Raw genomic sequence first — 43,204 nt, 5'->3', positions numbered from 1 at the left:
CGTTCAAGGAAGCGCTGTCGCCGGAGTTCAAGGCGTACCAGGAGAAGGTGGTCGAGAACGCACGCGTGCTGGCCGAGACGCTGGTGAAGCGTGGCCTGCGGATCGTGTCGGGCCGCACGGAAAGCCACGTGATGCTGGTGGACCTGCGTGCGAAAAACATCACGGGAAAGGCAGCGGAAGCGGCGCTGGGCGCGGCGCACATCACGGTGAACAAGAACGCGATCCCGAACGATCCGGAAAAGCCGTTCGTGACGAGCGGCATTCGTCTCGGCTCGCCGGCAATGACGACGCGCGGCTTCGGTCCGGCGGAAGCGGAGCAGGTGGGCAACCTGATCGCGGACGTGCTGGACAACCCGGAAGATGCAGCGACGATCGAGCGCGTGCGCGCGCAGGTCGCCGAGCTGACCAAGCGTTTCCCGGTCTATCGCTGATCGACGATGCGCTGCCCGTTCTGCCGGCATGACGACACGCAGGTCGTGGATTCCCGCGTGTCCGAAGATGGCGCCGCGATCCGGCGGCGCCGTCGCTGCTCGGCTTGCGACAAGCGTTTCACGACGTACGAGCGGGTCGAGCTGTCCCTGCCGTTCGTCGTGAAGAAGGACGGCAGCCGCACGGAATTCGACCGTCGCAAGATCGTTGCCAGCATGCAACTCGCGCTGCGCAAGCGGCCGGTTGCTGCCGACGCGATCGACGCGGCGGTCGCCCGCATCGAATATCAACTGCTCGCGACAGGCGAGCGCGAAGTGCGTAGCGAGAAGCTCGGCGAACTCGTGATGAACGAGTTGCGCGGCCTCGATACGATCGCTTATGTCCGCTTCGCATCGGTGTATCGCCGGTTCGAGGACGTTTCCGAATTTGCCGACGTGATCGAAGAGTTCCGTCGCGCCTCTCCCGCCAAGACTCCGCGTAAGCGCTGACGCGCTGCGTCCGTTCATCGTCTTCTCCGTTGAGTCAGTTCGCGCCGATTGTGTCGGTCGCGATCGCATGCCGCCAGTCAGCCATTCGGCAAATGGTGCGTGTCCGCACGTGTCGCTACAGTCATGGCATCACCTTGGAGAAGGACGACGGCGATGGGACTGCACGCTCACCCCCTGAAAAATGTATTGCGACGCGCGGGCGGATTCACGCTCGCCGAACTGATGGTCGCCATCTCGCTGGCGGCCGGGCTCGCGTTTTATGCCGCGCCTGCGTTCGACCAATGGCGCATGCGTGAACGCGTGGATGCACGCTCGCGCATGTTGCTCGGTGCGCTGTCGTTTGCGCGTACCGAGGCGACGCGTCTCGGCGTGCGCGTCACGCTGTGCCGGGCCGGTAGTGGTAGCACCTGTCTACGTGCGGGTGAACGGTGCGATCCGGCTGAATGGTCGTGTGACTGGATCGTCAGCGGGCAGGTCGACGGGCAGTCGCGCGTGCTGCGGCGCTATCCGCGCGATGCCGAAGTGGCAGTCGCGGGTGCCGCACACGATCTTGCGTTTGCGCCGCCGGTCGGTCAGGCAATCGGTGGCATCCGGCGCTTCGAATTACGTCCGCGGCGCGACGTGTCGGGGACGGACGACGCGCATGCATCGCGTTGCGTACGAATCGCGGCAGGGGGCCGGGCACGGGTTGTCGCCGGCCGTTGCGACGCGGCATGAGTGCCATGCGCAACGCAATGCGCGGCACGTCGCTGATCGAAGCGATGCTGGCCGTCGCGCTGCTCGCGACCGTGATGCTGGCAGTAGCGGGCAGCCAGCTTGCGATGGCGCGTGCGCAGCGCGCGACGATCTGGCGTGAGCGCGCGCTGTGGCTGGCCGATGCGCGTATCGAGCGCTTGCACGTCGCTGCGCAGGCCGACGATGGCCTCGCGGCGCGGGCCGCGGCGTCGCTGCCCGGCGGCACGATGACGCGCGGTGACGGGCCGGATGGCGTTCGCTACACGACTATCGGCTGGCGCGGCGGCAATGCGGGCACCGGGCCGCGATGCGAAGCGGCGGGAAGCTCGGCGCAGCCGCCGTCGTGCGTCCGGATTCCGTATCGGGGGGGCACCGATGAACGCTGATCGCCGCATGCGTGCGCATACGTTGCTTGAAGTGTTGATTGCGATGACCGTCGGTCTGCTCGTGCTCGCGGCGGCCGGTGCGCTGTACCACGCGCAGCGCGTCGCACAGCGGCGCTCGGATGACGGGTTCCGGATGCGCGATGCGGCCGGCACAGCACTGATGCTGATCGGCCAGCAGATCCAGATGGCTGGATTTCGGCCGCTCGATATGGAAGGCGTGTCGTCGTTGCCACCGGTGTTCGGCTGTTCGATGGCGCGTGTGAAGGGAGAGGGCGCGCAGGTACGGTGCGAGCCCGTGCGCGGTGCGTCGGACGCGTTGCTGATCCGGTATGTCGGCGATGCCGTATCGACGTGGCTTACCGTGAGCGGCCAGGTGTCGGATTGCCTCGGGCAGGGCGTCAGCGCGTCCGGCGATCGTGCGCCGGTGGAGAACCGCTTCGATGTGCACACCAGCCCTTCGACGGGCGAGCCTGAATTGTATTGCGAAGGAAGCGGCCGTCCGGGCACGCCGCAGCCGGTCGTGTCGGGAATCGATCGGTTGCGGGTGCGCTATCTTCGCCGCGGCGGCACGCAGTTCGTCGATGCCGATGCCTTGCGCGGAGGCGACTGGCGCGATGTCGTGGCCGTACATGTCTGCGTGCAGGCGCGCGGCGAACCGACGGGCGAGCCGGTGCGGCACGTCGACTGCGACGGCCGCACGGTCGTTGCGCAAGACGGCCGCGGGCGTCTGACGCTCGATCGCATCGTCGCGTTGCGGAATGCTGCACGCTCATTCGACGATACGTCGCGTGATGTCACGGATGAACCCGAGGTGCCGCGATGAGCGGAACGCGGCAGACGCGGGAGAAGTCGCGGTGCGTCGCGACACGCAACATGCATGAGCGAATCGAAACACGTTGTGACGGTCCGCGGCAGGCTGCAGGTGCGAAAGTCCAAACAGCGAGCCAGCAAGCGCCACACATACGCTTGCGGTCAGCCAGCCGCGATTGGCGTCGCGACGCGGGCCTCGCATTGCCTGCGGTGATCGCCGTTGGCGCGGCGGTGGCGGCGCTGACCGGCACGTGGTTCGAAGCCGCACTGACGGAATCGCGCCGCACGCGCGCGTTATCCGATCGGCTGGTCGCATTCCACGCAGCCGACGCCGCGCTGGCAGCGTGCACCGGGCGATTGCGCCGGGGCACGGCGCCGTACATGAGCGAAGGCGAGTCGCACGCGGAGCCCGACGCGTGGCGGCGCATGCCGGCGCTGGGAGGCGCCGAAGCGTTCGCGCCATTCGCCGGATGGCCGATGGCCGTTCAACCGCCACGATGCCTGATCGAAGCGTGGCGCGGAGCGGGGCCAGCCGGCGGCCGCGCTTACGTCGTCACCGCGCGTGGCGTCGGTGCGCATGCATCGAGCGCAGTCTGGCTGCAGCACCAGGTCGCGATCCGTGATGGACACATCGTCGCCCTGCACTGGCGTCGCGTCGCGACGGTGCTGCGATGAACGGTCGCGCTTTCGTGTACCGCTCGGCGGGATTCACGCTGATCGAGCTGATGATCGTGCTCGCGATCGTCTCGGTGCTTGCCGGATGGGGCATCCCGTCGTATCGCGAGCATGTCGTGCGCGTTCATCGCGCGTCGGCGGTCGCCGCGTTGTACCGCGCGGCCCAATATCTCGAAACACTGGACGGTGTGCCACTCTCGGCATTGCCGACGGCGCTCACGCAAGCGCCGCCGGACGGGCGCGCGGTCTATCGACTGGCGCTCAAGCGGCCGGACCGCGACGATTCGCCGGTAAGTTATGACCTGGCGGCCATCCCGCTCGACACGGGACCGATGCGCGACGATGCGTGCGGCGCCTTCACGCTGCGTTCGGACGGCACGAAAGGCAACGTGCAAAGTGACGGCGCCGACGGACAGGTCGCGGCTTGCTGGGGTGTGCGTTGAGCTCGGAGGAAAGGCGCGTCACGGCGCCTGGCCGTGCGCGCAGGATGCCGACGACGGTCAGTCGTCGTGGGTGTCGAGACCACGCTCGTCGCGGGACTGCTTCCAGATCCGGTAGACCTCCCATGCCGCGAAACCGAGGGTACCCCACTTCAGTGCGGGGCCCGCACTCGCGCGCAGCAGCGAGCGAACGGGTTTGGCGAGCACGAGCGATGCGAGCGAGCTCAGCATCGGATACTGGTTGACGAGTTGGCCGAGGCTCGCGTTCAGGTTCTTGGCGGACTGGCTGAACTTGTTGCTGGACAGGCCGGGGATGAACACCTTGAGCCAGCTGAAGCGCGTGACGGCCTGGCGCATTTCGCCGGCCGCTTCCGCGAGTTCGAGCCGCTCGACTTCGGATCGCAGGATCAGCAGTTCCTTTCGGAGCGCGCGATGCTGTGACGCGCTCCAGTTCGATCGCGACGAATGGGAGCGGGGTGAATTGCCCGTGACGTTCTGGCTCATGGCGCGTCGGCGAAGTAGGTGGGAGGGGTGAGCGCGACTGCGTTCACGGCTTGCCGCGGAACAGTTCGCGGTCTTTCTCGAGTTCGGCGAGCGTCGCCTCGAATACGGTCGGCGCGGCGCGCAGGCCCGAGCGGGCCTTCAGTGCGCATGCGATCCCGCTCGCGGCATACAGCGCGGTGATCGCCGCGAGCGACTGCCAGCGGTAGGTATCCCAGAACGCGATCGCGATGAGCACGGTCAGGCTGATGAGCGCCATCGTGGCGAGCATCATCGCGGCGAGCCCGAGGAACAGCACGCCCATCAGGCGCTCCTTCTCCTCGGCAAGCTCGATGCCCACCAGTTCGAGGCGCGTTTGCAGAAGGCCGATCGCGGAGCCGACGAGGCGGCGCAGCGGTCCTTGGCCGGACGGCTGCGAGGTGGTGTCTGTCGTCATGGGTAAGGTGCGTGCGCGTGCAGTGTGCAGCTAGGACAAAGCCGGCCGGCGGAAACCGCCGGCTGGCTTCGACGCCCGCAAGCCGCGCGACGCGGCCCACGGGACAAAACAACGCAGAGCGCGTTACTTGCGGTTGATCAGCAGGCCGATCAGCACGCCGACGCCGGCGGCGACGCCGATCGACGTCCACGGATGCTCGTGCACGTAATCGTCGGTCGCGCGAGCGGCCTTCTTGCCTTTCTCGACCACGACGACCTGGACGTCGGCTGCCTTTTCCTTGGCCTGCTTGAGGCGCGACATGGCTTTCTCGCGCAGCTCGGCCGCACGGTCGCCCGTGCTGCTCGCAGCTTGCTTGAGCAGGTCTTCGGCGTCCGAGAGAACGGTTTTGATATCCGACATCAGTTTCTCCTTGTTGATTTCCGACATTGCAACTCCCTTCGTGCTGTCATGCTGCAGGTTCACATCGTAGCGAAACGCCTGCCTGCTGGCGAGCCGGGAAGACACACAACGGCAGTGCAAGACCGCATGGTAAACGACTTGTAATCATCAACAGAGCGGCAAACGGGGTGAAAAGTTTCCCCGCGACCGCCTGTCCGGCACCGGCACCAGGCAAAAATGACAAAAAAGTATGAATATCAAACGGAATAATCGTTCGCACGCCCCATTGCTTCCCGTAAGCTGACAGACTTTCCCGCGCCGACCCGGGCGCGGTTTCAACCAGCATCGTTCGAGGAGGGAACATCATGAGTCTGCGTCTTGGCGACATCGCACCGGATTTCGAGCAGGAATCGAGCCTGGGCCCGATCAAGTTTCACGAATGGCTGGGTGACGGCTGGGGTGTCCTGTTCTCCCATCCGGCCGACTACACGCCGGTGTGCACGACCGAACTCGGGCTGACCTCGAAGCTGAAGGGCGAATTCGAGAAACGCAATGTAAAAGTGATCGCGCTGTCGGTCGACGGTGTCGAGTCGCACAAGGGCTGGATCAACGACATCAACGACACGCAGTCGACGGTCGTCGGTTTCCCGATCATCGCCGATTCGGACCGCAAGGTTTCGCAGTTGTACGACATGATCCACCCGAACGCGAACGAAACGCTGACGGTGCGTTCGCTGTTCGTGATCGACCCGAACAAGAAGGTGCGGCTCATCATCACGTACCCGGCCAGCACGGGGCGCAACTTCGACGAAGTGCTGCGCGTGATCGACTCGCTGCAACTGACCGACAACTACAAGGTCGCGACGCCCGGCAACTGGAAGGATGGCGACGACGTCGTGATCGTCCCGTCGCTGCAGGATCCGGAAGAGCTGAAGAAGCGCTTCCCGAAGGGCTTCAACGCGGTGCGTCCGTATCTGCGCCTCACGCCGCAGCCGAACAAGTAAGCATCGGCCGCACATGAGCGCGATACCGGGCCGGCGGCCCGGTGCGCGGATCCGATGAAACACGGCCCGCCCGGCATGACTGCCGGGCGGGCCGTGTCTTTTGTGCGAACACGGTGCGGCTGCCGCGCTCGCCGTATCCGGATGATCAGAAGAATGCCTGGATGCCCGTCTGCGCGCGGCCGAGGATCAGCGCGTGGATGTCGTGCGTGCCTTCATACGTGTTGACCACTTCGAGGTTCACGAGGTGGCGAGCGACGCCGAATTCGTCGGAGATACCGTTGCCGCCGAGCATGTCGCGCGCGAGCCGGGCGATGTCGAGGGCCTTGCCACATGAGTTGCGTTTCATGATCGACGTGATCTCGACGGCCGCCGTGCCTTCATCCTTCATCCGGCCGAGGCGCAGCACGCCTTGCAGGCCGAGCGTGATTTCGGTCTGCATGTCGGCGAGCTTCTTCTGGATCAGCTGGTTCGCGGCGAGCGGCCGGCCGAACTGCTGGCGGTCGAGCACGTACTGGCGCGCGGTGTGCCAGCACGACTCGGCGGCGCCCAGCGCGCCCCATGCGATCCCGTAGCGCGCCGAGTTCAGGCACGTGAACGGGCCGCGCAGGCCGCTTACGTTCGGCATCAGGTTCTCTTCCGGCACGAACACCTCGTCGAGGACGATCTCGCCGGTGATCGATGCGCGCAGCCCGACCTTGCCGTGGATCGCGGGCGCCGACAGGCCTTTCCAGCCTTTCTCGAGGATGAAGCCGCGGATCGCGTCCTTGCCGTTTTCTTCCAGCTTCGCCCATACGACGAACACGTCGGCGATCGGCGAGTTCGTGATCCACATCTTTGCACCGGACAGCGAGTAGCCGCCGGGCACCTTTTTCGCGCGGGTGACCATGCTGCCCGGATCGGAGCCGTGGTTCGGCTCGGTCAGCCCGAAGCAGCCGATCCATTCGCCGGTGGCGAGTTTCGGCAGGTACTTCTGCTTCTGCGCGTCGGAGCCGAATTCGTGGATCGGGACCATCACGAGCGACGACTGCACGGACATCATCGAGCGGTAGCCCGAGTCGACGCGCTCGACCTCGCGGGCGATCAGGCCATAGCTCACGTAGTTGAGGCCGGGGCCGCCGTATTCCTCGGGAATCGTCGGGCCGAGCAGGCCGACTTCGCCCATCTCGCGGAAGATTTCGGCGTCGGTGCGTTCGTGGCGGAACGCTTCGGTGACGCGCGGTGCGAGCTTGTCCTGCGCGTATGCCTGTGCGGCATCACGCACCATTCGCTCTTCTTCGGTCAGTTGCTGGTCGAGCAGCAGCGGATCGTCCCAATGAAAAGTTGCAGCACTCATCGTCTCATCTCCTGTCGACCCGAGTTAGCGCTTCAGCGCTTGCTCGGGTCCCATGCTTTGCGGTCGACCCGAGTTAGCACTTCAGCGCTTGCTCGGGTCCCATGCTTTGCGGTCGACCCGAGTCAGCATTTCAGCGCTTACTCGGGTCCCATGCTTTGCGGTCGACCCGAGTCAGCATTTCAGCGCTTGCTCGGGTCCCATGCTTTGCGGTCGACCCGAGTCAGCACTTCAGCGCTTCCCCCGGACCTCATGCTTTACGGTCGGTCCCTGATTCAGCCGGGTTTGTTGCCTGAGAGTTTGCTTGACGGAAGTTCCGCTGTGCGGAACAATGTTTTGCAAATCGAACCCAGTGTAGCACCAGATGACACTTTCAACCATCGACGAAACCACGATCGACGAACGCAAGTTCGTCGTCGCGCTCGCGCGCGGGCTCGACCTGCTGCGCGCATTCCGGCCCGGGGAGACGATGCTCGGCAACCGCGACTTCGCGGAGCGCACCGGGCTGCCGAAGGCGACGGTGAACCGGCTCGCCTACACGCTGACCGTGCTCGGCTACCTGCGTTACGACGAGACGCTCGGAAAGTATGCGCTCGACGCCGGTGTGCTGTCGCTCGGCTACGCGCTGCTGTCGGGCTCGGGCACGATCGACCTTGCGCGGCCGCACATGCAGGCGCTCGCGCGCGACATCGGCGCGGCCGTGTCGCTCGGTTGCCGCGACGGGCTCGACATGATCTATCTGGAGACGATCCGCAGCGAGACGGCGCTGACGCTCGGGCTTGCCCCCGGTTCGCGGCTGTCGATGCTGACGAGCTCGATGGGGCGCGCGTACCTGGCCGTGCAGCCGGAAGACGTGCGCCGCGCGCTTTATGCGGAGCTGCATCGTGCGGCCGGCGGCGCGGCCGACGCCGATGCGCTCGTCGCCGCCGCGCAGCAGGCGGTGGCCGAGTTCTCGTTGGGGGGCTGTTGCTATTCGTTCCGGGCGTGGCACATGGATGTCAACGCGGCGGCCGTCCCGTTTCGCGAGCCGCGCGAGGGGCGCTGGCTGATCCTGAGCTGCAGCGGCCCCGCATCGTCGATGGACGAGGACGTGTTCCGTACGCAGGTCGGGCCGAAGTTGAAGGCGCTCGCGCAGCGGCTCGGGCAGACGGCCTGAGCGAGGGGGCGTGAACGGCAGGGGGCCGTCGCCGGTACGGTCGGCAGCGTACGAGCGCGACACCGCGGCCGGTTGTGCCACCGACGAACCGCGCGCATGATCGTTCGCCAGCTCACCGACGAAGAGGCTTGCCATGTCTCACACAGAATCGATGGAAGGCGGATGCGCATGTGGCGCGATCCGGTACCGGATCACCCATGTTCCGGCCGATGCCGGTTTTTGCCACTGCCGGCTCTGTCAGCGCACGACCGGCGCGGCGGTCGTCGCGTCGGCATCGATGCCGATCGACGCGTTCGAATATCTGCAAGGCGAGCCGACGGTGTATGTGTCGAGCGCGTGGGGCGAGCGGCGCTTCTGCGGCCGTTGCGGCGCGCAGCTCGAATACCGGCTCAGTGATGCTCCCGGGACGGTCGAGGTCAATTACGCGACGCTCGACGACCCGTCACGGCTGCGTCCGGCCTGGCATGTCTGGTATGGGGATCGCTTCCCGGGCATCGAGATCGACGACGATCTGCCCAAGTACGATGATGGTGGAAGGGCGTAAGCGGTAGGTAAGCGCCGACATCGACGGTGCCGGAAACGAGGCGCACACGTTCCCGCGAAGCCGGTCTTTTGACGAGGCGGGCACCATACCGCCGGACGTCGGACGACGAGGCAAGCCACGCGGCCCGATCCCTCGTTACATCACCTGCATTCCACTTTCGGCACGTGACGCCCCGTATGTGCGGAGCCCGTCATCCACCGAGGCTCAGGCCGTCACGACCTTCGCAAACACGGGCCCCTGCATGAACCGCACGTCGTACTGCCGCAGCAGCTCGCACTGTGTTTCGTCGACGACGCCGTCGAAGATCAGCGGAATCCGCACGCGCTGCGCATACGCGACGAGCGCCTTGACCATCCCGTCGCGCAACGCGATGCCCGCATCCATCTTGATGTAGTCCGGGCGCGCCATGTCCGATTCGACCGCGAGGATCCGGCCCGGGTCGGGCAGCTTGTCCGCGACCTTGAAGCCGTGATGCTGGTAGCTGCGGGTCAGGTAGCCGAGGAAGGTCTTGTGCGCGACCGCGACTGCCGGCAGCTCGATCACGATGCGCTCGGTCGGCAGCCCGAAGCGCTGCAGCACCGACGAGAAATGCTTGCCGTGGTCGTACTTCACGCTCTTCAGCAGCCGTTCGTGCACACGCAGGAACAACAGCCCGTGACGCTGCGCGCCGAAGAAGTTGATCGCGTGCAGCGCGCGCGACAGGCGGTCGATCGCGACGAGTGTCTGGTCGTCGATGGCCGAGTCGACCGGATCGTGCGGCGCGCCCGTGACGACCGTCACGGCCTGGAAGCCGAGCTCGTCGCCGTAGCGCTCGATCGCGTCGGCGAACGACGTCGATTGCGGCGCACCGGGCATCGTCACGTCGTAGATCGGTTCGTAGGCGCTGCCGAGCGTGCGCTCGGGCAGGTTCGCGCTTGCGGTGCCGCCATCGGCGAGCGTGAGGTGATCCCGCAGATACGGCAGTTGCCCGGCACGGGCGACCAGCTCGGGAATGGTGGGCGGAATCATCGGCGTAAGAAGGAAAAACGGCGGCCGAACGGGCCGCCTCGTAGCCTTGATATTAGCAGCGCCGGCCAAGCTCGGCTTGGCGTTTCGTTCATATGGTTATCCCGTCCTCGACGCTTCGCCTAGGGTTTACGTTGATTTCACTATTCGTAATTGGTTTTACTATTCGTAAATCCAGGATTTGTCGCCGATCAAGAAATGCGGCATGCGGGCGCCGCGAAACGGCGCCGTTCACGAATCAACAGGAAGCAAGGAGCGAGACGTGGCGGTTGACAGGAATGGCACGCGGGAGAGCGGCGCGGCGCGCCGGCAGGCGACGGGCGGGATGACGGGCGTATCGGCCCGCGCCCGGCAGGGTTGAAGCGCGGATGGCGACCATGAGCATCGATTACCAGACGCTGAAGTTCGAATACCGCCCGCGTGCGCAGGACACGACCGTTCACCCGGTGATCGTCGTCGGTGCGGGCCCGGTGGGCCTCGCGGCCGCGATCGACCTCGCGCAGCAGGGCGTGAGCGTCGTGCTGCTCGACGACGACGACACGCTGTCGACCGGCTCGCGTGCGATTTGCTTCGCGAAGCGCACGCTCGAGATCTTCGACCGGCTTGGCTGCGGCGAGCGCTTCGTCGACAAGGGTGTGAGCTGGCACGTCGGCAAGGTGTTCCTGCAGGACGAGCAGCTTTATGCGTTCGACCTGCTGCCCGAGGAAGGGCATGCGCGCCCCGCGTTCATCAATCTGCAGCAGTACTACGTCGAAGGCTACCTGGCCGATCGCGCGTTCGAGCTGCCGAATATCGATATCCGCTGGAAGCACAAGGTCACGGGCATCGACCAGTCGGCCGAACATGCGGTGCTGACGATCGAGACGCCGGAAGGCATCGCGACGCTGCGCGCGCAGTACGTGATCGCGGCCGACGGTTCGCGCAGCCCGATGCGCACGATGATGGGCCTCGAAAGCCACGGCCGCACGTTCAAGGACCGCTTCCTGATCGCCGACGTGAAGATGAAGGCGGAGTTTCCGACCGAGCGCTGGTTCTGGTTCGACCCGCCGTTCCACCCGAATCAGTCGGTGCTGCTGCATCGCCAGCCCGACAACGTATGGCGCATCGACTTCCAGCTCGGCTGGGATGCGGACCCCGTCGCCGAGAAGCAGCCGGAGCGCGTGATTCCTCGTGTGCGTGCGCTGCTCGGGCCGGACGTCGAGTTCGAGCTCGAATGGGTGAGCGTCTATACGTTCCGCTGCCAGCGGATGGAGTCGTTCCGGCACGGCCGTGTGCTGTTCGCGGGCGATTCCGCGCACGGCGTGTCGCCGTTCGGCGCGCGCGGCGCGAACAGCGGCGTGCAGGACGCCGACAATCTCGCATGGAAGCTGAAGCTCGTGCTCGACGGCCGGTCGGCCGACAGCCTGCTCGATACGTATGCGAGCGAGCGTGAATTCGCGGCCGACGAGAACATCCGCAACTCGACGCGCTCGACCGACTTCATCACGCCGAAGAGCGCGGTGTCGCGTGTGTTTCGCGACGCGACGCTGAAGCTTGCGCGCGACTGCGAGTTCGCGCGCAAGCTCGTGAACAGCGGCCGCCTGTCGGTGCCGGCGGTGCTCGCCGATTCGCCGCTGAACACGCCGGACCGCAACGGCGATGCGTTCGCGAGCACGATGCGGCCGGGCGCGGCGGCGGCCGATGCGCCGGTGCGTACGCAGGGCGCGTCGGGCTGGCTGCTGCAGCATCTGGGCAGCGGCTTCACCGGCGTGCTGTTCGGGTTGCCGGGCGATGCGGCCGCGCTCGCGCAGGCGCTCGACGGCCTCGCGCTGCCGGTGCGGCCCGTGCTCGTCGTTCCGGCCGGGCATGCGCAGCCGGTCGCGGGTGTCGACGTCGTGGAGGACGTCGACGGCCTTGCTGCACAGCGCTACGACGGAAAGCCCGGCACGTTCTACCTGCTGCGTCCCGACCAGCACGTTTGCGCGCGGATGCGCACGCTCGACCGTCAGGCGCTGGCCGACGCGCTGGCGCGCGCGACCTGCGCATGCTGAAAACGATAAAGACACCGGAGACTCCGTCATGCCCCCACTCGACACCCGCCCGCGCCTGACTGACCCGGACGCGTTCTACGAAGCGCTGATCGACATGCATCGCGATCTGTCCGACGCCGACAGCCAGCTCGTCAACGCGAAGCTGATCCTGTTGCTCGCGAACCAGATCGGTGACGCCGACGTGCTGCGCGAAGCGATGGCGCTCGCGCGCCAGGGCGTGACGCCGCCCGTGCATCCGGCCGCCGAGGTGACGCAATGAGCGCGGCGCCGGCCGACGCGCGCGTGCTCGAAGTCGAGCGCGTGATCGACGAGACCCATCGCCCGGGCTTCCACTGGATGCTGCTCGTGTTATGTGGACTGTGCCTCGTGATCGACGGCTTCGATGCGCAGGCGATGGGCTACGTCGCACCGAGCGTGATCGCCGAATGGGGCGTGCCGAAGCAGGCGCTTGGGCCCGTGTTCAGCGCGAGCCTGTTCGGGATGCTGCTGGGCGCGCTCGGCCTGTCGGTGCTGGCCGACCGGATCGGGCGGCGCCCGGTGCTGATCGGCTCGACGCTGTTCTTCGCGGTAACGATGCTCGCGACGCCGTTCGCGGGTTCGATCCCGGTGCTGATGGCGCTGCGCTTCGTCACGGGCCTCGGTCTCGGCTGCATCATGCCGAACGCGATGGCGCTGGTCGGCGAGTTCAGCCCGGCCGCGCATCGCGTGAAGAGGATGATGATCGTGTCGTGCGGCTTCACGCTCGGCGCGGCGATCGGCGGCTTCATCAGCGCCGCGCTGATTCCGGCGCTCGGCTGGCGGTCGGTGTTCTTCGTCGGCGGCGCGGTGCCGCTCGTGTTGACGATCGCGATGGTCGCGCGGCTGCCCGAGTCGCTGCAGTTCCTGGTGCTGAAAGGACGCGTCGCGCAGGCGCGCGACTGGCTCGCGCGATTCGCGCCGCAGGCCGGCATCGATGCGAATACGCGGCTCGTCGTACGCGAGCGCGCCGCGACCGGCGCGCCGGTCGCCGAGCTGTTCCGCCACGGCCGCCTGCCGGTCACGCTGCTGCTGTGGGCGATCAGCTTCATGAACCTGATCGATCTGTACTTCCTGTCGAACTGGCTGCCGACCGTGATGCGTGAAGCCGGCTATTCGCCGGGCACGGCCGTGATCGTCGGCACGGTGCTGCAGACGGGCGGCGTGATCGGCACGCTGTCGCTCGGCTGGTTCATCGAACGCTATGGCTTCGTGCGCGTGCTCTTCGCATGCTTCGCGTGCGCGGTCGTGTCGGTGGGGCTGATCGGCTCGGTTGCGCATGCGCTGCCGTGGCTGCTGGTGGTGGTGTTCGCGGGCGGGTTCTGCGTGGTCGGCGGGCAGCCGGCCGTGAACGCGCTCGCGGGCCAGTATTACCCGACGTCGCTGCGCTCGACGGGCATCGGCTGGAGCCTCGGCATCGGCCGGATCGGCTCGGTGCTCGGGCCGCTCGTCGGCGGACAACTGATTGCGCTCAACTGGTCGAACGGTGCGCTGTTCCACGCGGCCGCGGTGCCCGTGCTGTGCTCGGCGCTGTTCGTTCTCGGCCTGGCGGGCGTGACGCGGCGCAACGGCGTGCAGGCGTCGAACGCCGCCATGAATTGAGGGAGAAAGGAAAACGATGACGCTTGACCTGTCGACACCGGCGAACGCCGGCTACCAGAGCGGTTTCGCGAACGAATTCGCGACCGAGGCATTGCCCGGTGCGTTGCCGCACGGCCGCAACTCGCCGCAGCGCGCGCCGTACGGGCTGTATGCGGAGCAGCTGTCGGGCACGGCGTTTACCGCGCCGCGCGGCCACAACCGCCGCTCGTGGCTGTACCGTATCCGCCCGGCGGCCGTGCACCGGCCGTTCGAGCCGTACGCGGGCGCGCAGCGGCTCGTGTCGGAGTTCGGCGACTCGGCCGACGTGCCGCCGACCCCGCCGAACCAGCTGCGCTGGGATCCGCTGCCGATGCCGGTCGAGCCGACCGATTTCGTCGACGGGCTCGTGACGATGGCCGGTAACGGTTCGGCCGCCGCGATGAACGGCTGCGCGATCCACCTGTACGCGGCGAACCGCTCGATGCAGGACCGCTTCTTCTACAGCGCGGACGGCGAACTGCTGATCGTGCCGCAGCAGGGGCGCCTGTTCATCGCGACCGAATTCGGCCGGGTCGACGTCGAGCCGTTCGAGATCGCGGTGATCCCGCGCGGCGTGCGCTTTGCCGTCACGCTGCCGGACGGCGATGCGCGCGGCTACATCTGCGAGAACTTCGGCGCCCAGCTGCGCCTGCCGGATCTCGGCCCGATCGGTTCGAACGGTCTCGCGAACCCGCGCGACTTCCTGACGCCGCATGCCGCGTACGAGGACCGCGAAGGCGCGTTCGAGCTGATCGCGAAGCTGAACGGCCGGCTGTGGCGCGCGGACATCGGCCATTCGCCGCTCGACGTCGTCGCGTGGCACGGCAACTACGCGCCTTACAAGTACGACCTGCGCCTGTTCAATACGATCGGCTCGATCAGCTACGACCATCCCGATCCGTCGATCTTCCTGGTGCTGCAGTCGCAGAGCGACACGCCGGGCGTCGACACGATCGACTTCGTGATCTTCCCGCCGCGCTGGCTCGCGGCCGAGGATACGTTCCGCCCGCCCTGGTTCCACCGCAACGTCGCGAGCGAATTCATGGGGCTCGTGCACGGCGCGTACGACGCGAAGGCGGAGGGCTTCGTACCGGGCGGCGCGAGCCTGCACAACTGCATGTCGGGCCACGGGCCCGACGCGGACACGTTCGAGAAGGCATCGGCGAGCGACACGACGAAGCCGCACAAGGTCGACGCGACGATGGCGTTCATGTTCGAAACCCGCACGCTGATCCGGCCGACGCGCTACGCGCTCGACACCGCGCAGCTGCAGGCCGATTACTTCGAATGCTGGCAAGGCATCAAGAAACATTTCAATCCGGAGCAAAAATGAGCGACACCCAAGACTGGCGCGCGACGCTCGACCCGGCCCGCAAGAGCTGGGTCGAGACGGCGAACGATCCCGCCTGCGATTTCCCGATCCAGAACCTGCCGTTCGGGATCTTCAGCGATGCGAAGCAAGCGTTGCGTCGTGCGGGCGTGGCGCTCGGCGACCAGATCATCGACCTCGCGGCGCTCGCGCGCGCGGGCCTCGTGACGCTGCCGGCCGGCGCCGACGTATTCGCCGCGCCGACGCTCAACGCGTTCATCGCGCTGGGCCGCGATGCGTGGCGCGGCGTGCGCGTGCAGCTGTCGGACCTGTTCTCGCGCGACGACGCGCGGCTGCGCGACGATGCGGCGCTGCGTGCGCAAGTGCTCGTTGCACAGCGCGACGCGACGTTGCATCTGCCGGTCGATATTCCCGGCTACACCGATTTCTATTCGTCGAAGGAGCATGCGACCAACGTCGGCTCGATGTTCCGTGATCCGAAGAATGCGCTCTTGCCGAACTGGTCGGAGATGCCGATCGGCTACAACGGCCGCGCGTCGTCGGTGGTCGTGAGCGGCACGCCGGTGCGGCGCCCGAACGGGCAATTGAAGCTGCCTGACCAGGAGCGTCCGGTGTTCGGCGCGTGCCGCAAGCTCGACATCGAACTGGAGATGGGTTTCATCGTCGGCCGCGGCAACGCGCTCGGCGAGCCGATCGCATGCGAGGACGCCGAAGCGCATATCTTCGGAATGGTGCTGCTGAACGACTGGAGCGCGCGCGACATCCAGCAGTGGGAATACGTGCCGCTCGGCCCGTTCAATTCGAAGGGATTTGCGACGACGATCTCGCCGTGGATCGTCACGCTCGACGCGCTTGAACCGTTCCGCGTCGCGCAACCGGAGCAATCGCCGCAGCCGCTCGCGTATCTGCAGCACGCGGGCAAGCATGCGTTCGACATCGCGCTGGAAGTGACGCTACGTGAGGAAGGGGCGGCCGAAGCCACGTCGATCAGCCGCACGAACTTCAAGCATATGTACTGGACGATGGCGCAGCAGCTCGCGCATCACACGGTCGCGGGCTGCAACACGCGGGTCGGCGACCTGATGGGTTCGGGCACGATCAGCGGGCCGACGAAGGATTCGTTCGGCAGCCTGCTCGAACTGACGTGGAACGGCAAGGAGCCGGTCACGCTGAACGGTGGCGGCAGCCGCGCGTTCATCGAAGACGGCGACGAGCTTACGCTTGCCGGATGGTGCCAGGGCGACGGCTATCGGGTCGGCTTCGGCGCGTGTGTCGGCAAGATCCTGTCGGCGTCGAAGGCGTAACGCGCAACGTGGCGCACACGTGAGCACGACGGCCCGCTTTGCGCGGGCCGTCGTCGTTTTCGCAGTGTGACCTGCGTATTCGTGGACGGGCGGCGCGTGTTCGTGCCGTCGTCGTTCGGGCGGCGCGCTGCGGTGTGTCCGCACCCCAGTGTCAGACCGCGCGCTGCGGCGCGACTCGGCGCTCCCACAGCGCGGCAGTGACGAACGCCGCGACGCAGACGACCAGCACGCCGACCAGCGCGTTGCTGCCCAGTTGTTCCATCAACGCGCCGGCGACCAGCGGGCCGCCGAAGCTCGCGGCGCTCCACGACGCCGACACGAGCGAGCTCGCGGTGACGAGCGCCGCACCGCGAAAACGTTCACCGCACGCGACGAGCGACAGCGTGTAGATGCTGCCGGCCGCGGCGCCGAGCACGAACAGCAACGGCCAGCACAGCCACGGATCGGCGATCACGAACGGCAGCAGCGGCAGGCCGGCGAGCACGATCCAGCCTGCGCCGAGGTGCACGCGTTCGCGGCCGAGCTTGTCCGCGAGCCAGCCGATCGGGAACTGCATCGCGGTATCGCCGAACAGCATGATCGACGCGAGCAGCACGGCGGTCGCGCTCGCGACGCCGTGATCCATCGCGTAGAGCGGCAGCAGCGACAGCGCGAGCGTATCGAACAGCGCGAAGAAGCCGGTGCCGATGATCAGCGCGGGCATGCGCGGCAGGATGTCGAGCCAGCGGCCGTGCGCTTCGTGATGCGCGTCGTCGCCGGCGAGCGGTGCGCGCCGGATCGTCGCGAGCGTCGGCAGCGCGAGCAGGAAGAGTGCGCCGCACAGCGCGAAGCGGATGCTCGTTGCCCCGGCGATCTGGCTCACGAGCACGGGGCCCGCCATCTGGAACAGCGTGAAGTTGGTCGCGTAGATCGCGACGACGCGGCCGCGCGTCGAATCGTCGGCGAGCTGGTTGACCCATGCCTCGCCGATCGTGAACAGCAGCATCAGCGCCGCGCCGCACAGCACGCGCAGCGCGCCCCACAGGATCAGGTTCGACGTGAACTGCATCAGCGCGGTGGCGGCCGCGAGCAGCACGACCGACACGACGATCGCGCGGCGCGAGCCGATGTGTCGCGCGAGCGCGGTGACGAACGGGACGATCGCGAGGCCGCCGAGTGCCTGCGCGGCCGTCAGCATGCCGACGACGTTGGTGCCGTGTCCTGCTTCGGTCAGTGCGAGTGCGGTGAGCGGCAGCGTGGCGCCGGTGCCGAGACCGACGACCGCGACGCTCAGGATGAGTGCGAGGAAATCGCGATTAAGAATGGCTTTCATCGGCGGGGATGCTACACCGCGGACCTTGAAAGGTCCATGAAGGCCATCAGGTCCGCGTGGAGTTGTGCACGCAACGATTTCGACAGGGCGGCTTCAGACGTACTCGGTCGGCACGATCACCGGTCGACGTTCGAGCGACGCCGACCACAGCGTGAGCGCGAGCGCCGCGACGGCCATCGCGACACCGACCCATGGCAGGTTCACGAGCGACACGCCGGAGCCGATCGCCATCCCGCCGAGCCACGCGCCGGTCGCGTTGCCAAGGTTGAACGCGCCCTGGTTCAGCGTCGACGCGAGGTTCGGCGCGTCGCTGGCGCGGTCGACGATCAGGATCTGCAGCGGCGGCACGATCGCGAATGCGAGGATGCCCCACACGAAGATCGTCGCGAGCGCGGCGAACGGCAGGTGCATCGTGCCTGCGAACAGCGCGAGGACCACGCCGATCAGCGCGAGCGTCGCGATCAACGACGGCATCCGCCGCCAGTCGGCGAGCTTGCCGCCGAGCGTGCCGCCGACCGTCAACCCGAGGCCGAACAGCAGCAGCACGTAGGTGACCTGGCGCGGCGAGAAGCCCGTCACGTCCTCGAGGATCGGCGTGATGTACGTGAACACGCTGAACAGGCTCGCCGACGCGAGCACGCTGATGCCGAGCACCATCAGCACCTGCGGATGTTTCAGCACGCTGAATTCGCGTGTGATGCTGGTGTCGGGCATCGCGAGATTCTTCGGCAGGCAGACGGCGAGCGCGGCGGCCGCGGCGATGCCGATGCCGGTGACGGCCCAGAACGTCGCGCGCCAGCCGTATGCCTGGCCGAGCGCGGTGCCGAGCGGCACGCCGAGCACATTCGCGAGCGTCAGGCCGGTGAACATCAGCGCGATCGCCTGCGCGCGACGGTTCGGCGCGACGAGGTTGCTCGCGACCACCGAGCCGATCCCGAAGAACGCGCCGTGGCAGAACGCCGTGACGACGCGCGCGGCCATCAGCACCGCATAGCCCGGTGCGATCGCGCAGAACAGGTTGCCCGCGATGAACAGCCCGATCAGGCCCATCAGCGCGCGCTTGCGCGGCATCTTCGCGGTGACGATCGCGAGGATCGGCGCACCGATCGTCACGCCGAGCGCATAGCCCGACACGAGCATGCCGGCGGCCGGGATCGACACGCCGAGATCGCGCGCGACATTGGGCAGCAGCCCCATGATCACGAACTCGGTGGTACCGATTCCAAATGCGGCGACGGCGAGGGCGAAAAGAGGTAAGGGCATCGCGGTGGGCTCGGGAAAAGCCGCCGCTCGGGCTGGCGCAGGATGCGCGGTGCGGGGCGGACGGTAAGGCGAACGACAGCCGCGATTCTACTTCAGTGAAAACCCCTATGATTGGGGCCAAAACGGTTGTTGCCGGCGTGCGACGGGATTGCCCGCGTGGCGCTCACAGTGTGGGATTCGGCGGGCGTTGCGGCGTTGAAATGGGGGCGGAACGATGATGGCGGGGGCTCGTCAGGCGATGCGTTCGGGGGATCCGCCGACGCTCGTCATCGAAGCGCTTGTCGAGTCGGCCCCGGTTTCCGTTGCCGCGTCCGCCGCGTTGGCGGGCGATGAAGGTGAGCCGGCGGCATCGATCGCGGCCGGATCGTTCCAGCCGTTTTCGAACAGGCACGCTTCGATCGGCATCCGCGCAGCCCAGCGCTCCTGCTCGAGCATCGGCTTTGCGTAGAACGCGTCGACGTGCCCGACGCACAGCACGGCGATCGGCTTCGCGCCGTCGGGCATCCGCAGCAGCGTGCGCAGCGCATCGACGTCGAACAGCGACACCCAACCCATCCCGAGCCCTTCGGCGCGGGCCGCGAGCCACATGTTCTGGATCGCGCACGCGGCGGACGCGAGATCCATCTCCGGCAGCGTGCGGCGGCCGAATACGTGGCGCTCGCGGCCGTCGGCGAGCGCGACGACCAGCAGCTCGCCGCATTCGCGCACGCCTTCGACTTTCAGCCGCATGAATTCGTCCTGGCGCTCGCCGAGCGCGTCGGCAGTCGCGCGGCGCTCGGCCTCGACCAGCGCGTGGATCGCGGTGCGCAGCGCCGGATCGGTGACGCGGATGAAGCGCCACGGCTGCATGAAGCCGACGCTCGGTGCGTGATGCGCCGCGCGCAGCAGGCGCGCGAGCACGGCGGGATCGACGGGCGCCGGCGTGAAGTGGCGCATGTCGCGCCGTTCGAAAATGGCGCGGTAGACGGCGGCGATGTCGGAATCGTCGAAACGCATGGACGGGAGGGGGCGGGATAACGTCGGCGCAACGATAGCAGACGGCGCACGCGCCGCGTTACATCATTTGCAACAAAGCGCGAAATTGTTGATGCAAAAGATCGTGTTTTCAGCGGCGATCAAAAGCAAACGATTGCGGTATCGCTTGCAACCATGAAATGGCCCGGTTTCGTCGATTTCTCAGCGATTCGCCGTCACGACGTTCTGCGGCGTGCCCGCATGCCACGCCTCGATGTTCAACAGCGTGGTGTGGGCGATTTCGGCGAGCGCCTCGCGCGTGAAGAATGCCTGGTGCGACGTGACGATCACGTTCGGGAACGTCAGCAGGCGGGCGAGCACGTCGTCCTGCAGCGGCAGGTCGGAGTGATCCTCGAAGAAGAGCCCGCTTTCCTCTTCGTACACGTCGAGCCCGAGATGGCCGAGCTGGCCGCTCTTGAGCGCGTCGACCAGCGCCTGCGCATCGACGAGGCCGCCGCGCCCGGTGTTGATCAGCATCGCGCCGTGCTTCATCCGCGCGATCGTCCGTTCGTTGATCAGATGGTGCGTCGACGGCAGCAGCGGGCAGTGCAGGCTGACGATGTCGGCGTGGTGCAGCAACGCGTCGAGCTCGACATAGCGCGCGCCGAACGCGATCAGCTCATCGTTGTACGGCGGCACCGAGTGCGCGAGCACATGCATCCCGAAGCCCATCATGATCTTCGCGAACACGCTGCCGATGATGCCGGTGCCGATCACGCCGACGGTCTTGCCGTGCAGGTCGAAGCCGAGCAGGCCATTCAGCGAGAAGTCGCCTTCGCGGGTGCGCGCGACGGCGCGCGGCAGGCGGCGGTTGAGGGCGAGGATCAGCGCGACCGCGTGCTCGGCAACCGCGTGCGGTGAATAGGCGGGCACGCGCACCACCGTGATGCCGAGCCGCTCGGCGGCGGCCAGGTCGACGTGGTTGAAGCCAGCCGAGCGCAGCGCGATCAGGCGCGTGCCGCCGTCCGCCAGCCGTTCGAGGACGGCCGCGTCGACGGTGTCGTTGACGAACGGGCAGACGACGTCATAGCCATGCGCGAGGATCGCGGTTTCCGCGTCGAGGTGCGACGGCTGGAAGTGCAGCCGATAGCCGAACTGCCGGTTGGCGGCAGCAAACGAATCGTCGTCGTACTGCCGGCTGCTGAACAGGATCACGCGCACGCTGCACCTCCGAAGGCTGACGCGCGCAGTTTACTGCAGCCCCGTGACGATGTCGGAGCGGTCGGGGCCGCGCGACGGCCGCAGGAAGCCATAATCGGTGCGTTCGCTGGCCGGCTGCGCGCTGAAGTGATCGAGCGCGTGCTCGACGAAGCTGCGCGTGCGCGCCGGCACGTACTGGCGATTCGGGTAGACGAGCGACAGCTGCGTGTCGGGATCGTCGATCCGGTAGCCGGCCATCAGCCGCACGAGCGTGCCGCTGGCGAGCGCGCTGGCGACGCACGGCTCGGGCAGCACCGCGATGCCCGCGCCGGCCACGGCGGCCGCGTGGACGAGGGCGAGCTGGTTGACCGTGCAGGCCGGACGCACCGTGACGGAATGCGCGACGCCGTCGTGGCCGACCAGTTGCCACGCGGGCGCATGCTGGTGCGGCGCGAGCGTGACCCAGTCGTGGCCCGGCAGGTCGTCGGGCAGGCGCGGCTCGCCGCGTCGCTCGAGATAGGCCGGCGCCGCGACCGCGACGAACGGGTTGGGTGAAAGTGCGTGGCCGATCAGCGTCGGGTTGCCGTCCAGCCGGTTGCCCGTGACGATGCCGACGTCGTACCCGGAATCGAGCACGTCGAGCGGTCCCTCGGCGACGGTCAGCTGCACGCGCAACTCGGGATAGCGGTGCCGGAAGCTGCTGACGAGCGGCGTCAGCGCAAGCGGCGACAGCAGGCCCGACGCGACGACGCGCAGCGTGCCGGCCGGTTCGCGCACGGCATGCGCGACGGACGATTCGAGATGGTCGAATTCCTCGAGCAGCGCCCGGCACCCGTCGAGGTAGCGCACGCCGGCCTCGGTGAGCGACAGGTTCCGCGTGGTGCGGTGGATCAGCCGGGTGTTCAGGTGGCCCTCGAGCATCGCGATCGAACGCGTGACGAGTGCATTGGACACGCCGAGATGGTGCGCCGCGCGCCGGAAGCTCTGCTGCTCGGCGACGCAGACGAATACACGCATGGTCTGAATCTGGTTCATGGCTTGCGTATTTCTGGCCCGGTTGATTGATTATGGTTGTGGTTTTACGCCGCGCAACCTCGAAAGCGCATCGCGCGGCCCTCAGTTTTTCCATCGTATCGAAAAATCGTTTTTTTCGATTCCGCAGATGATTGTTCAATACAGAGCGATATCCGTCAACCTGAGAAAAGGGGCGGGTTGCGGAAAATCGAAATCGGGAGTAACGGGTTAAACGTGGCGCTGTCTCGCATGCCTGCCGTTCAAAGGCTATGTGGTATTCGACAAGTATGTCTGGTGAGAATATTGTCTATTTAATTCAATTGGTTACGAGATATTTGTGCGGTTTTTCTCAGGTATTGCCAGGAAGCGCGCCCCAATTCATGCCGAAATAATGGATGTTTTTCGAGCGTGCGAGGGTTTTGCGTATCGGATTCCGCGAGGTGATTTTCATCGCGGATCTGGTCTATTTCAATCGATACGGAAGTTGCGCTGAAGCGGCGATGTCGACGAGGCGCGCTGTTATTGACGGAGTAAATCGTGCGCTTGACGCACGAGTGGAACCGTTTCACCGCACGGCCGGCAATCCATTCTCGATCCGGACAGCTGGCATGCGGCCGGCGCACGGCCGGCTGGCCCGGTCCGGCGACCGGGCCACCGTCGCGCTGTCCGGCCGCGCGTGCCTCTTGCGCGAGGCGGCGGAACGCGGAATGATCGATCAGTTCGCCATGCAGCGCGGCGGGCTCCGTGCACTTCCTTTCCTCACCTTTTGCCAGCCATGTCCATTGATTACTCGCCGATTCCCTGTCCCGTCGTCGTGCCGCTCGACGCGATCCTGCCCGAAGAACCGCTGCTGATGATGGGGGCCGGCCCGGTCCCGATCCCGGCCGCCGTCGCGAAGGCGAACACGGTCGTGATCAACCACCTCGGCGCGACGATGGCGAAGATCATCGAGCAGGTGAAGGAGATGGCGCGCTACGTGTTCCAGACCCGCACGAAGTGGGTGCTCGGCGTCGCAGGCCCCGGTTCGGCCGCGATGGAGATGGCGATCTCGAACCTCGCGTGGCGCGGCACGCGCGTGCTGTCGATCCGCAACGGCTTCTTCAGCGCACGGATGGCCGAGATGGCCACGCGCGTCGGCGCCGACGTCGCAACGCTCGAAGTGGCCGACCGCGCGGTCGCCAGCCTCGACGAGATCGCGGACGCAATCGCGCGCGAGCGGCCCGAGATCGTCACGATCGTGCAGGGCGAGACGTCGAACACCGTATGGAACCGCGACTTGCGCGACATCGCGGCGCTCGCGAAGGCGGCCGGCGCGCTGGTCGTGGTCGACGCGGTGTGCACGCTGTCGACGATGCCGCTCGAGATGGACGCGTGGGGCATCGACGCGGTGATCACCGGCGGTCAGAAAGGGTTGTCCTCGATCCCGGGCGTGTCGCTGATCGCGTTCTCGGACGCCGCATGGGAGCGGATGAAGACCCGCCCCGAGCCGAATGCGCACTGGTGCCTCGACATGGCGCTCGCGGAGAACTTCTGGCACAACGCCGGCTATCACTACACGGCGCCCGTGTCCGGCGTGCTCGCACTGCACGAAGCGCTGCGGCTCGTCTGTGCGGAGACGCTCGAAAGCCGCTTCGCGCGCCACCTGCGCTGCTCGCTCGCGCTGCAGGCGGGCGTCGAGTCGATGGGGCTCAAGCTGTACGCGCCGAAGGACTGCCGGCTCAATTCAGTGGTCGGGATCGAGACGCCGGAAGGGCTCACGCCGGGGATGGTCTGCGGTCATATCTCGAAGCAGTACCAGGTCGAGATTTCGGGCTCGTTCGGCTTGCCGATCGTACGGATCGGGCAGATGGGCGAGCAGTGTCGCGAACACAACCTGTTCCGCACGCTGCATGCATTCGGCCGCACGATGGTCGATCTGAAGGTGCCGGTCGACCTGCCGGCCGGCGTCGCGGCACTCGAACAGGAACTGTCGCGGCGCGGCGCGTAAGCCGCGAAACGGGGAGAGGGGCCGCGCTCAGCGGCCCTGCATCGCGCGCCGGTACGTATTCGGCGTCGTGCCATGTGCGTCGCGAAAGCGATGGCTGAAGTGGCCGGCATTCGCATAGCCGCACTCGGCCGCGATCTGCGCGAGCGGCAGCGCCGTCGTGCGCAGCAGCTCGCGCGCCCGCGCGAGGCGCTGTTCGGCCACCCACGCATGCGGCGCGCGGCCGAACGACAGTCGGAACATCCGCGAGAAGTGATACTCGGACAGCGCGGCGACGTCGGCGAGTTCGCCGAGCGTCAGCGGTTGCGTCAGGTACGTGTCGATGTAGTCGCGCACGCGGCGGCGCACGGCCGGCGCGAGCCCGCCGCGGAACGACGTGTCGGTGCGGGTCGTGCTCTGCCCGCGCAGCAGCAGGCTCAGCACCTCGTGCGCAGTCTCGTTCACGCGCAGCCGTTCGTCGGCATCGTCCCAGCCGTCCAGCGCGAGCGAGCGCAGCAGCGCGGCGACGCGCGCATCCTCGAAGTAAGTGCGGTCGGCGAGCTTCAGCTCGCGCGGCTCGCGGTCGAGTTCGCGGATCGCGCGCTGCGTGAAGTGCTCGGGCAGGAAATACAGGTGGATGAAGTGCATCTCGCCGCGCACCCACCAGCGCGATTCATGATCTCCCGGCAGCGCGCAAAGCAGGCTCGGCGCGCCGTAGCGCGGCACGCGCTGGCGCTCCGTCCGGTAGCCGCCGTCGAGGTAGCACGACAGCGTGTGGTGGCCCGGCTGCTCGTAGACCGTCTCGCTTTCGTCGGTGATCCGCGTCCATTCGGCGATCGCCAGATGGTCGCCGAGCCACGCGAAGCGTTCGAGCGTCGCGTTCGCGTCGGCAAGCGTGCGGCAGACCGACTGCAGGCCGAACGGCAGATCGCCGCCAGCCAGGGCGGTGGGGTGGTCGACGGGGGGCGCGGAAAGGGAGAGGCTCATGATGGGCCGAGTATAAGCGGGCGCGCGGCGCCGCGTGCGGCGGCCCGAAAAAGACCGCAATTCCGGACAATCGGCGCGCGCCGGGCGGCGGCATAGTCGGGATCCGTTTCACCTGTTTTTTCGGATCGTTGCCGCCATGAACCTGTCGCTTTATTTCGTCACCGTGCTGATCTGGGGCACCACCTGGATCGCGATCAAGTGGCAGCTCGGCTCCGTGCCGCCGCCCGTGTCGATCGCATGGCGCTTCTGGCTCGCGGCCGCCGTGCTGTTCGCGCTGCTGCGCGTGATGCGCCGGCCGGTGCGCCCGCCGCGCGAAGCGTGGCGCTTTCTGCTGGCGCAGGGCTTCGCGCTGTTCTGCCTGAACTTCCTGTGCTTCTACTACTCGGAGCAGGTCGTGCCGAGCGGCCTCGTCGCGGTGATCTTCTCGACCGCACCGCTGCTGAACTCGATCAACGGCCGCTTGTTCATGGGCCGTCCGCTGCGGCCGTCGGCGATCGCCGGTGCGCTGCTGGGGCTGGCCGGTATCGCGTGCCTGTTCTGGCAGCAGATGGCCGGCCGCCTCGACGACCATGCGACGTGGATGGGGCTCGCGATCGCGTTTGCGGGCACGATGTGTTTCTCGATCGGCAACCTGCTGTCGAGCCGGATGCAGTCGATGGGGCTGCACCCGCTCGCGACCAACGGCTGGGCGATGCTGATCGGCGCGGCGATCCTGACCGTCGGCAGCGTGGTGGCCGGGATGCCGTTCACGCTCGACACGAGCCCGCGCTATCTCGGCGCGCTCGTCTACCTGGCCGTGCCCGGCTCGGTGATCGGCTTTACCGCCTATCTGACCCTCGTCGGCCGGATCGGGCCCGAGCGTGCCGCGTACTGCACGGTGCTGTTCCCGATCGTCGCGCTGGCCGTGTCGACGGTGTTCGAGGGCTACCAGTGGTCGCCGCTGGCGGTGGTGGGGCTGCTGCTCGTCGTGGCGGGCAATCTCGTCGCGTTCGACTTCACGCGGCGGTTGTTTCTGCGGGCCGCCTGATCGGCTTGTCCGCTACACCGGCCGAGTCGGATGCAAAAACGCCCGCGCGATGCGGGCGTTTTCCATTTGGCGGCCGGCGGCGTGATTTCCGCGACCAGCCCCCCCTTTTCATGAACAGCGCGATCAGGCCGCTGCGCCGCTTCCCTCGACCCGCGCCTGCCGCTGGTACAGCACCATGGAAAGTGCGACGCCCGCGGCGGCCGCCACCGCCGCGAACAGGAACACCTGCGGATAGCCGAACGCGCCCGCGACATAGCCGGCGAGCGGGCCCGTGATGCCGAGCGACAGGTCGAGGAACACCGAGTACGCGGACAGCGCCGCACCACGGCTCGCGGGCGGCACGAGCGCGACGGCCTCGACGCCGAGCGCCGGGAAGATCAGCGCGAAGCCGAAACCTGTCAGCGCGGCGCCGACGAGTGCGATGTGCGGCACCGGCGCGAGCCACAGCAGCAACAGGCCCGAACATTCGAATGCGAACGACACGATCGCGACGCGGAAGCCGCCGTAGGTCTTGATCGTGTTCGCGAACAGCAGGCGCGCGCCGATGAACAGCGTGCCGAACACGGTCAGCGACAGTGCGGCGTTCGGCCAGTGGCGCGCCGCGTAGTACAGCGTGACGAAGGTCGCGATCGAGCCGAAGCCGGCCGAGCCGAGCGCGAGGCCGAGGCCGTGCGGCAGTACGCGCGTGAACACGCTCGCATACGACATCCGTTCGCCGTGCACGAGCGGCACCGAAGCGATCAGGCGCGCGAGGTAGAAGCCGGCGGCGGCCAGCGCGATCACGATCACCCCGATCAGCGCCGGATTCAGCGTATTCGCGATCGCGACGCCGACCGGCGCGCCGAGCGCGAGCGCGCCGTAGGTCGCGATGCCGTTCCACGAGATCACCTTCGCGTTGTGCGTGACGCCGACCCGGCCGATGCCCCACAGGATCGCGCCGGTGCCGCACAGGCTCTCGCCGACGCCGAGCACGAGCCGGCACGCGACCAGCAGCACGAGGCTCGCGACCGGCCAGTGCGCGAGCAGCAGCGCGACGAGCAGCAGCACACCCGACACGCCGCAACCGACCAGCCCGCGCAGCACCGTCTGCTTCGGGCCGAGCGTATCGGCCAGGCGCCCGGCGAGCGGCCGCGATGCGAGCGTCGCGAAATACTGCACGCTGATCGCGCCGCCCGCGACGATCGCGGAAAAGCCGAGGTCGTCGTGGACGAAGCCCGGCAGCACCGCGAGCGGCAGGCCGATGGTCAGGTAGCAGATGAACGTGAAGCAGACGACGGACACGATTTGCAGCGTGACCGCGAACCCGCTGCGCGGCGGTGTGGCGGAATCGGTTGACATGGGGTCGGAACGAATGGACGAAGCAGGCGGAAGACGGCGAAAAAGGGAATCGGGATTTTCCCATGGAACCGGTTTTCACGCAGGTACCATTTAGTTAATCGCGACCTGATTTCAACGATGGCGGACGGTTGCGGCGGCGCAGGGAAGGGGCCGGGAGCGCCGTCTGGAAAGGCCGCCGGGCGGGCCCGGCGCTCATATCGCGTCAGTTATATGGGCCCCATGCGTGATGGGCTATGGGTTGCGAAATTTGATGGTGATAGCGTGCAAACTGTCGGAAAAACGTCGGTCGAGCGCACTGCGCGGGCCGCCTTGCCCCCATTTGAAGAACCATCGAGACATGAGTGAGCCGATCCGCTTCTACCATCGTCACGCGATCCGCGAAGTCAGCGGCGCGGACGTTACCCGCACCGTGCTGCAATACCTGCGCGAGGACGCGCATTGCACCGGCACCAAGGAAGGCTGCGCGGAAGGCGACTGCGGCGCGTGCACGGTCGTCGTCGGCGAACTGACCGACGCCGGCTCGGTCGAGTTCAAGGCCGTCAACGCATGCATCCAGTTCCTGCCGACGCTGGACGGCAAGGCGCTGCTGACGGTCGAGGACCTGCGTCAGCCGGACGGCGCGCTGCATCCGGTGCAGCAGGCGATGGTCGACTGCCACGGTTCGCAATGCGGGTTCTGCACGCCCGGCTTCGTGATGTCGATGTGGGCGCTGTACGAGAAGCACGGCCACGAAGGCTGCGCCAGCGCCGGCACGTGCGCGAAGGCGAAGGACGTGCCGACGCGCACCGAGATCGCCGATGCGCTGACCGGCAACCTGTGCCGCTGCACCGGCTATCGCCCGATCGTCGACGCGGCCGTGCAGATGTTCGAAGCGCCGGCGCCGTCGGCGCCGGTCGACACGGCCGCGCTGGCCCGCACGCTCGCGTCGCTCAAGCGTGACGAGACGTTCGACTACACGACGATCGACGGCGCGCGCTTCGCGGCGCCGCGCACGCTCGACGCGCTGGCCGCGCTGAAGGTCGAGCGGCCCGACGCGCGCATCCTGGCAGGTAGCACCGACATCGGCCTGTGGGTCACCAAGCAGATGCGCCGGCTCGACGACCTGATCTACGTCGGCCAGATCGCCGAACTGCAGAACATCGTGCACGGCCAAGACTGGATCGAAATCGGGGCTGGCGTGACGGTCGAGAAAGGGTATGCGGCGCTGGCCGGCCAGTATCCGGAACTGACCGAGATGTGGAAGCGCTTCGCGTCGCTGCCGATCCGCAACGCGGGCACGATCGGCGGCAACGTCGCGAACGGCTCGCCGATCGGCGATTCGATGCCGGGCCTGATCGCGCTCGGCGCGCGCGTGGTGCTGCGCGGCGGCGACACGGTGCGCGAGCTGCCGCTCGAGGCGCTGTATACGGGCTACCAGCAGAAGGACATGGCGCCGCACGAATTCGTCGTCGGCCTGAAAGTGCCGACCCGCACCGGCGCGCGCGAGAAGCTGCAGTTCCGCACGTACAAGCTGTCGAAGCGGTTCGACTCCGACATCTCGGCCGTGTGCGCGGCATTCGCGTTCATCGCGGACGGCGACACGATCCGCGAGCCGCGCGTCGCGTTCGGCGGGATGGCAGCGACGCCGAAGCGCGCGACCCGGACAGAAGCCGTGCTCGACGGCGCGCAGTGGCACGAAGCGACCGCGCAGGCCGCGATGCAGGCGCTCGAGCGCGACTACCAGCCGCTGTCCGACATGCGCGCGACGAGCACGTACCGCCTCGATACCGCGAAGAACCTGATGGTCCGATTCTGGCTGGAGACGCGCCCGCACGACCCGCTGCCGCCGCAAGCCCTGAATGTGCGTGAAGTGGCCGCCGAACTCGGCACCAACGCGGCGCGCGTCTGAAGACGGAGAACACCGAACATGAACCAGCAAGCAGAACCGTTCCTGAGCACCCTCGACCCGCAAGCCGACGCCGCGCAGGTCCACGTATCGCGCGCGCACGAATCCGCGCACCTGCACGTCAGCGGGCGTGCCACCTACACCGACGACATCCCGGTCGTCGCGGGCACGCTGCACGCGGCGCTCGGCCTGTCGGCGAAGCCGCACGCGAAGATCGTGTCGATGAACTTCGACGCGGTGCGCGCGACGCCGGGCGTGGTCGCCGTGTTCACGGCCGACGACATCCCGGGCGTCAACGATTGCGGCCCGATCATCCACGACGACCCGGTGCTCGCGAAGGGCATCGTGCAGTTCGTCGGCCAGCCGATGTTCATCGTCGTCGCGACGTCGCATGAAACCGCGCGGCTCGCCGCGCGCCGCGCCCAGGTCGACTACGAGGAGCTGCCGGCGATCCTCACCGCGCAGGAAGCGCGCGCGGCCGAAACCTACGTGATCCCGCCGCTGAAGCTTGCGCGCGGCGACGCGGCCGCACGGCTCGCCGTCGCGCGGCACCGCGAGTCGGGCGAAATGCTGCTGGGTGGCCAGGAGCAGTTCTACCTCGAAGGGCAGATCGCGTACGCGGTGCCGAAGGACGACGACGGGATGCACGTGTACTGCTCGACGCAGCACCCGAGCGAGATGCAGCACCTCGTCGCGCACGTGCTCGGCGTCGCGTCGCACAACGTGCTCGTCGAGTGCCGCCGGATGGGTGGCGGGTTCGGCGGCAAGGAATCGCAGTCGGGCCTGTTCGCATGCTGTGCGGCGCTTGCCGCGTGGAAGCTGCTGTGCCCGGTGAAGCTGCGTCCGGACCGCGACGACGACATGATGATCACCGGCAAGCGGCACGACTTCCATTACCGCTTCGACGTCGGCTACGACGACGACGGCCGCATCGACGGCGTCGCGCTCGACATGACGTCGCGCTGCGGCTTCTCGGCCGACCTGTCGGGCCCGGTGATGACGCGCGCGGTATGCCACTTCGACAACGCGTACTGGCTGGGCGACGTCGCCATCGCCGGCTACTGCGGCAAGACCAACACGCAGTCGAACACCGCGTTTCGCGGTTTCGGCGGCCCGCAGGGCGCGTTCGCGATCGAGTACATCCTCGACGACGTCGCGCGTTCGCTCGATCGCGATCCGCTCGACGTCCGCTACGCGAACCTGTACGGCAAGACCGAACGCAACGTCACGCCTTACGGGCAGGCGGTCGAGGACAACGTGCTGCAGGAGCTGCTCGGCGAACTCGAAGCGACGAGCGACTACCGCGCGCGGCGCGCGGGCGTGCGCGCATTCAACGCGCGCAACACCGTGCTGAAGAAGGGCATCGCGCTCACGCCGGTGAAGTTCGGCATTGCGTTCAACGTCACGCACTTCAACCAGGCCGGCGCGCTGGTGCACATCTACACCGACGGCTCGGTGCTCGTGAACCACGGCGGCACGGAGATGGGGCAGGGGCTCAACACGAAGGTCGCGCAGGTCGTCGCGCACGAGCTCGGCATCCGCTTCGGCCGGATCCGCGTGACGGCGACCGACACCAGCAAGGTCGCGAACACGTCCGCGACGGCCGCGTCGACGGGCTCGGACCTGAACGGCAAGGCCGCGCAGGATGCGGCGCGCCAGTTGCGCGAGCGCCTCGCGGTATTTGCGGCGAAGCAGTTCGGCGACGGCAAGGTCGATGCGGCCGACGTGAAATTCGGCAACGACTTCGTGTGGATCGGCGGCAACGGCGTGCCGTTCGGCGAGGTGATCGCGAAGGCGTACCTCGCGCGCGTGCAGCTGTGGTCCGACGGTTTCTACGCGACGCCGAAGCTGTACTGGGATCAGTCGAAGCTGCAGGGTCGGCCGTTCTACTACTACTCGTATGGCGCGGCCGTGTCGGAAGTCGTGATCGACACGCTGACGGGCGAGATGCGCACGCTGCGCGTCGATGCGCTGCACGACGTGGGCGCGTCGCTGAACCCGGCGCTCGACATCGGCCAGGTCGAAGGCGCGTTCATCCAGGGGATGGGCTGGCTCACGACCGAGGAGCTGTGGTGGAACAAGGGCGGCAAGCTGATGACGCACGCGCCGTCCACGTACAAGATCCCGACGGTGAACGACACGCCGCCGGAATTCAACGTGCAGCTGTTCAAGAACCGCAACGTCGAGGACAGCATTCACCGTTCGAAGGCCGTCGGAGAGCCGCCGCTGCTGCTGCCGTTCTCGGTGTTCTTCGCGGTGCGCGATGCGGTGGCCGCGGTCGGCGACTACAAGGTGAACCCGCCGCTCGATGCGCCGGCGACCGGCGAGTCGATCCTGCGTGCGGTCAGCGCGGTGCGTGCGGCACGCGCCGTCCAGGCTGTCTGAGATGAAACAGCCTCCACGGTCACTTCGTTCGCTGTCGACCGGAGTTGGCGCTTCAGCGCTTACTCCGGTCCCGTGCACGGCTCCCCCCGAGGGGGCGGTCAGCCTCCTTGGGGCGGCCCGGCGGAGACTGACATGAACGGCCCCGCACGCTCGCTCCGCACCGCGTCGACCGCGGCGTTCGCGCCGGGCACCGGCCAGCGCAACCGCGCGACCGGTACGCCGGCGCCGATGCACGTCGTGCTGTTCGGCGCCGGTCACGTCGGTCACGCGCTCGTCACGCTGCTCGGCGCGCTGCCGTGCGTCGTGCAGTGGGTCGACACGCGCGACGAGCTGTTCCCGGACGAATGTCCGCCGAACGTGCAGCCGGAGCCGACCGACACGCCGGAGGCCGTCGTCGACGCCGCGCCGCCCGGCGCGTATTTCCTCGTGATGACGCACAACCACGCGCTCGACTTCTCGCTCGCCGCGCAGATCATGCGGCGGCGCGACTACGCGTACTTCGGGATGATCGGCTCGCGTACCAAGCGCGTGAAGTTCGAGCGCCGGCTTGCCGCGCGCGGCGTCGATCCGGCGCGGCTCGTGGAGATGGTGTGCCCGATCGGCGTCGCGGGCATCGTCGACAAGGCGCCGGGCGCGATCGCGGTGGCTGTGTGCGCGGAGCTGCTGCAGGTGCGCTCGGGCATGCCGGTGGCCGATGCGAAGGCCGCCGCATCGGGACGTGCGCGCGACGACGCGACCTGCGCGCGGTAGCGCCGCGCGGCCAGCGCAGGGCCGCGCGATTTTGCATACACTGCACGACGACGCGCGGCATCGGGCCGCGCCTTATCGTGCACGTGCCATGTCCGATCATCAGGTTTATCTCGACGCGCTCGATGCGAGCCTCGTCGCCGTCGAGCGCTGGCTGTCCGGCGTCGATACCGCGCCCGAGGCGCTCGACGCGCTGCTCGCCGCGTTTTCCGCCGAATTCACGATGATCCTGACCGACGGTCGCGTCGTCGATCACGACGGCACGCGCACGCTGTTCGCGAAGCTCGCCGGCGCGAAGCCGGGGCTGCGCATCACGCTGTCGGACACCCGCGTGCTCGCGGCCGACGCGTCGCATGTGACCGTCACCTATCTCGAAGCGCAGCACGCGGCCTCGGGCGAGCTGCCCGCGCGTCGCGCGACTGCCGTGTTCGAGCGCGACGCGGCGGGCGTCGTGCGCTGGACCCATCTGCAGGAAACCTTCTGCACGGCCTGAACTCGAGCGGCCGTGCCGTGTTGTGTGCCGCGGCTCAGCGCTTGCGGCTGCGGGGAACCGTCAGCTCGTCGGACACGCTCTGCATCAGCGCGCACAGCCACGCGATGTCGGTCGGTCGGTCGGGCTGCGGATGCGTGAGCAGGTAGCTCTTGATGCGCGGGAACGGCACGGGCGGCGTGACGACGACGAGCGGCAGCAGCTGCGCATAGTGTGTTGCGAAGCGGCGCGTCGTCGTGAAGATCAGGTCCGACTGCAGCAGCACCTGCGGCACGATCCCGAAGTACGGCAGCGTCGTCACGATGCGCCGCGTAAGGCGCGCGCGTGCCAGGCCGATCTCGATCGCGTTGCGCTTGTCGCCGGTGTACGGCGTCGGCGCGACGTGCGCGGCCGACGCATACGCTTCGCGCGTGAGCGGCTCGCGTGCGAGCGGGTGCGCATCGCGCATCAGGCACACGATCGTGTCGGAGAACAGGTCCTGACGCGCGAACTGCGGGTCGGGCTTCGGCCAGTTGCCGATCACGAGATCGAGCGCGCCCGATTCGAGCGCGCCCGCGTGATCGAGTGCGGGATTCAGCGAATCGATTTCCAGATGGGCATGCGGCGCCGCGTCGCGAAAGCGCTCGATCAGCGTCGGCATGAAGAAATCGTTCAGGTAATCGGGTGCGGCGACGCGGAACGTGCGCCGCGCGGACGACGGATCGAAGTCGCCGTGCGGCGTCGCGATGAAGTCGACCTCGCGCAGCGCGCGCTGCGCGGCCTCGAGCAGCGATGCGCCGTATTCGGTCGGCACCATGCCGGATTTGCCGCGCACGAGGATCGGGTCGTTCAGCGTCTCGCGCAGCTTGCGCAGCGCGGTGCTGATCGCGGGCTGGGTCTGGTTCAGCCGCAGCGCGGCCTGCGTGACGCTGCGCTCGAGCAGCAGCGTGCGCAACACGCGCACGAGCCAGATATCGAGCGAGGCGGTACGGTCGTCGTCTTCCATCGTAGGGGGTGATTCGGATGAAGCGTAACCTTACCGCAGCCGCGCGCTGACGTGCGTGATACCGGCCATCACGGACGGCTCTTCGGCAGCGTGCTGATCCGCTTGACCTCGCGCGATTCGAGCCAGTTCGGCGTGCGTGCGCAGTACAGCACCATCGGCAGCGCGTCCTCGCCCCAGAACAGCTGCTGGTTCATCCAGAACGTCGGCACGCCGAACACGCCGAGCGCAATCGCGTCGTCGGTGTTGCGGCGCAGCTGCGCGCTCGTCTCCTCGAATTCGATCAGCTCGTCGCCGTGGCCGACGCCGACGCGTTCGCACAGCGCGGCAAACCCGGCCGGCGTCGACGGATCGTTGCCGTCATGCCAGATGAAGCGGAACATTTCCAGCACGGTCGCGATGTCGGCGCGCAGCGCGATCGCGAGGCGCAACACCTTGTCGGAATCGAACGGATGGGCGGGCGGCATCTTGAAGCGGATGCCTAGCTGCTCGGCGCGAAACAGTGCGTGACGGTACGTGAACACGCGCTTGGCGGGCACGTCCGCGCTCGAGCGTTGCCCCCAGTGGCGCTGCAGGTCGGGCAGCGACACCGCGACGGGCTCGAACGGCACGTCCGGCCATTTGTCGAGCTGTTCGAGAAGCAGGTAGGAGAACGGCGACACGAAGTCGTAGAACCAGGCGGGTTGGGCGGTATCGAGGCCGGTTGTCATGGCGATCTCCAGAGGGTGGGGCGTGCGGCGCCTGGCGGCGGCCTCCATGTTACGCGGCGGCACGCGCATGCGGCAATGATCGCGGATCGTCCGCTCACGCGGAACCGGGAGTCGCCCGAGGGGGCGTGCCGGCCGGCGGCGCGGGCTCGGCACGTGCGTGCGGCGGCCCGGCCGGCGTGTCCTGGTCGTGCGCGGTGAGCCGTTCGCGCACGAAGCCGATGTGCTCGCGCAGCACGTAGAACTGCCCGGCATAGGCCAGCGGCATCTTCATCCGGTTCACGGCTTCCTCGATGTCGTCGAGCTCGTCGAGCAACTGCACGCGCTCCTCGGCCGTGTGCTCGCCGAGCGCGCTGCGCTCGAGCGCGATCAGCGCGCCGTACCAGCGGTAGATGCGCGAGCGCACGCGCCAGCCGTACAGCGACGGCACGAGCCGCAGCCCGGGGATCAGCACGACGATCAGCGGCACGACCACGACGAGCAGCCGGTCGACGAGGCTCGCGACCCAGAACGGCAGCCGCCGGTACAGGAAGGTCTTGCCTGATTTGTAGTAGCGCGCGGCGTCGTCGGAGAGCGGGAAGCCGCGCGTGACGGGCGACGGGAATTCGCCCGCGTGCTGCAGGATCGTCGCGTGTCCGTGCACCTCGCGCGCGGCCTCGATCAGCAGGTCGGACAACGCGGGGTGCAGCGAGTCGCGCGCGACGAGCTCGATGGTCGGCGCGACCGTGTGGATGTCGGCGGGCGGCAGGTTCCGGCCGAGATCGTAGACCCCCATCGGCAGCGTGATCGCGGTCAGGTACGGAAAGCGCCGCGCGTACGCCTCGGCCTGCGTGAACGAATACACGTGCACGCCGGGCGCCCGGAACAGCTTCGCCATCACCGGGATCTGCGTCGAGTCGCCGGACAGGAACGCCGCGTCGATCTTGCCGTCGAGCAGCGCGGTGGCCGCGTCCTCGCCGGCGGTCGGCAGTAGCTCGGTCGAGCCGCCCGGCGCGATGCCGTTCATCTTCAGCAGCGCGAGGCTCAGCTCGCGCGCGCCGCTGCCTTCCGCGCCGAGCGCGAGCCGCTTGCCCTTGAAGTCGGACAGGCGCGCGACGACCGGGCCGCGATACATGATCGCGAGCGGCACGTAGCCGATGCTGCCGAGCGACACGAGGTGTTCGTCGCGCTCCTTCGGGCCGATGCCGCTCTGCACGAAGCCGACGTCGACCGGCGCGTTCGGGTTCGACAGCCGCGCGAGGTTCTGGGCGGACCCTTCGGATGACTGGACGTCGAGCGTGACGCCGTTCTTCGCGAGGATCGTCTTGTATTTCTGCGCGGCGTTCCAGTACGTGCTGCCGGGCGGCCCGGACGAGATCACGAGCGTGGACGGCGGGGCCGGCTGGATCAGCTTGACCGCGAGCCAGACGGCCGCGCCGGCGAGCAGCACGGTCGGGCCGATCGACAGCGCGAGGTCGCGCCACGACACCGCGACGAAGCGGGCGAGGATGCGGCGGGGCGGGCGAGGGCGGGCTGGTTTCATGGGGACGGCGAATGACGCTGGCGTGACGTATCGGTGACGATCGGACGGCTGTCATGGACGACGCCGGTGCTCGCGGCGATGGTACCCGGTTTCACCGGGCGTGCGTGAGCGGGGCGGCCTGGCGCGGCACCGCGGCGACAGTGGCGGGCGGCCCCGCGTCAAAAGCTTTGCGCTTCCGCGGGCGCTGGATTACATTGTGCGACGCAGCCGCGCCCGATTTGCGCGCGACCCGGCACGCAATGAGACCGGGCGCGTTCGGCCGGCGGCTGTCCGGCCCGGCCGGCCCGCTTTCGCGTGCGCCTGCCGCCAGCCCGTCTCGCCTCTCTCGTATCGCCGTGGAAAACACCGGCTGTCCCGCCCGTTCGCGCGCGGGCCGGCTGTTTTTGGGGGTAATCGGCCGTACTGTGCACGGCCGTTCCGGAGTGATAAGGAGATAGCATGAAGTCGATCGTGTTGAGAGCGTTGGGCGTCGCCGCCGTGGCGGCCTGTCTGTCGGGCAGCGTGTATGCGCAGTCGAGCGATGCCGCGGCAACGGAAGCGCCCGCGGCCGCGACCAGCGCGCCGAAGGCCGCCGCGAAGACCGCGAAGAAGGCGAACCGCAAGCTTGGCTACGCGGTGCGCAAGGCGATTTCGAAGGAAGCCGGCGTGAATGTGTCGAACCTCGTCGTGCGCTCGAAGGGTGGCGCGATCACGCTGGAGGGCACGATGCCGGCCCAGGACCAGATCGACAAGGCCGAAGCCGCAGCCAAGGACGTGAAGGGCGTGACGTCGGTCACGAACAAGCTGACGGTTCAGCAGCAGTGATGCCGGGCAGCGGCGCGTGAGCGCCGCATGCGCCCGTTTTCAGGCGGGCCCCGGCATGCCGGGGCCCGTTTGCGCTTGAGAGGCCGCAAGCCGCATGAAGCGGCGGCGGACCGATAACGATATCGAGAGGGCGGCGATGACGAGGCTCGGGTGGGGCAGGCGGATGGTTTTCGGCGCGGCGCTGGCCGCGGTCGCGATACTCGGCGCCTGTAACGGCGACGAATCGGCCGAGCGCAACCGGTTGCCCGGTTTCGTGTCCGGCAGCGTGCGCACGACGGCCTATGACGGCGCGAGCGACGACCTGCTGACGGCCGGCCTCGGCAAGACGGGCCTCGGCTCGGCGAGCGCCCCCGGCTTTGCGAATGCCGCCCGGCCGACGAGCGCCGAGCTGCGCCGTCTCGCGATCTGGTCGAACTATCGCGCACTCGTCGACATGAGCGCGAACGGCGGCTACGGCCGCTTCTGGGGGCCGAACGTCGACCTCGACGGCAACGACACGCTCGGCGAAGGCAAGATTCCCGGCACCGAATATCTCGCGTACGCCGACGACGGCAGCGGCAGCAAGAACGTCACGCTGCTCGTGCAGGTGCCCGCCAGCTTCAATCCCGCGCAGCCGTGCATCGTCACCGCGACGTCGTCGGGCTCGCGCGGCGTGTACGGCGCGATTTCCGCGGCCGGCGAATGGGCGCTCAAGCGCGGCTGCGCGGTCGCCTACAACGACAAGGGCGGCGGCAACGGCGCGCACGAGCTGATGTCGGACACCATCACGTTGATCGACGGCACGCTCGCCAACGCGGTGCTGGCCGGCACTGCGAGCCTGTTTACCGCGAACGCCACCAGCGGCGAGCTCGCCGCGTTCAATTCCCGCTTCCCGAACCGCTATGCGTTCAAGCACGCGCATTCGCAGCAGAATCCCGAGCAGGACTGGGGGCGCGTGACGCTGCAGTCGGTCGAGTTCGCCTACTGGGCGCTCAACGAGCAGTTCGCGCCCCTGATCGACGGTTCGCATCACGGCGTGCGCTATCGCGCGGGCGACGTCACGACGATCGCCGCGTCGGTCAGCAACGGCGGCGGCGCGTCGCTCGCGGCGGCCGAACAGGACAACCGCGGCTGGATCACCGCGGTCGTGGTCGGCGAGCCGCAGATCAACGTGCGGATGGCGCCGAACGCGGTCGTGCGCTCGGGCGGCCAGCCCGTGCCGTCGTTCGGCCGGCCGCTGGCCGACTACGCGACGCTCGCGAACCTGCTGGAGCCATGCGCGGCCGCGTCGGCATCGCTTGCCGACGCGCCGTCCCTGAGCGCGCTGCCGGCGGCGACCACGCAGTCGATCCGCACCCAGCGCTGCGCGACGCTCGCCGCGGCGGGGCTCGTGTCGGGCGCCGATACGCAAAGCCAGGCCGCCGACGCGCTCGCGCAGCTCCACGCGGCCGGCTACCTCGCCGATTCCGACCTCCTGCAGGCGCCGATGTGGGATTCGCAGGCGATTCCGGCGATCGCGGTCACGTATGCGAACGCGTACACGCGCTCGCGCGTCACCGACAACCTGTGCAATTTCAGCTTCGCGACGACGAACCCGGCGACGGGCGCCGTCGCCGCGCCGGCCACGTCGCCGATGCCGGCCGTGTTCGGCGTCGGCAACGGCGTGCCGCCGACGGCCGGCATCAACCTCGTGTTCAACACGGGCGCGGGCGTCGATCACCGGCTCGCCACCCCCGATGCAAGCTTCGCGGGCGCGCTGTGCCTGCGCCAGCTCTGGACGAACGGGATGCTCGGGATGCCCGCGAACGTCGACGCGGTGCGCGTGAACGCGAACCTGCAGGGCAAGCCGGCGATCATCGTGCAGGGCCGCAGCGACGCGCTCGTGCCCGTGAACCACGCGTCGCGCGCGTATGTCGCGCAGAACGGCATCAGCGAAGGCGGACGCAGCCAGCTCGTGTTCTACGAGGTGACGAACGGCCAGCACTTCGACGCGTTCCTGCCGGTGCCGGGCTTCGACACGCGCTTCGTGCCGGTTCATTACTACAACCTGCAGGCGCTGAACCTGATGTGGAAGCACCTGAAGAACGGCGCACCGCTGCCGCCGTCGCAGGTGATCCGCACGGTGCCGCGCGGCGGCACGCCGGGCGCCGCGCCCGCGCTGACGGGCGCGAACCTGCCGCCGATCTCGGCCGCGCCGGGCGCGAACGCGATCACGGTCGGCGCCGGCGCGATCGACGTGCCGCTCTGACGGCGAGCGCCGCGCGGCCCTCACGAAGCCGGACAGCCGTCCGGCTTTTTCTTTTGGGTGCCCTGGAATCGGTCCCGAACTGCCTTTTATCGGAATGGCGAGCGCCGTAACAAATTATTACTTTACGGCGATAAATCGGGACCCTAATATGCGCCGGTATTTTCACTTAATTTAATAAATTCCAGATACGAGATATTCCTTTCCGTTTAGTTAATCGATCCTTTCGATTTTATTAAATCGGCTCGAGTTGCGATTGATCGTCGTTTTGCGATTAATCGGCATCTCGCCGAGGGGGATTGTTTGTCTGTTCGAAGCGAGGCGTCCTTGTTGGTGGCGGCCCGGCGGGGCGTGCTTTTGTCGTCGATTTTGTGCATGTGCAAATGCGCTGAATGAATATGTATTGCTGCGGATTATCGAATTGTCGTTCGCAATGGAATTGATTCCATTGTGCGGTCGCAAAAAATATGGGCGGGGTAAATCATGCCGGTCGATATTCATCGATCCGGTAAAAAACTCGGAGTGCGTCGCATAACGAATGCATTCCCGGTGCGGAGCGCCGGCGCAAATGATCCTTTGCGACCGGCGGTATTTATCGTTCTGTTCGAGAGGCAATAATGACGACACGGAAGTCCTTGAAAGACGGTTTCGCGCTATTCGGAACGACACTGAGCGTGCCGCTCGCGGCGGCCGCGGCCGCTGCGCTGCTCGTCACGGGGTGCGGCGGCGACGACGGGGCGAGCCCGGCTGCTTCGGCCGCCGCCGCCGCCGCGACGTCGGCCGGCGCCAGCACGTCGGCCAACACCAACGCAACGGCCGCCGCGGCCGACCAGCCGTACGTCGACAACGACGTGTACGGCACCGGGCCGAACGACGCGGTCACGGATTCCACGGAAGGAGCGGCCGTCGTGCACCGTACGGTCACGATCGGCGGCAAGGCCATCAAGTACACGGCCACCACGGGCCACCTGACGACGATCGATCCGGTCACGTCGGCGCCGAACGCGAAGATGTTCTACGTCGCGTACACACAGGACAATCCGGACCCGTCGAAGCCGCGCCCGGTCACGTTCTTCTACAACGGCGGCCCCGGCTCGTCGTCGGTCTACCTGCTGCTCGGCTCGTACGGGCCGAAGCGCCTGCAGTCGTCATTCCCGAACTTCACGCCGCCCGCGCCGTACAAGCTGCTCGACAACCCGGACAGCCTGCTCGACCGTACCGATCTCGTGTTCATCAACCCGGTCGGCACCGGTTACTCGGCGGCGATCGCCCCGGCGAAGAACAAGGATTTCTGGGGCACCGACCAGGACGCCCGGTCGATCGACCGCTTCATCCAGCGCTACCTGACCAAGTACTCGCGCTGGAATTCGCCGAAGTTCCTGTACGGCGAGTCGTACGGCACCGCGCGCAGCGCGGTCGTGTCGTGGGTGCTGCATGAGGACGGCATCGACCTGAACGGGATCACGCTGCAGTCGTCGATCCTCGACTACGCGAACGCGCTGTCCGCACCGGGCACGTTCCCGACGCTCGCGGCCGACGCGTTCTACTGGAAGAAGACGACGCTCAACCCGACGCCGACCGACCTCGACGCATACATGGTCCAGGCCCGCAACTACGCGGACAACACGCTCGCGCCGCTCGCGCAGAAGCCGAACCCGCAGGACGGCGGCTTCGTGAACGTGCGGCTGAACCTGAACCTGCAGACCGCGCAGCAGATGGGCGCGTACATCGGCACGGACCCGACGTCGCTGATCCAGACCTTCGGCAACCCGGCCGCGCTCGGCAACGTGCCGTCGTCGGACGACAACCCGCCGTACACGTTCTTCCTGACGCTCGTGCCGGGTACGCAGATCGGCCAGTACGACGGTCGCGCGAACTTCACGGGCAAGGGCATCGCGCCGTACATCCTGCCGAACTCGGGCAGCAACGATCCGTCGATCACGAACGTGGGCGGCGCGTACACGGTGCTGTGGAACAGCTACATCAACACCGACCTCAAGTACACGTCGACGTCGTCGTTCGTGGACCTGAACGACCAGGTCTTCAACAACTGGGACTTCAGCCATACCGATCCGACCGGCGCGAACAAGGGCGGCGGCAATACGCTGTACACGGCGGGCGATCTGGCGTCGACGATGAGCGTGAACCCGGACCTGAAGGTGCTGTCGGCAAACGGCTATTTCGACGCCGTCACGCCGTTCCACCAGACGGAGCTGACGCTCGCGCAGATGCCGCTCGACCCGACGCTCAAGGCGCAGAACCTGACGATCAAGAACTACCCGTCGGGCCACATGATCTACCTGAACGACGCGTCGCGGACCGCGCTGAAGGGCGATCTCGCCAACTTCTACGACGGCATCCTGGCCAACCGCACTGCGCTGCAGCGCGTGCTGAAGCTGCAGATGCGCACGCAGCAGCTCAAGCAGCAGAAGTTGCAGCAGCAGGGGCAGTAAGCGGCACGGGCGGCTCGCGCCGCCCCGGATGGACGACAGCCCGATCGGCGCAGGCCGGTCGGGCTGTTTTCATTTGCGGAGGGTGATGGGCCGGCGCGTCGTGCGCCGGCCGCGAAATGGCGTCAAACCGTCGAGGACAGGGCGTGCGCGCCGTGTGTTACGCCAGCACGAGCCGGATGCCGACCGCGACGAGCGTCGAGGCGAGCAGGTTGCGCAGCAGCCGTTCGGGCGCGCGCGCCGACAGCAAGCTGCCGAGCACGATACCGGGCAGCGAGCCGAGCAGCAGCGACAGCAGCATCGACCAGTCGACCGAGCCGAGCAGCCAGTGGCCCATGCCCGCGACGAGCGTGAGCGGCACCGCGTGCGCGATGTCGGAGCCGACGATGCGGGTCGTCGCGAGCGCCGGATACAGCAGCAGGAGCACCGTCACGCCGATCGCGCCGGCACCGACCGACGTCATCGACACGAGCACGCCGAGCACGGCGCCCGTCAGTACGGTCGACCACAGCGTGCGCGCGGGGCTCGGTGCAAGTGGGTTGCGCGCGGCGAACGCGGTGAGCTGCGGCCGGAAGATGAGCGCGAGCGACGTGAGCAGCAGCGCGACGCCGAGCACGAGCTGGATCATCCGCGCGGTACCCGGCGCGTTCATCCCGTGCGTATGCAGCCACCACAGCGTGATGGCCGCGGCCGGGACGCTGCCCGCCGCGAGCCGGCCCGTGATGCGCCAGTCGATCGACCCTTTCAGGCCGTGGACGAGGGTGCCGGTGGCCTTGGTCGCGGCCGCGTACAGCAGATCGGTGCCGACCGCCGTTGCAGGGTGGACGCCGAACAGCAGCACGAGGATCGGCGTCATCAACGAACCACCGCCAACGCCCGTCAGGCCGACGAGGATGCCGACGAACAGGCCGGACAACGAGTACAGCAGGTCGATATGGGGAAGCGACATCGGAAGCAGGCGGTTATGGGGCGACGGTTGTGCGATGTTCGGCGGCGGCGCGCGGCCGCGGCGCGCGTCAAAGTCCGCCATTGTCGCAAATGTGGCGCGTGGATGTACGACTGCGTTAAAAATCGAAGAGGAAAGCCCGTGGGGCGGGCATCGAGCCCAAAGTAAAACGGGCGTTTGAGCAGAGCGAGGGGCGTGATGGCCGTTCTCTTCGCGACCGATCAGCCCGAAACGCCCGGTGAAGCGGGTACGAGGCCTGGCAGGTATAAAAAAGGGCGCGACAGTGCGCACCCTGGTTCGATGGCGGCGGTCGATGCCACCAGCCGCTGACCCCCGGGTCAGTGCATCGCGGGGCCGACGCCCTCGACCGCACCCTGCTGCCGGATGC

The 43,204-nt window shown here is 67.6% G+C and carries 40 protein-coding genes and 1 pseudogene (1 of these 41 cut by a window edge); 24 read left to right on the top strand and 17 right to left on the bottom strand.

The window, feature by feature from the left end:
- The 7 genes and pseudogenes from glyA to C5O79_RS04570 all read left to right on the top strand — a co-directional run.
- Positions 1 to 431, top strand: a pseudogene (glyA, locus tag C5O79_RS04600) (serine hydroxymethyltransferase); the annotation flags it as partial.
- A 6-nt stretch (positions 432 to 437) separates the two neighbouring features.
- The gene (nrdR, locus tag C5O79_RS04595) at positions 438 to 917 is read left to right on the top strand and encodes a transcriptional regulator NrdR (protein WP_006476792.1); all 480 of its coding nucleotides are present in this window, start codon (positions 438 to 440) and stop codon (positions 915 to 917) included.
- 153 nt (positions 918 to 1,070) lie between these two features.
- A complete protein-coding gene (locus tag C5O79_RS04590; RefSeq protein ID WP_122473595.1) occupies positions 1,071 to 1,634 on the top strand; it encodes a GspH/FimT family pseudopilin in 564 nt (187 codons plus the stop codon).
- Positions 1,631 to 2,038: a hypothetical protein gene (locus C5O79_RS04585; RefSeq protein WP_122474502.1), complete on the top strand. Its 408-nt coding sequence runs from the start codon at positions 1,631 to 1,633 to the stop codon at positions 2,036 to 2,038. Before C5O79_RS04590 ends, C5O79_RS04585 begins: the two co-directional genes overlap by 4 nt.
- Positions 2,028 to 2,861, top strand: coding sequence for a PilW family protein (locus C5O79_RS04580; RefSeq protein WP_122473596.1), 834 nt, complete (start codon positions 2,028 to 2,030; stop codon positions 2,859 to 2,861). Before C5O79_RS04585 ends, C5O79_RS04580 begins: the two co-directional genes overlap by 11 nt.
- A gap of 200 nt (positions 2,862 to 3,061) precedes the next feature.
- Positions 3,062 to 3,523, top strand: a complete 462-nt coding sequence (locus C5O79_RS04575; protein ID WP_047851123.1) for a pilus assembly protein — start codon at positions 3,062 to 3,064, stop codon at positions 3,521 to 3,523.
- Positions 3,520 to 3,966 (top strand): type IV pilin protein, encoded by a 447-nt coding sequence (locus C5O79_RS04570; RefSeq protein ID WP_163008958.1) that lies wholly within the window; start codon positions 3,520 to 3,522, stop codon positions 3,964 to 3,966. The genes C5O79_RS04575 and C5O79_RS04570 overlap by 4 nt, the downstream gene beginning before the upstream one ends.
- Positions 3,967 to 4,023: 57 nt before the next feature.
- Here C5O79_RS04570 and C5O79_RS04565 read toward each other — a convergent pair whose 3' ends face one another.
- The 3 genes from C5O79_RS04565 to C5O79_RS04555 all read right to left on the bottom strand — a co-directional run bounded on the left by C5O79_RS04565 (position 4,024) and on the right by C5O79_RS04555 (position 5,326).
- Positions 4,024 to 4,467: a DUF3318 domain-containing protein gene (locus tag C5O79_RS04565; RefSeq protein WP_046545015.1), complete on the bottom strand. Its 444-nt coding sequence runs from the start codon at positions 4,465 to 4,467 to the stop codon at positions 4,024 to 4,026.
- 43 nt (positions 4,468 to 4,510) lie between these two features.
- Positions 4,511 to 4,900 (bottom strand): phage holin family protein, encoded by a 390-nt coding sequence (locus tag C5O79_RS04560; RefSeq protein ID WP_046545016.1) that lies wholly within the window; start codon positions 4,898 to 4,900, stop codon positions 4,511 to 4,513.
- A gap of 123 nt (positions 4,901 to 5,023) precedes the next feature.
- Positions 5,024 to 5,326, bottom strand: coding sequence for a YqjD family protein (locus C5O79_RS04555; RefSeq protein ID WP_006494044.1), 303 nt, complete (start codon positions 5,324 to 5,326; stop codon positions 5,024 to 5,026).
- A 317-nt stretch (positions 5,327 to 5,643) separates the two neighbouring features.
- Between C5O79_RS04555 and C5O79_RS04545 the strand changes: the two genes are divergently transcribed.
- A complete protein-coding gene (locus tag C5O79_RS04545; RefSeq protein ID WP_046545017.1) occupies positions 5,644 to 6,282 on the top strand; it encodes a peroxiredoxin in 639 nt (212 codons plus the stop codon).
- Between the two features lie 145 nt (positions 6,283 to 6,427).
- Here C5O79_RS04545 and C5O79_RS04540 read toward each other — a convergent pair whose 3' ends face one another.
- Positions 6,428 to 7,615 (bottom strand): acyl-CoA dehydrogenase, encoded by a 1,188-nt coding sequence (locus C5O79_RS04540; RefSeq protein WP_046545018.1) that lies wholly within the window; start codon positions 7,613 to 7,615, stop codon positions 6,428 to 6,430.
- Positions 7,616 to 7,976: 361 nt separating this feature from the next.
- Between C5O79_RS04540 and C5O79_RS04535 the strand changes: the two genes are divergently transcribed.
- The gene (locus C5O79_RS04535; protein WP_122473597.1) at positions 7,977 to 8,768 is read left to right on the top strand and encodes an IclR family transcriptional regulator; all 792 of its coding nucleotides are present in this window, start codon (positions 7,977 to 7,979) and stop codon (positions 8,766 to 8,768) included.
- 133 nt (positions 8,769 to 8,901) lie between these two features.
- Positions 8,902 to 9,312, top strand: a complete 411-nt coding sequence (locus C5O79_RS04530) for a GFA family protein (protein ID WP_122473598.1) — start codon at positions 8,902 to 8,904, stop codon at positions 9,310 to 9,312.
- 204 nt (positions 9,313 to 9,516) lie between these two features.
- Here C5O79_RS04530 and C5O79_RS04525 read toward each other — a convergent pair whose 3' ends face one another.
- On the bottom strand, positions 9,517 to 10,320 hold the full coding sequence (locus C5O79_RS04525; protein ID WP_046545021.1) for an EAL domain-containing protein: 804 nt from the start codon (positions 10,318 to 10,320) through the stop codon (positions 9,517 to 9,519).
- A gap of 365 nt (positions 10,321 to 10,685) precedes the next feature.
- On the opposite strand from C5O79_RS04525, the gene C5O79_RS04515 reads away from it, so the two are divergent.
- Genes C5O79_RS04515 through fahA form a run of 5 tightly spaced genes read left to right on the top strand, consistent with a single transcriptional unit; the run spans position 10,686 to position 16,616 of the window.
- Positions 10,686 to 12,347, top strand: coding sequence for an FAD-dependent oxidoreductase (locus tag C5O79_RS04515; protein ID WP_122473599.1), 1,662 nt, complete (start codon positions 10,686 to 10,688; stop codon positions 12,345 to 12,347).
- Between the two features lie 28 nt (positions 12,348 to 12,375).
- Positions 12,376 to 12,606 carry a DUF2783 domain-containing protein gene (locus tag C5O79_RS04510; RefSeq protein WP_046545023.1) on the top strand — a complete coding sequence of 77 codons (231 nt, stop codon included), beginning with the start codon at positions 12,376 to 12,378 and terminating at the stop codon, positions 12,604 to 12,606.
- Positions 12,603 to 13,964 (top strand): MFS transporter, encoded by a 1,362-nt coding sequence (locus tag C5O79_RS04505; protein ID WP_046545024.1) that lies wholly within the window; start codon positions 12,603 to 12,605, stop codon positions 13,962 to 13,964. Before C5O79_RS04510 ends, C5O79_RS04505 begins: the two co-directional genes overlap by 4 nt.
- A gap of 16 nt (positions 13,965 to 13,980) precedes the next feature.
- Entirely contained in the window at positions 13,981 to 15,315 is a 1,335-nt protein-coding gene (hmgA, locus tag C5O79_RS04500; protein ID WP_122473600.1) for a homogentisate 1,2-dioxygenase, read from the top strand.
- Positions 15,312 to 16,616 (top strand): fumarylacetoacetase, encoded by a 1,305-nt coding sequence (gene fahA, locus C5O79_RS04495; RefSeq protein ID WP_122473601.1) that lies wholly within the window; start codon positions 15,312 to 15,314, stop codon positions 16,614 to 16,616. Before hmgA ends, fahA begins: the two co-directional genes overlap by 4 nt.
- A gap of 151 nt (positions 16,617 to 16,767) precedes the next feature.
- Here fahA and C5O79_RS04490 read toward each other — a convergent pair whose 3' ends face one another.
- The 5 genes from C5O79_RS04490 to C5O79_RS04470 form a co-directional block, all read right to left on the bottom strand.
- On the bottom strand, positions 16,768 to 17,928 hold the full coding sequence (locus C5O79_RS04490; RefSeq protein ID WP_046545027.1) for an MFS transporter: 1,161 nt from the start codon (positions 17,926 to 17,928) through the stop codon (positions 16,768 to 16,770).
- Positions 17,929 to 18,021: 93 nt separating this feature from the next.
- Positions 18,022 to 19,191, bottom strand: a complete 1,170-nt coding sequence (locus C5O79_RS04485; protein WP_046545028.1) for an MFS transporter — start codon at positions 19,189 to 19,191, stop codon at positions 18,022 to 18,024.
- Between the two features lie 231 nt (positions 19,192 to 19,422).
- On the bottom strand, positions 19,423 to 20,187 hold the full coding sequence (gene bluB / locus C5O79_RS04480; RefSeq protein ID WP_047850646.1) for a 5,6-dimethylbenzimidazole synthase: 765 nt from the start codon (positions 20,185 to 20,187) through the stop codon (positions 19,423 to 19,425).
- A gap of 180 nt (positions 20,188 to 20,367) precedes the next feature.
- A complete protein-coding gene (locus tag C5O79_RS04475) occupies positions 20,368 to 21,366 on the bottom strand; it encodes a 2-hydroxyacid dehydrogenase (RefSeq protein WP_122473602.1) in 999 nt (332 codons plus the stop codon).
- A gap of 30 nt (positions 21,367 to 21,396) precedes the next feature.
- Positions 21,397 to 22,380 (bottom strand): LysR family transcriptional regulator, encoded by a 984-nt coding sequence (locus C5O79_RS04470; protein ID WP_046545030.1) that lies wholly within the window; start codon positions 22,378 to 22,380, stop codon positions 21,397 to 21,399.
- Positions 22,381 to 23,134: 754 nt separating this feature from the next.
- Here C5O79_RS04470 and C5O79_RS04465 point away from each other — a divergent pair.
- A complete protein-coding gene (locus tag C5O79_RS04465; RefSeq protein ID WP_039361540.1) occupies positions 23,135 to 24,346 on the top strand; it encodes an alanine--glyoxylate aminotransferase family protein in 1,212 nt (403 codons plus the stop codon).
- Between the two features lie 27 nt (positions 24,347 to 24,373).
- On the opposite strand, the gene C5O79_RS04460 is transcribed toward C5O79_RS04465, so the two are convergent.
- Positions 24,374 to 25,309 carry an AraC family transcriptional regulator gene (locus tag C5O79_RS04460; RefSeq protein ID WP_039361220.1) on the bottom strand — a complete coding sequence of 312 codons (936 nt, stop codon included), beginning with the start codon at positions 25,307 to 25,309 and terminating at the stop codon, positions 24,374 to 24,376.
- A 136-nt stretch (positions 25,310 to 25,445) separates the two neighbouring features.
- Here C5O79_RS04460 and C5O79_RS04455 point away from each other — a divergent pair, with 136 nt between their 5' ends.
- Positions 25,446 to 26,336 carry an EamA family transporter gene (locus tag C5O79_RS04455; protein WP_122473603.1) on the top strand — a complete coding sequence of 297 codons (891 nt, stop codon included), beginning with the start codon at positions 25,446 to 25,448 and terminating at the stop codon, positions 26,334 to 26,336.
- Positions 26,337 to 26,459: 123 nt separating this feature from the next.
- On the opposite strand, the gene C5O79_RS04450 is transcribed toward C5O79_RS04455, so the two are convergent.
- Positions 26,460 to 27,674, bottom strand: coding sequence for an MFS transporter (locus C5O79_RS04450; RefSeq protein WP_122473604.1), 1,215 nt, complete (start codon positions 27,672 to 27,674; stop codon positions 26,460 to 26,462).
- 337 nt (positions 27,675 to 28,011) lie between these two features.
- On the opposite strand from C5O79_RS04450, the gene xdhA reads away from it, so the two are divergent.
- The 4 genes from xdhA (at position 28,012) to C5O79_RS04430 (ending at position 33,184) form a co-directional block, all read left to right on the top strand.
- The gene (xdhA, locus tag C5O79_RS04445) at positions 28,012 to 29,562 is read left to right on the top strand and encodes a xanthine dehydrogenase small subunit (RefSeq protein WP_122473605.1); all 1,551 of its coding nucleotides are present in this window, start codon (positions 28,012 to 28,014) and stop codon (positions 29,560 to 29,562) included.
- An 18-nt stretch (positions 29,563 to 29,580) separates the two neighbouring features.
- Positions 29,581 to 31,944: a xanthine dehydrogenase molybdopterin binding subunit gene (xdhB, locus tag C5O79_RS04440; RefSeq protein WP_122473606.1), complete on the top strand. Its 2,364-nt coding sequence runs from the start codon at positions 29,581 to 29,583 to the stop codon at positions 31,942 to 31,944.
- A gap of 132 nt (positions 31,945 to 32,076) precedes the next feature.
- Entirely contained in the window at positions 32,077 to 32,694 is a 618-nt protein-coding gene (xdhC, locus tag C5O79_RS04435; protein ID WP_046545035.1) for a xanthine dehydrogenase accessory protein XdhC, read from the top strand.
- An 88-nt stretch (positions 32,695 to 32,782) separates the two neighbouring features.
- Entirely contained in the window at positions 32,783 to 33,184 is a 402-nt protein-coding gene (locus C5O79_RS04430; protein WP_122473607.1) for a polyketide cyclase, read from the top strand.
- 34 nt (positions 33,185 to 33,218) lie between these two features.
- Here the strand turns inward: C5O79_RS04430 and C5O79_RS04425 are convergent, their stop codons facing one another.
- The 3 genes from C5O79_RS04425 to C5O79_RS04415 form a co-directional block, all read right to left on the bottom strand.
- Positions 33,219 to 34,166: a LysR family transcriptional regulator gene (locus tag C5O79_RS04425; protein WP_046545036.1), complete on the bottom strand. Its 948-nt coding sequence runs from the start codon at positions 34,164 to 34,166 to the stop codon at positions 33,219 to 33,221.
- Positions 34,167 to 34,234: 68 nt separating this feature from the next.
- Entirely contained in the window at positions 34,235 to 34,873 is a 639-nt protein-coding gene (locus C5O79_RS04420) for a 2-hydroxychromene-2-carboxylate isomerase (protein ID WP_046545037.1), read from the bottom strand.
- Positions 34,874 to 34,967: 94 nt separating this feature from the next.
- Entirely contained in the window at positions 34,968 to 36,392 is a 1,425-nt protein-coding gene (locus C5O79_RS04415; RefSeq protein WP_122473608.1) for a TAXI family TRAP transporter solute-binding subunit, read from the bottom strand.
- Positions 36,393 to 36,830: 438 nt separating this feature from the next.
- Between C5O79_RS04415 and C5O79_RS04410 the strand changes: the two genes are divergently transcribed.
- The 3 genes from C5O79_RS04410 (at position 36,831) to C5O79_RS04395 (ending at position 41,873) form a co-directional block, all read left to right on the top strand.
- On the top strand, positions 36,831 to 37,196 hold the full coding sequence (locus C5O79_RS04410) for a BON domain-containing protein (protein ID WP_047850640.1): 366 nt from the start codon (positions 36,831 to 36,833) through the stop codon (positions 37,194 to 37,196).
- 136 nt (positions 37,197 to 37,332) lie between these two features.
- The gene (locus C5O79_RS04405) at positions 37,333 to 39,423 is read left to right on the top strand and encodes a D-(-)-3-hydroxybutyrate oligomer hydrolase (protein WP_122474503.1); all 2,091 of its coding nucleotides are present in this window, start codon (positions 37,333 to 37,335) and stop codon (positions 39,421 to 39,423) included.
- 614 nt (positions 39,424 to 40,037) lie between these two features.
- Positions 40,038 to 41,873 carry a peptidase S1 gene (locus C5O79_RS04395; protein ID WP_047850638.1) on the top strand — a complete coding sequence of 612 codons (1,836 nt, stop codon included), beginning with the start codon at positions 40,038 to 40,040 and terminating at the stop codon, positions 41,871 to 41,873.
- Positions 41,874 to 42,030: 157 nt separating this feature from the next.
- Here C5O79_RS04395 and C5O79_RS04390 read toward each other — a convergent pair whose 3' ends face one another.
- Entirely contained in the window at positions 42,031 to 42,819 is a 789-nt protein-coding gene (locus C5O79_RS04390) for a sulfite exporter TauE/SafE family protein (protein ID WP_046546292.1), read from the bottom strand.
- A gap of 335 nt (positions 42,820 to 43,154) precedes the next feature.
- Positions 43,155 to 43,204: the final stretch of a DHA2 family efflux MFS transporter permease subunit gene (locus C5O79_RS04385; protein WP_131931191.1), read on the bottom strand. The gene runs 1,390 nt beyond the window's last position; only the last 50 of its 1,440 coding nucleotides appear in the window; its start codon lies beyond the right edge, outside the window — the gene reads right to left on this strand; the stop codon is at positions 43,155 to 43,157.

The organism is Burkholderia sp. SRS-25 (assembly GCF_004343765.1).
GTDB classification, from domain to species: Bacteria; Pseudomonadota; Gammaproteobacteria; order Burkholderiales; family Burkholderiaceae; genus Burkholderia; species Burkholderia contaminans.
This window is presented reverse-complemented; position numbering and strand designations above follow the sequence as displayed.

Coding starts and splice junctions, on each gene's coding strand:
- C5O79_RS04390 (WP_046546292.1), bottom strand. CDS start 42,819: ATGTCGCTTCCCCATATCGACCTGCTGTACTCGTTGTCCGGCCTGTTC.
- C5O79_RS04470 (WP_046545030.1), bottom strand. CDS start 22,380: ATGAACCAGATTCAGACCATGCGTGTATTCGTCTGCGTCGCCGAGCAG.
- C5O79_RS04565 (WP_046545015.1), bottom strand. CDS start 4,467: ATGAGCCAGAACGTCACGGGCAATTCACCCCGCTCCCATTCGTCGCGA.
- C5O79_RS04530 (WP_122473598.1), top strand. CDS start 8,902: ATGTCTCACACAGAATCGATGGAAGGCGGATGCGCATGTGGCGCGATC.
- nrdR (WP_006476792.1), top strand. CDS start 438: ATGCGCTGCCCGTTCTGCCGGCATGACGACACGCAGGTCGTGGATTCC.
- C5O79_RS04410 (WP_047850640.1), top strand. CDS start 36,831: ATGAAGTCGATCGTGTTGAGAGCGTTGGGCGTCGCCGCCGTGGCGGCC.
- bluB (WP_047850646.1), bottom strand. CDS start 20,187: ATGCGTTTCGACGATTCCGACATCGCCGCCGTCTACCGCGCCATTTTC.
- C5O79_RS04555 (WP_006494044.1), bottom strand. CDS start 5,326: ATGTCGGAAATCAACAAGGAGAAACTGATGTCGGATATCAAAACCGTT.
- C5O79_RS04425 (WP_046545036.1), bottom strand. CDS start 34,166: ATGGAAGACGACGACCGTACCGCCTCGCTCGATATCTGGCTCGTGCGC.
- C5O79_RS04525 (WP_046545021.1), bottom strand. CDS start 10,320: ATGATTCCGCCCACCATTCCCGAGCTGGTCGCCCGTGCCGGGCAACTG.
- C5O79_RS04455 (WP_122473603.1), top strand. CDS start 25,446: ATGAACCTGTCGCTTTATTTCGTCACCGTGCTGATCTGGGGCACCACC.
- C5O79_RS04545 (WP_046545017.1), top strand. CDS start 5,644: ATGAGTCTGCGTCTTGGCGACATCGCACCGGATTTCGAGCAGGAATCG.
- C5O79_RS04465 (WP_039361540.1), top strand. CDS start 23,135: ATGTCCATTGATTACTCGCCGATTCCCTGTCCCGTCGTCGTGCCGCTC.
- C5O79_RS04490 (WP_046545027.1), bottom strand. CDS start 17,928: ATGAAAGCCATTCTTAATCGCGATTTCCTCGCACTCATCCTGAGCGTC.
- C5O79_RS04505 (WP_046545024.1), top strand. CDS start 12,603: ATGAGCGCGGCGCCGGCCGACGCGCGCGTGCTCGAAGTCGAGCGCGTG.
- fahA (WP_122473601.1), top strand. CDS start 15,312: ATGAGCGACACCCAAGACTGGCGCGCGACGCTCGACCCGGCCCGCAAG.
- C5O79_RS04430 (WP_122473607.1), top strand. CDS start 32,783: ATGTCCGATCATCAGGTTTATCTCGACGCGCTCGATGCGAGCCTCGTC.
- C5O79_RS04535 (WP_122473597.1), top strand. CDS start 7,977: ATGACACTTTCAACCATCGACGAAACCACGATCGACGAACGCAAGTTC.
- C5O79_RS04570 (WP_163008958.1), top strand. CDS start 3,520: ATGAACGGTCGCGCTTTCGTGTACCGCTCGGCGGGATTCACGCTGATC.
- C5O79_RS04515 (WP_122473599.1), top strand. CDS start 10,686: ATGGCGACCATGAGCATCGATTACCAGACGCTGAAGTTCGAATACCGC.
- C5O79_RS04485 (WP_046545028.1), bottom strand. CDS start 19,191: ATGCCCTTACCTCTTTTCGCCCTCGCCGTCGCCGCATTTGGAATCGGT.
- xdhA (WP_122473605.1), top strand. CDS start 28,012: ATGAGTGAGCCGATCCGCTTCTACCATCGTCACGCGATCCGCGAAGTC.
- C5O79_RS04460 (WP_039361220.1), bottom strand. CDS start 25,309: ATGAGCCTCTCCCTTTCCGCGCCCCCCGTCGACCACCCCACCGCCCTG.
- C5O79_RS04420 (WP_046545037.1), bottom strand. CDS start 34,873: ATGACAACCGGCCTCGATACCGCCCAACCCGCCTGGTTCTACGACTTC.
- C5O79_RS04510 (WP_046545023.1), top strand. CDS start 12,376: ATGCCCCCACTCGACACCCGCCCGCGCCTGACTGACCCGGACGCGTTC.
- xdhB (WP_122473606.1), top strand. CDS start 29,581: ATGAACCAGCAAGCAGAACCGTTCCTGAGCACCCTCGACCCGCAAGCC.
- C5O79_RS04560 (WP_046545016.1), bottom strand. CDS start 4,900: ATGACGACAGACACCACCTCGCAGCCGTCCGGCCAAGGACCGCTGCGC.
- C5O79_RS04450 (WP_122473604.1), bottom strand. CDS start 27,674: ATGTCAACCGATTCCGCCACACCGCCGCGCAGCGGGTTCGCGGTCACG.
- C5O79_RS04415 (WP_122473608.1), bottom strand. CDS start 36,392: ATGAAACCAGCCCGCCCTCGCCCGCCCCGCCGCATCCTCGCCCGCTTC.
- C5O79_RS04405 (WP_122474503.1), top strand. CDS start 37,333: ATGACGAGGCTCGGGTGGGGCAGGCGGATGGTTTTCGGCGCGGCGCTG.
- C5O79_RS04585 (WP_122474502.1), top strand. CDS start 1,631: ATGAGTGCCATGCGCAACGCAATGCGCGGCACGTCGCTGATCGAAGCG.
- C5O79_RS04580 (WP_122473596.1), top strand. CDS start 2,028: ATGAACGCTGATCGCCGCATGCGTGCGCATACGTTGCTTGAAGTGTTG.
- xdhC (WP_046545035.1), top strand. CDS start 32,077: ATGAACGGCCCCGCACGCTCGCTCCGCACCGCGTCGACCGCGGCGTTC.
- C5O79_RS04590 (WP_122473595.1), top strand. CDS start 1,071: ATGGGACTGCACGCTCACCCCCTGAAAAATGTATTGCGACGCGCGGGC.
- hmgA (WP_122473600.1), top strand. CDS start 13,981: ATGACGCTTGACCTGTCGACACCGGCGAACGCCGGCTACCAGAGCGGT.
- C5O79_RS04395 (WP_047850638.1), top strand. CDS start 40,038: ATGACGACACGGAAGTCCTTGAAAGACGGTTTCGCGCTATTCGGAACG.
- C5O79_RS04540 (WP_046545018.1), bottom strand. CDS start 7,615: ATGAGTGCTGCAACTTTTCATTGGGACGATCCGCTGCTGCTCGACCAG.